This window comes from Bacteroides sp. GD17 (assembly GCF_038448625.1).
Lineage (GTDB): Bacteria > Bacteroidota > Bacteroidia > Bacteroidales > Bacteroidaceae > Bacteroides.
In genome coordinates this window covers 173,014-218,650 of sequence record NZ_JBCEZS010000008.1, presented here as the reverse complement: position 1 = coordinate 218,650, position 45,637 = coordinate 173,014, and the positions used below count along the sequence as shown (strand labels likewise).

42 protein-coding genes and 1 pseudogene (1 of these 43 cut by a window edge) are annotated in these 45,637 nt (G+C 43.1%); 21 read left to right on the top strand and 22 right to left on the bottom strand.

The features are described from left to right. Positions 1-96 precede the first annotated feature (96 nt). Positions 97-1,500, bottom strand: a complete 1,404-nt coding sequence (locus AAE250_RS14720; RefSeq protein ID WP_342289143.1) for a recombinase family protein — start codon at positions 1,498-1,500, stop codon at positions 97-99. A gap of 346 nt (positions 1,501-1,846) precedes the next feature. Next, positions 1,847-2,473: a recombinase family protein gene (locus AAE250_RS14715; protein ID WP_342289142.1), complete on the bottom strand. Its 627-nt coding sequence runs from the start codon at positions 2,471-2,473 to the stop codon at positions 1,847-1,849. A 130-nt stretch (positions 2,474-2,603) separates the two neighbouring features. Here AAE250_RS14715 and AAE250_RS14710 point away from each other — a divergent pair, with 130 nt between their 5' ends. Next, positions 2,604-2,822, top strand: coding sequence for a hypothetical protein (locus tag AAE250_RS14710; RefSeq protein ID WP_342289141.1), 219 nt, complete (start codon positions 2,604-2,606; stop codon positions 2,820-2,822). A gap of 2 nt (positions 2,823-2,824) precedes the next feature. Here AAE250_RS14710 and AAE250_RS14705 read toward each other — a convergent pair whose 3' ends face one another. Next, positions 2,825-3,043: a helix-turn-helix domain-containing protein gene (locus AAE250_RS14705; protein WP_342289140.1), complete on the bottom strand. Its 219-nt coding sequence runs from the start codon at positions 3,041-3,043 to the stop codon at positions 2,825-2,827. Between the two features lie 104 nt (positions 3,044-3,147). On the opposite strand from AAE250_RS14705, the gene AAE250_RS14700 reads away from it, so the two are divergent. After that, positions 3,148-3,702 carry a porin family protein gene (locus AAE250_RS14700; protein WP_342289139.1) on the top strand — a complete coding sequence of 185 codons (555 nt, stop codon included), beginning with the start codon at positions 3,148-3,150 and terminating at the stop codon, positions 3,700-3,702. Between the two features lie 5 nt (positions 3,703-3,707). Next, the gene (locus tag AAE250_RS14695; protein WP_342289138.1) at positions 3,708-4,724 is read left to right on the top strand and encodes a hypothetical protein; all 1,017 of its coding nucleotides are present in this window, start codon (positions 3,708-3,710) and stop codon (positions 4,722-4,724) included. A gap of 118 nt (positions 4,725-4,842) precedes the next feature. On the opposite strand, the gene AAE250_RS14690 is transcribed toward AAE250_RS14695, so the two are convergent. The 6 genes from AAE250_RS14690 to AAE250_RS14665 all read right to left on the bottom strand — a co-directional run bounded on the left by AAE250_RS14690 (position 4,843) and on the right by AAE250_RS14665 (position 12,012). Next, positions 4,843-5,583 (bottom strand): hypothetical protein, encoded by a 741-nt coding sequence (locus AAE250_RS14690; RefSeq protein ID WP_342289137.1) that lies wholly within the window; start codon positions 5,581-5,583, stop codon positions 4,843-4,845. Positions 5,584-5,745: 162 nt separating this feature from the next. After that, the gene (locus tag AAE250_RS14685) at positions 5,746-6,624 is read right to left on the bottom strand and encodes a hypothetical protein (RefSeq protein WP_342289136.1); all 879 of its coding nucleotides are present in this window, start codon (positions 6,622-6,624) and stop codon (positions 5,746-5,748) included. Next, entirely contained in the window at positions 6,617-6,808 is a 192-nt protein-coding gene (locus AAE250_RS14680) for a hypothetical protein (protein WP_342289135.1), read from the bottom strand. Before AAE250_RS14680 ends, AAE250_RS14685 begins: the two co-directional genes overlap by 8 nt. 840 nt (positions 6,809-7,648) lie before the next feature. Beyond that, positions 7,649-9,898, bottom strand: a complete 2,250-nt coding sequence (locus AAE250_RS14675) for a hypothetical protein (protein WP_342289134.1) — start codon at positions 9,896-9,898, stop codon at positions 7,649-7,651. Positions 9,899-9,926: 28 nt separating this feature from the next. Next, entirely contained in the window at positions 9,927-11,015 is a 1,089-nt protein-coding gene (locus AAE250_RS14670) for a fimbrial protein (RefSeq protein ID WP_342289133.1), read from the bottom strand. 142 nt (positions 11,016-11,157) lie between these two features. Next, the gene (locus tag AAE250_RS14665; RefSeq protein ID WP_342289132.1) at positions 11,158-12,012 is read right to left on the bottom strand and encodes a helix-turn-helix domain-containing protein; all 855 of its coding nucleotides are present in this window, start codon (positions 12,010-12,012) and stop codon (positions 11,158-11,160) included. Positions 12,013-12,289: 277 nt separating this feature from the next. Here AAE250_RS14665 and AAE250_RS14660 point away from each other — a divergent pair, with 277 nt between their 5' ends. The 6 genes from AAE250_RS14660 (at position 12,290) to AAE250_RS14635 (ending at position 15,416) form a co-directional block, all read left to right on the top strand. Then, positions 12,290-12,619 (top strand): ArsR/SmtB family transcription factor, encoded by a 330-nt coding sequence (locus AAE250_RS14660; RefSeq protein WP_342289131.1) that lies wholly within the window; start codon positions 12,290-12,292, stop codon positions 12,617-12,619. 70 nt (positions 12,620-12,689) lie between these two features. Further along, a complete protein-coding gene (locus AAE250_RS14655; RefSeq protein ID WP_342289130.1) occupies positions 12,690-12,920 on the top strand; it encodes a thioredoxin family protein in 231 nt (76 codons plus the stop codon). An 11-nt stretch (positions 12,921-12,931) separates the two neighbouring features. After that, a complete protein-coding gene (locus AAE250_RS14650; RefSeq protein ID WP_342289129.1) occupies positions 12,932-13,336 on the top strand; it encodes a nitrophenyl compound nitroreductase subunit ArsF family protein in 405 nt (134 codons plus the stop codon). Between the two features lie 7 nt (positions 13,337-13,343). Continuing rightward, entirely contained in the window at positions 13,344-14,054 is a 711-nt protein-coding gene (locus AAE250_RS14645; protein WP_342289128.1) for an aromatic aminobenezylarsenical efflux permease ArsG family transporter, read from the top strand. Between the two features lie 18 nt (positions 14,055-14,072). Then, complete coding sequence (locus AAE250_RS14640; RefSeq protein ID WP_342289127.1) at positions 14,073-15,041, top strand: permease; 969 nt, start codon at positions 14,073-14,075, stop codon at positions 15,039-15,041. Positions 15,042-15,161: 120 nt separating this feature from the next. Next, complete coding sequence (locus AAE250_RS14635) at positions 15,162-15,416, top strand: hypothetical protein (protein ID WP_294601690.1); 255 nt, start codon at positions 15,162-15,164, stop codon at positions 15,414-15,416. Between the two features lie 166 nt (positions 15,417-15,582). On the opposite strand, the gene AAE250_RS14630 is transcribed toward AAE250_RS14635, so the two are convergent. The 5 genes from AAE250_RS14630 to AAE250_RS14610 are packed head-to-tail and all read right to left on the bottom strand — an operon-like array spanning position 15,583 to position 19,646. After that, positions 15,583-16,149: a flavodoxin family protein gene (locus AAE250_RS14630; RefSeq protein WP_294601688.1), complete on the bottom strand. Its 567-nt coding sequence runs from the start codon at positions 16,147-16,149 to the stop codon at positions 15,583-15,585. Beyond that, positions 16,109-16,834: a flavodoxin gene (locus AAE250_RS14625; RefSeq protein WP_294601685.1), complete on the bottom strand. Its 726-nt coding sequence runs from the start codon at positions 16,832-16,834 to the stop codon at positions 16,109-16,111. The genes AAE250_RS14630 and AAE250_RS14625 overlap by 41 nt, the downstream gene beginning before the upstream one ends. Before the next feature lie 10 nt (positions 16,835-16,844). After that, on the bottom strand, positions 16,845-17,873 hold the full coding sequence (locus tag AAE250_RS14620; RefSeq protein ID WP_294601700.1) for an alpha/beta hydrolase: 1,029 nt from the start codon (positions 17,871-17,873) through the stop codon (positions 16,845-16,847). A gap of 31 nt (positions 17,874-17,904) precedes the next feature. Further along, positions 17,905-18,483, bottom strand: coding sequence for a sugar O-acetyltransferase (locus AAE250_RS14615; protein ID WP_294601683.1), 579 nt, complete (start codon positions 18,481-18,483; stop codon positions 17,905-17,907). Between the two features lie 11 nt (positions 18,484-18,494). Continuing rightward, a complete protein-coding gene (locus tag AAE250_RS14610; protein ID WP_294601681.1) occupies positions 18,495-19,646 on the bottom strand; it encodes an NAD(P)-dependent alcohol dehydrogenase in 1,152 nt (383 codons plus the stop codon). A 271-nt stretch (positions 19,647-19,917) separates the two neighbouring features. Between AAE250_RS14610 and AAE250_RS14605 the strand changes: the two genes are divergently transcribed. After that, the gene (locus AAE250_RS14605) at positions 19,918-20,835 is read left to right on the top strand and encodes a helix-turn-helix domain-containing protein (protein ID WP_294601679.1); all 918 of its coding nucleotides are present in this window, start codon (positions 19,918-19,920) and stop codon (positions 20,833-20,835) included. Between the two features lie 32 nt (positions 20,836-20,867). Then, positions 20,868-21,071 carry a DUF6125 family protein gene (locus AAE250_RS14600; RefSeq protein WP_294601698.1) on the top strand — a complete coding sequence of 68 codons (204 nt, stop codon included), beginning with the start codon at positions 20,868-20,870 and terminating at the stop codon, positions 21,069-21,071. A gap of 8 nt (positions 21,072-21,079) precedes the next feature. Here the strand turns inward: AAE250_RS14600 and AAE250_RS14595 are convergent, their stop codons facing one another. The 3 genes from AAE250_RS14595 to AAE250_RS14585 all read right to left on the bottom strand — a co-directional run bounded on the left by AAE250_RS14595 (position 21,080) and on the right by AAE250_RS14585 (position 24,372). Then, the gene (locus AAE250_RS14595; protein ID WP_294601678.1) at positions 21,080-21,976 is read right to left on the bottom strand and encodes a helix-turn-helix domain-containing protein; all 897 of its coding nucleotides are present in this window, start codon (positions 21,974-21,976) and stop codon (positions 21,080-21,082) included. Between the two features lies 1 nt (position 21,977). Then, positions 21,978-22,877 (bottom strand): helix-turn-helix domain-containing protein, encoded by a 900-nt coding sequence (locus AAE250_RS14590; protein WP_294601676.1) that lies wholly within the window; start codon positions 22,875-22,877, stop codon positions 21,978-21,980. A gap of 376 nt (positions 22,878-23,253) precedes the next feature. Next, entirely contained in the window at positions 23,254-24,372 is a 1,119-nt protein-coding gene (locus AAE250_RS14585) for a carboxymuconolactone decarboxylase family protein (protein ID WP_294601674.1), read from the bottom strand. Between the two features lie 262 nt (positions 24,373-24,634). Between AAE250_RS14585 and AAE250_RS14580 the strand changes: the two genes are divergently transcribed. The 3 genes from AAE250_RS14580 (at position 24,635) to AAE250_RS14570 (ending at position 27,145) form a co-directional block, all read left to right on the top strand. Beyond that, the gene (locus AAE250_RS14580) at positions 24,635-25,180 is read left to right on the top strand and encodes a flavodoxin family protein (RefSeq protein WP_294601672.1); all 546 of its coding nucleotides are present in this window, start codon (positions 24,635-24,637) and stop codon (positions 25,178-25,180) included. A gap of 49 nt (positions 25,181-25,229) precedes the next feature. Then, positions 25,230-26,066, top strand: a complete 837-nt coding sequence (locus AAE250_RS14575) for an aldo/keto reductase (protein WP_294601670.1) — start codon at positions 25,230-25,232, stop codon at positions 26,064-26,066. 113 nt (positions 26,067-26,179) lie between these two features. Continuing rightward, the gene (locus tag AAE250_RS14570) at positions 26,180-27,145 is read left to right on the top strand and encodes an alpha/beta hydrolase (protein WP_294601696.1); all 966 of its coding nucleotides are present in this window, start codon (positions 26,180-26,182) and stop codon (positions 27,143-27,145) included. A 2-nt stretch (positions 27,146-27,147) separates the two neighbouring features. Here AAE250_RS14570 and AAE250_RS14565 read toward each other — a convergent pair whose 3' ends face one another. Beyond that, positions 27,148-28,926: an AAA family ATPase gene (locus AAE250_RS14565; protein WP_294601668.1), complete on the bottom strand. Its 1,779-nt coding sequence runs from the start codon at positions 28,924-28,926 to the stop codon at positions 27,148-27,150. A gap of 255 nt (positions 28,927-29,181) precedes the next feature. On the opposite strand from AAE250_RS14565, the gene AAE250_RS14560 reads away from it, so the two are divergent. The 3 genes and pseudogenes from AAE250_RS14560 (at position 29,182) to AAE250_RS14550 (ending at position 32,077) form a co-directional block, all read left to right on the top strand. Further along, positions 29,182-30,012, top strand: a complete 831-nt coding sequence (locus AAE250_RS14560) for an SDR family oxidoreductase (RefSeq protein WP_294601666.1) — start codon at positions 29,182-29,184, stop codon at positions 30,010-30,012. A gap of 118 nt (positions 30,013-30,130) precedes the next feature. Next, positions 30,131-30,448: pseudogene (locus tag AAE250_RS14555) on the top strand (putative quinol monooxygenase); the annotation flags it as partial. Positions 30,449-30,946: 498 nt separating this feature from the next. Next, on the top strand, positions 30,947-32,077 hold the full coding sequence (locus AAE250_RS14550) for a PAS domain-containing sensor histidine kinase (RefSeq protein ID WP_294601662.1): 1,131 nt from the start codon (positions 30,947-30,949) through the stop codon (positions 32,075-32,077). Between the two features lie 73 nt (positions 32,078-32,150). On the opposite strand, the gene AAE250_RS14545 is transcribed toward AAE250_RS14550, so the two are convergent. Further along, positions 32,151-33,110, bottom strand: coding sequence for a FimB/Mfa2 family fimbrial subunit (locus AAE250_RS14545; protein WP_294601660.1), 960 nt, complete (start codon positions 33,108-33,110; stop codon positions 32,151-32,153). A 294-nt stretch (positions 33,111-33,404) separates the two neighbouring features. Between AAE250_RS14545 and AAE250_RS14540 the strand changes: the two genes are divergently transcribed. From AAE250_RS14540 to AAE250_RS14530, 3 genes are read left to right on the top strand one after another with little or no spacing between them, the layout of a single operon-like run. Beyond that, a complete protein-coding gene (locus tag AAE250_RS14540; protein ID WP_294601658.1) occupies positions 33,405-36,599 on the top strand; it encodes a SusC/RagA family TonB-linked outer membrane protein in 3,195 nt (1,064 codons plus the stop codon). A 20-nt stretch (positions 36,600-36,619) separates the two neighbouring features. Continuing rightward, positions 36,620-38,296, top strand: coding sequence for a RagB/SusD family nutrient uptake outer membrane protein (locus tag AAE250_RS14535; RefSeq protein ID WP_294601656.1), 1,677 nt, complete (start codon positions 36,620-36,622; stop codon positions 38,294-38,296). A 35-nt stretch (positions 38,297-38,331) separates the two neighbouring features. Continuing rightward, positions 38,332-40,371 carry a hypothetical protein gene (locus AAE250_RS14530; protein ID WP_294601654.1) on the top strand — a complete coding sequence of 680 codons (2,040 nt, stop codon included), beginning with the start codon at positions 38,332-38,334 and terminating at the stop codon, positions 40,369-40,371. Positions 40,372-40,795: 424 nt separating this feature from the next. On the opposite strand, the gene AAE250_RS14525 is transcribed toward AAE250_RS14530, so the two are convergent. Next, on the bottom strand, positions 40,796-42,361 hold the full coding sequence (locus AAE250_RS14525; protein WP_294601652.1) for a glycoside hydrolase family 43 protein: 1,566 nt from the start codon (positions 42,359-42,361) through the stop codon (positions 40,796-40,798). Between the two features lie 547 nt (positions 42,362-42,908). On the opposite strand from AAE250_RS14525, the gene AAE250_RS14520 reads away from it, so the two are divergent. Next, positions 42,909-44,135: a site-specific integrase gene (locus AAE250_RS14520; RefSeq protein WP_342289125.1), complete on the top strand. Its 1,227-nt coding sequence runs from the start codon at positions 42,909-42,911 to the stop codon at positions 44,133-44,135. A gap of 228 nt (positions 44,136-44,363) precedes the next feature. On the opposite strand, the gene AAE250_RS14515 is transcribed toward AAE250_RS14520, so the two are convergent. After that, positions 44,364-44,819, bottom strand: a complete 456-nt coding sequence (locus AAE250_RS14515; RefSeq protein ID WP_342289124.1) for a Mov34/MPN/PAD-1 family protein — start codon at positions 44,817-44,819, stop codon at positions 44,364-44,366. Then, positions 44,816-45,637: the end of an E2/UBC family protein gene (locus tag AAE250_RS14510; RefSeq protein ID WP_342289123.1), read on the bottom strand. The gene runs 861 nt beyond the window's last position; 822 of the gene's 1,683 nt are visible here — the last part of the coding sequence; its start codon lies beyond the right edge, outside the window; the stop codon is at positions 44,816-44,818. Before AAE250_RS14510 ends, AAE250_RS14515 begins: the two co-directional genes overlap by 4 nt.

The following is a 45,637-nucleotide window of genomic DNA, read 5'->3' as shown; positions in this document are numbered from 1 at the left end:
AGCTTTTAGAGCACTGTTCAGGGGCGTAAAGGATAAAGCATTCTTCTTGTACAGATTAACTAAGTTATATGCATAATAGGAAAATCCCTCAGGGTTTTACGTTGATCCGATTTTCTCGGGAAACATCGAACCAATGAGTTTACATTTGACTTCCACTGAGGCATTTCTAATATAGCTATCTATATTGTTAATCAAGTTAATAGAATAATCTAATTTAGGTTCGATATTTGTACGGTTCGGGTTGAGTATGATTTCTATCTTTTCATTAAGTAGAATTTCTTCTTTGGCGTATTTTTCAATCATTCGGGCATGGGTACTTTTATCAATATCGCCATCAATGAACTTATCATCAAGTTTTGAAATACGTTCTTTTGTCTTGGATAACTCTAGTTTGAGAAATTCCACTTCTTGTCTACTATTGCCATCGCGTTCTCTTTTTAATTCAACTAAGATTTCTTTATAAAGTTCTAATATAGCTTGATTGGGTTTTAGACTTGCCACGTATTTTGCGAACATTTCATTTGCTTCTTCTGCTCGGCAACGCAAATGTTTTGCATTGTGACTACAATTATAATATGTATACTTGCCACCATTACCAGAACTTGTTGCTCCAGTGAGCGGATAGCCACATACTGGACAGACAAGATATTTGCGGAGAAATAAATCTGGATGTATCTTTTTTGATAACTTGGGAGATTGTTTTCTGTTTCCATCAAGGATGTCTTGTACTTTATAGAATATCTCCTTGTCTATTATTGCCTCATGTAGTCCTTTGGTATAGTATGCTGGCTTTCCGTCATGTTCTGGTACTCTGACTTCACCAATATAGAAGTGGTTTCGCAGCATGTCAAACCATGAGTTCTTATTCACTTTGAAACCTATACGGTCATATCGCTTATGAATATAGGTTGGCGTCTCTACTCCTTTAGCTACGTCTGCGAAGACTTGACGGATGATTTTTGCCTCTTCTGGTACAATTTCTACGTATTTGTTATAGTCATCTATTTTTATATTTTTGTAGCCTCGTGGAGCTTTATTAGTGCATTTCCCTTGTTTTGCTGATTCATAGATGCCATCAATCGTTGCTTTGGAACGTTTATCGTTATCTACTTCTGCTTGGCTGATATAGACAGCAAGTAAAATCTTACTTTCGGATTGCTTCCAATCAATGTGTTCGTCACATGCGTTGACTTCTATTCCTAGTTTCTGGAAATATTCAATATTCTTGTATGCCTCTGGTGTATCTCGTGAATAGCGGTTCCAACGTAGAAATAATATAAGGTCTATTTCACCCTTATGTTGTTTGCAATATTTCATTATTTTATTTATTTCGGGGCGGTGTGCGAAATCTTTTGCAGAATAATCCTCTCGATATGGTTCACCAATGATGTTGTATTTATTTCTTTGGCAGTACTCTATTAATGTTTTTGCTTGGTAGTCTAAGCTACACCCTTTTGTTTGTTCATCGCTACTTACGCGACAGTAAATTATGACATTCATGACATTTTGAATTTAAGTTATTTATTCTCGTTTTCTAGTTGAAGTTTTGCTAACTGGTAGAGATAATCTCTGATTAGTTTTATATCCTCATCACTAAATCTTCTTTTATCTTTTTTTAGAATTTGCTTGCATTGTTCTAAGGTTATCATTAATTATGCAACATTATTTGCCATAATGGCTTATTCTTGCACATTCAACAACTCACAAGACAAGGAAATACCTAAGGCATGAATGTGCTTCTTGTCTCAACTTTATACTATGTATTAAAGATTTTCTCTTGGTGAGTATTCTCTGATTATTGCAAATATACGACTTCTGGGAAAAAATGCCGCTTGGATAATTTAAATTATGTTAAATTGTTTAATTTTCTCAAGGTATTGATACTTGTGTTGGTCAATTTTGAAACATTTCTCAGCGAGTAGCCCTTTTTAAGAAGTCTGATTTCTTCAGCATATTCTTCTTTCATCGCCTCATCGCTTTTCTTGAATCCCAGTTTTCTGCCAACAATTCCACCGTTTGCGCGAAAGTTCTTGTAACCGCTCTCTACGCGCTCCCTGATGGTTTTGCGTTCCATTCTTGCTATTTCTGCCAAAATAGTAATTAAGAATTGGCTCATAGCATTAATTTCACCATTTACCGTGAGTGTCTCAATGTTATAATTTTGAATGAAGAGGCTAATGCCCTTGCTGTTTAGGAGTTCAATTACTGCTAATACTTGTAAAGTATCTCTCCCAAGTCGGCTTAATTCTGTAACAAGTATCTTGTCTATTTGATTTGCTTCAATGTATTCTACCATACGAAGAAGTTCAACACGTTCCGAATTCTTTTTTGCACCAGAAACTTTTTCAGCAAAAGTAGCCTCAACTGTCCAGTTATTTATTGAAGCTACTGCCTGTAAGTCATTAATCTGACGCTCGTAGTCCTGTGAGCTATTGTTGCTTGAAACTCTTGCAAATATTACCACCTTTTTCATATCAGTACTTGTTTATGATGCAAAGTTAGTGATGTATATTAAATATAAATCACTTTTTGCGTTAAATGATGCTAGAAGTATGGCGAATATTAAATATTTGTCATTCCTTTGCAGCTAAAAACTGTGTGCAATGGAAAATAAACAAGAAAGAACAGTTGTTCATCTTGAGTTTGCTGGACAACATTACTACTTTGGTTCCTTGTCAGCTATATATACAAAGTTTACGGCAGAGGAGTTGTCGGTTGCTCTTGGCACTCTGCGAAATTATGGTGTGAAAGAGGGTAGGCCATATCAGAATGCACGATGTGTGATTAGAAAGGGCGTGCTTATAACGATGCCCAAGAAATAAAGCTACTCTACATCAACAAGCTCTTTCAACTTCACTCCTAGAGCAAGGCTTATTTTATAGGCATTCTTGAGTGTTAAGTTCGTGCGCCCAGCTTCGATTCTCGACATATTAGCCTTTTCAAAATTGCACTTGGCTGCAAGGTCTTGCTGACTTATCCCCTTTAACGTCCTTATTTCCTTGATTTTGTCTCCGATTTTTAGAAATAATTGCTGCTCATTCATTTTTTTCTTGAGTTATCATTTGTGATAACAAAGAAAAGCGCATATCTTTGCAAGGTGGTTATCATATATGACAACCATTAAGTTATAACTAATATTTTTATAAAATGAAGAAATTATTTGTATTAATGAGCTTTATTGCTCTTGGAATGGGTTCTGCGTTCGCTCAAAAAGGCGAAAAGGCAGTAGGTGTTAACCTTGGTTATGGAACAGAGATTAGCAATCTCGGTATCGGTGCTAAATTTCAGTATGGAATAACGGACGCTATTCGTACTGAGGCTGCTTTTAATTACTTTCTTAAAAAAGATGGTGCCACCATGTGGGATATTAATGTCAATGCGCATTATCTTTTCCCTGTCGCTGACAAATTTAATGTTTATCCTTTAGTGGGTTTGACTTATGCTAATTGTAAGGTTGGTGGCTGGTCTTATGAAGGCCTGACAGCAAAAGAAATCCAAGAGCTCATAGATGCAGGGATAATAGAAGATGCTTCCGAAATGACTGGATCATCTGGAAGTGAGGGGCGATTTGGAGTAAATTTAGGTGCTGGTGTTCAGTATGACCTTTCAAGTAAACTTGCCATAAACTTTGAAGTTAAATATCAGTTGATAAAAGATTTCAATCAAGCGGTTTTTGGAGTTGGAATTGCTTATAAATTTTAATTGACATGAAAACGTATCTATATTCTGTGCTCATAGCCTTATTTGCTGTATCTGTTTTTGTTGGCTGTTCTGACGATACAGATGATAATGCGAGTGGTAATGAAGATGGCGAATTGAAGATTAATGGTGAAACATATACTTGTAAAGCTGCTAATTTTACAGGAAATAGTATAACAAGTAGTGCTATTGATGATGTTGAGGAGAAAATTAGGAGTATAAAATTCATGAAAAGTCTTCATCGCAAAGGAGAAGAATCATTAATATTGGGAAACTATGATGTCCATTTTGAATTCTCACGAATAAATTTTGATGAGATTAGCAAAGGAGATGAGTTGACAATAATATCTGGACTTGTTTTTTCTTCTGATGAAGCCATTATTGACTATTTAGAAGGTACTGTTAAAAGTGGCAATATTACATTTGTAAGTTTATCGTCTGACCAAACTTTGGTTCGTTTATCATTTAATAATGTTCAACTGGAGGTTTATGATAGGGAAAATTCATCATCGGCAACCTTTGTGCTTGATGGTTCTGTTGCATACAGAAGGAATGATATAATGACGAAACCAGAATATCCTTATGCAGATATTAGTATAAATTCTCAAAAATCAGCGATGGAAGTTGCAGGATTATGGGCTATATCGCAGAAACCATACGAGGATAAACTTATAACTTCTGCATTTACTTTCAATGATGCTGGCAAAGATGTCGATTTCTATATACAACTAGGTAATAAATATGGAGATGATTTCAGTAGCCAGTTGCATAATATGGTTGGCATCAACCTTGCTAGTTCCCAGTATGCTACTATTATAGACCGATATAGGGATAATATGGCTAATGCTAGTAATTGCTATGTGAGTGGACAAATTCTCATAACAGAAATTCAAAAAGAATCGTTTCTGTTTATGTACCCCAATATAAGTTTTGACTTTCAAGATTTGGTTATTACTATTAATGCTAAGAAGTACACCATAAATGGAAAATCAAAGGTTGTATATGAGTATCATAACTATTATTAAAATAATCTTTTAGATTAAACTAACACATAAAAGAGTGTATCAAACAGTCTTATATTAGATTAAATTGATACACTCTTTATTGTAATACAAAACGCATGAACAATGCGTAATTTACGCACTATTTTTTAAGCCAGTTTCTAATAGTTCCTTCTGTAACTTCTAACCTTTTGGCAATGGAACGGTTACTCATTCCTTCACTGTGTAGTTGCATTACATATCTTTTCATGTTATCTTTAGAAGAGTTCCAAAATGCCTCATCTCTGGAATATTTCTCTTCTAATTGTTTTATTGTAGGAGTGACTTTCTTGTTATTAATAATATAATATACTTTCGTTTCCGTTTTGCACCCCTTTTCAAAAATGAACCAGGCATAATCTTTCATGTTTTTATTTTTAAATGTCTCGAAATCTCCATCTCTAGCTATATCTATTTTTCTTGTAAAGAGATAAACTCTAGCAGGAGGATTGTAATAAAATTTTATTAAGTACCAGAAGGGGAAAAGCATGGCGACTTTAAATTTAGTAATCTCCAGTGCTCTTTCTAACATAGGAATAGCGAGACGGTAAGGTGGATTGGTGACTATATCGGCATCCAAGCCAGAAAAGAAATCGTTATCTTTTAGAAAATCTAGACCTCCATTTCCATAACCATGAAAATTCTTATCGGATGAAATAACATGATAATTATGTAATTCTAATACTTTTGATATGTGCCCTTGACCGCAGCATGGTTCTAAAATGCAACTATAAAACTTCTCTCTCTCTAACAGCGCTTCTACAGCAGCTGGGCTTGTTGCGTACATATCTTCTTGATGACGATTCTCGTTACTTCTAACGGCTTTCTGTACTGGTAAACTCATTCTCTCTAATAATTAGTTGCCCAAAAATAACAAATAAATAGTTTCTATCAAAGATTGAATTGCATTTCTTTTTTTGAACACTATTTAAGCACAAATTGCGCAATATTAATATTGATTACTAGGCGTTTACCTTTACCGACATAGGTTTCCCAGGGGTGGTTGTTATAACCCCATAATGTCTGCCCAATTCAAAGTTTTTCCATCTTTTTCAAATTTGATGAGGCTGTCCAGTGTATCACGGAATAGTCTCAACAAGAATTTTCTATCAACCAAGGAATAGAACGAAAGTTCATGTCTGGTACGCTCCATGTAATCCTTTATCTCCTCATTATTAAGATGAACTTCTAGGCGGTATAACTTAGATGGATTAAAATAATGGTCGTCTATGTATTTCTTATCTGAACTATTGGTTATTTCCGCTTTCTTATCGTAAGCGATAAGACTACTCCCCCTGCTTTTATCTTTGATGGCTTTTTTCTGCTTAATATTAACAGTTAGGTATTTATCTCTATCCATATTGCCGCTAAAAGTATATGTGATTTCGGGGCGGTCTTGTTTACGGTTGGTGATTCTCTTGCCGTTCAACAAAGTAGTTATTTGTGAATTTCGGATAAGTCGTCGTATTTGTCGAGCTATATTTGTGGACATGTCAAGACACAAATCTAAAGCGGTTATATTATGTAATCCCAGCCCAAGATTACTTGCTATAAAATCCAGATAATATATTTCATCTGTATATAGTACCCTATTGGAAATACTAATCCACGCCTTACCGCATCCATTTATATGGAGATTACTTTCTTCTTTGTCAGAGTTGATTCCCAACCGTAGTTCGCCAAATAGCTTATCTTCCCCCAAATCATCATAGCGTATCTCATACACAAATTTGAAATGTCTACCCTCTATCCGTCGCAAATAAAAGTACATAAAGTCTATTTCTTCTCCTACTTCTTTGGCTTTAAGAAGGTCAATATTATATGGCTCTACGATTTCATAGCAGAGTCGCAAGGCGTCTAGATTAAAACCAAATATCTTATTCATTCTCATCATTTTTATTTTCGCTATTATTAGGTTTATCTGGCACTTGTTTCCAGTAGTTCTTAAGTCCAGTTGAGATTGATTGTGCATGTGTAGCACTTTTGGTCCTTCCTCTTAAAGATTGACTAATTTTCTGTCTGGTCGCATCAGACAATTGGCGATACTGCCTTTTGTAGTTGTTTTCCATTGTTTCAATTCTTATTTTATATATAAATATGTAGTTTGGTAAGAAAGTAAAGACTAATAAGTAGAATTCTACAGAAAATTGGCCAAAAAAATTTTATTCGCAGACCCGTTAGTCGAGATTAGCCACACCTACCAAAAGCTAGTATTCTAAGAGCCAAGATACGGTGCTGTTCTCTACCTGTCAGCTAGATAGAGAGCAAAAACTAATTCAATCTAATTTCAATATACTATTTACGGTACTTGCTTTTTCTATTAAAATGTCCTACCCTTGTCGATGCAATGGCTAGTGATTACGGTATTTTATCCCAATATTAGGGGCTTAGCTTTTTAGTGGTATCAATTCACGTAGTTCCCAAATCAAGTCCAAATCACGTAGAAACTGGTTCGAAAACAGAACGGCTAAGGGTACAAAAAAAGCCTCTTAATCATTTGATTTTGAGGTTTTTTTGTTTTGTTGGGTAGCCAAAGGGTAGCCGTTGTGTGTTAGTCAAAAGGCTGTTGCTTTTATCAATCTATTCTTTTTGTAATTCTTTAATGGTTTTCTCTTATTCCTGCATATTGGTTTTCTGTTTATGTTCGCCATGCTGTCCTTTTAGTGGATAGGGCATTAACTTCCTCTGCCCTTACTCTAGCATTATTCATGGCAGAAGTAAAAAGGAATCATTCTGATCAAAAATTAATGGTCAGTTGGGAAAAAATATTCAGGAGTATCCATCTTCCCCTTTAGCCTGCGATGAATAATGCAGGCTAAAATTGACTCTACGGTGGAAAGTATAGCTTATCTACAGTCCCTAAACAGAAGTAATAGCTCGAACTATATTTAGGCTAATGAAAAAGGATTTTATTTATATCTCCCTTCACTGCCATTCCCGTAAATGACCTGTTCTACTATCCAAGCCCACGTATTAGCCATAAGAATATCAAGGTTCGAAGTAACATTGCCGCTATTATTACTTATCTGATTTGTCATGAACAATTGGGAATCCCCATGAAAAACAATTCTGTCAGATTTATTGATACCGAAAAACATATAATCCGTATAGCCGGCCTTATTACTCACTATAAGGGGCGTAACAGAAGGAGAATACGATGGAAGGTATCCTGCAATATTATCAGCACGGCTAAATTGCGCGTTTTCAGCTACCCTACCGAATGGCCCGTTAAAGAACTCTTCATTTTCGGATGATTCTATTGCCCGCGCATACGATGAGGTTATGGTTGCTACGTCCGAAAATGCCCAAATCCCGTTGCTGGCAATTTGGGGCTTCTCTCTCAACTGTTTATTGCTTGATTCCGAGTCGGTTCCCACAATAAGAACACGGTAAGGATTAGCTTCTATCCATGCAATAAGAAGATCGGCTACGGCAGACGAGATATTTACTCCATGCGGGAGATATATCACATCTTGCGAACCAAAAATCCGATTGAGCACCGACAGGTTTTCACTGGCCGAAGTACCCACATAACCCACCGTATTAGGTATACGGGTAAAGGACGAACCGCCTATTCGGATAGTTCCATTGGTTCCGAACTGCTTATCAAGAATTTTCCTCATAGCCAATCCGCTTGCTCCCGGGTCTACCATGTCCACCCCAAGATCTCCTATGCCTTCCACCGTAAGAATATGCAGATAACGGTTTGAATACATAGCTGAATTATCCTGGCTTACAGCAATATCTACTTTCCACTGGCCGGCAGTAATCCGTAGAGTATCGGTAATAATATTACCCAAATGGTTATCTTTCCGAGTACGAAATACCAGATGTGTTACATGTTCCTTATCGGTTGCCTCGCGTACAATCCGCACATCAAAGGTGTCGTTACTGATAGCTCTATCATACTCAGACGTAGCATCACCTACGGGAACACCGTTTTTTAACCATTGAATCTGATAGATATAGGTAGATTCCACATCGATTCTGTGCTCACGGTTACGCACATAACGCAACGAAATCTCGCGGGAGGAAACTCCGAATCGATCGTCACCTAAATACATTTCCGACGAAAAATCCTCCCACGGTTGCACGTCTACGATAATCGATGACGACAGGTTGTCGGCTGCTTCTCCCGGTGTAGGCCACCCTTCACGCGAAACATTCTTTATCTTAAAAATGTATCTGTGATTACGCAGTACCTGCCCGAACGGATGCCCGGCAATACCCGAATTAAAATCGGCCCGGTAATATGTTACCGGGTTATCGGAACCACCGAAACGACCACCGATAACAATAGTAGTAGCCTCTTTTACTTTTTCGGTATTGGTTATCACTTCAGACGATTCAGGGAGGTAGAGTTGAACAATCGATTCCGCCCCTCCTGGAACCATCTTCATTACCGGTGCTTGTAATGCCGCCGCCTGTGTGGGAATAGACGGTTTGCTTACTTTAGGCGAAGAACCTCCCTCCAGTTGGTTGGGAATTAATTGTATTCGGTTGTTGCTTCTGAAAGCATACACTTCTTCCAGTATAAATTCAGGCGCATCGGGATTTAAGTTCTTTACAACATCTATCCGGGCAACCGATCGAAGGGCTGTAACAGGAAGCATATATGTTTCGGAACTATTTATCCCGTTGGATAAATACAGTTCTCCATACATGGGTAAACTACCTTGCAATCCCTCTGAAGTAAACAATTCGTTCAAAAGATCCCGTCCCTCCGCTTCTGTCATACCCGTTTCGGGTGCGTTATTAGTAAAAGCATCATTCGCGTTGGCCAGCATTATCAATTTCACAGGGACGTCAGTTGTCGCCAGCAGTACCTTAAACTGGGTTTGTCCAACGGAGGAGGCGATTTCTGTTGCATTTACATGGTAGCTGAATTTATACTCTTCATCCGATTTTTCGAATACCAGAATTTTCACCTCCGAGATATGGGTTTCGTTCGGGCTTTGTGCCCTCGCACCCGGCAATAAAGGTTGGGGGGTATTGATATTAAGCGTAACCAACGCTTCACCCGTCCCTGGATTTACTATACCGGGGTTTGTAAAATCAAGATTGCTGGTGCACGCAGAAAAAAGCAAGACAATCAGCAATAGCGTACCCCATAAATGAGACCGTTTCTCTGCTTTTAGTATATTTATTCGCTTTTTCATTGTTATATGTTTCACAGCTTTATTTTCCTTACCATTCCACTTCCTGGATAAGTTCGGCTTCCCAGTTGGCAACCTCTACTTCTACGTCCATCGATACCTCTTCGTTAGGAACGTTGGGATTTTCACTACTGTTACCGATTTTTTTAAGTGTTACGTTGAGCGTATAAATCTTATTTCGTGTAATCCATGTTCCGTCTGTAGTGCTGCTGCCAACACCTTGCTGCTGGTTAATATAAAAAGGGAAATATATCTCTTTACCTTTATAATTTCCGTACAGGTTGAGCAACGTAGCATTGTTGTTGGTATTATCGTTCGGGAATACATAGAAATACACTTCAGGATTCAACTTTGTTCCTGCCGAATATCCATTGGGCAAACTATAAAATTCATTCAGATAATCTACTTGTAAACTTTCAGAGCCCGCAGGTTGAACGCCACCTACATAATTGAAACCGCTTGATCTTACTACCCCCAGTGCATCGTACTTATCGCGCGCTTTCTGTATACTTACCCCTTTTAATTTGAAATCGTCAATTGACAATCCCCCATCAGGAGTTACCGTCAGCGATCCGAGCCTCACTTTCGAGGTAAGCCTGCGGACTGTTACCGGAACGTTCACTATTCCCTCTGTACTAAGGGTTATAGGATCTTCCGTTTTACCACTCATAAAAAGACCATCGGTTTGGAAATCCTTCGGAACCTGTGTACTAAGGTCGATCATAGTAGATGCTTTCTCAAAATCATCATAACTTATTATCGAAGGAAATCCTTGCGGCTGGTTTACAAGTACCACTACTTTTTTTTGAGAAGCAACGCCCAGACCCGAGATTTGTCCTTCAAGCCCATCGGTAAACGTCTCACGGGCTTCGAGTACACCCGTAGAGTTATTGAATACATACACTGTAAAAGTGTGTACCGTTTTTTCGTCGTCCGACGACGGATTACCGATAGCACGCGCAGATGTAGAGGCCCCCTCTCCTTTTATAGAAATCTGCATGGAAGCTTTTCTCTCACTCGGACTGGAACCATCCGATATTATTTCTTCCTTACTACATCTGGCAGCAAGGACACCAAAGGCTACAAACCCCATTAAAAGCACATTTTTCATCTTTTTCATTTTACTTTTCAGTTAAATTTTTTACAACCTCTACATCCTGGTGGATAAGCGTTTGCAAAGATAAAGATGCCATTCCCGTTCTTTTTATGTCTCGGGACCCGCGTTTTTATTGAGGAGCTACTTTTAGTTTTTCAGAGTTCATTCATTCAATATTCAGTCGTATCTTACCGGGCGGAATACCAAATTTTTGCTTGCAGAAGCTACTAAATGCCGAAACTGAAGAGAAATCATGTTTGTAGGCTAATTCCTTAATACTCAATGGCGAATTGTTTAAATCCTGAAACACGCGAGTAGCTTTCTGTTGGCTCATCCATTCCGAGGCCGAAGTACCGAATACCTTCTGAAACTGCTTTTTAAAACCCGACAAGCTGTAATTCGAAAGGTCGGCCAGTTCCTGTACCGTTTTAACGTTGCGGTAACTACGGTACATTAGATTCATAAACTGGGCATCCTTACCCAGCATAGGGCAAAAAAAGCTGGCAAGCTGTTCCTTGATGTAGTAGGCACGGAGCATGAAAAAGAGTTCCTTCATTTTTGTATTAAAATAATAGGTACAGTGCAAGCCGTCTTCCACACACTTTACAAACAACTCTATAAATTTATTGATGCGATCGTTCATATCCAGCATATAAAAATCACCGGAGTCACATTCAGTCTCTTTATGCAACCGTTCCAGCGACATGCATTCGCACAACTGTACCACATCGCGCAGGCGGCATATAATAAAATGTACGTCTTCGATAACTTCGGCTACAATGTGGCTGCCCGGAGGAAAAAGCATCATCTTTCCTTCCGTGATTTCTTTATTTACTAATTTTCCATACGATAATTTAAACCTTCCTTTAATAAGGAAGACTATTTCCGTATCTATAAGGTTACGCTCAAGAATGAACCCGGCCGGACGATTAAGTATTTCAAGCCGTGCATTCTGCTCTTTTTCATAATTATAACAGGAAAAATGTTCCTGCTGATATAATAACCGTGATTTTTTATTCATCTTCAATCTAGTCTATCTATATAACAAAAAACACCCCAAAAAGTTATAAACCGGCTGTTGACTCTTGACTGGCTGAAATAAAAAGGCTATGAATTATTCGTTTTGACACAGCTTCTCTCTGCTAATAAGATAAGAGATAAATTATTTCTTAAAAATCCAATACTTCTTATAAGAGAAGCTTTAATTTTATGTTTTAGAAAATCTGCTTATAGAAAAAACTCTTAAATTCTTTTGTGTTATATTGATTGTTCGTATATTTGCGAACAATATTCAAGATATGGAAGAAAAGAAAGACTATACAGCTATACAGGAACAGTTGGCGCGATTTGCAAAAGCGTTGGGACATCCCGCTCGAATTGCCATTATGCACTTTTTGGCAAAGCAAGAAAGTTGTTATTTTGGTGATATTCACGAAGAACTTCCCATTGCCAAAGCGACAGTATCTCAACATCTGAAAGAACTAAAAGATGCAGGACTTATACAAGGTGAAGTAGAAACGCCCAAGGTGAAATATTGTATCAATCGTGAAAACTGGAAGCTGGCTCGTGAACTCTTTAAGGAGTTCTTTGGCCAGAGTATATGTAAATCGGGGGAATGCTGTGAGTAGCAGCCCCTTTTTTTGAGATGGATGTTCGTTGTTTTGCGAATTGCGTTTAACTAAATAAGATAATAGAATTATGGAAATTAAAGTTTTAGGCACAGGTTGTGCAAGTTGTAAAGCATTGTATCAGACAGTAGAGCAAACGGTCAAAGAATTAGGTTTGACTGCTGAAATCATCAAAGAAGAAGATTTGATGAAGATAATGGAATATAATGTAATGACGCTTCCGGCTCTTGTTGTGGACGGGAAAGTAGTAGCAAAAGGAAAAATATCAGCACAAGAAATAAAAGCAATACTAACCAAATAAAAGATATAACGATGAAACGGTTTTTATTCTTTTCCCTAATTTGTTTGTTTTCTGTTTTAGGGATAGCGCAAACTCAAACGGATAAGTATGTGGAAGTTCTTTATTTCCATGGCAAACAGCGTTGTGTGACTTGTAAAGCTATTGAAAAGTACACTAAAGAGGTCGTTTATACAGATTTTGCAGAATTGGTAAAGAGTGGAAAAGTACGTTTTAAGGAAGTGGATATTTCCACTCCCGAAGGTGAAAAGGTGGCGAATAAGTATCGTGTGAGCTGGTCTTCTCTTTACGTAAATGGGTGGAAGAATGGCAAGGAAGAACGTAACGATATGACACAATTCAGTTTCCAGAATGCAAGAAATAAAACAGACCTGTTTAAGAAAGAGGTGAAAAAGAAAATAAATCAGCTACTTAAATAACCGCTTTATGGAACATTTACAAACCTTGCTGGATAACAGCGAAATACCTGTTATCACAGCATTTCTGCTGGGTTTGCTGACTGCTCTAAGCCCTTGCCCGTTGGCTACTAATATCACAGCTATCGGATTTATCAGTAAAGATATAGACAATCGTAAGCAAATCTTTAAGAACGGTATATTATACACACTAGGGCGTGTGTTGGCTTATTCTGTTTTGGGAGCAATACTTATAATGGTACTCCGAAAAGGTGCGGATATGTTTTCTATCCAAAAAGGAATTAGTCAGTGGGGAGAATTATTGCTTGCTCCTGCTTTAATTTTGATAGGGTTGTTTATGCTGTTTGGGGCTAGGTTCCATCTTCCCAAATTTGGCTTTTCTGTTACAGAAAAAACAGAGAAGATAAAGGGGGGCTGGGGTAGTTTATTATTGGGGATACTGTTTGCTATGGCATTTTGCCCTACCAGTGGATTATTCTATTTCGGTATGCTCATTCCCATGTCTGCTCTTGAAAGTGAAGGATATCTGCTACCTGTGCTTTTTGCTTTGGCAACGGGGCTTCCAGTTGCACTTGTTGCTTGGATTTTGGCTTATAGTGTTGCAGGGATAGGTAAGTTCTACAATAGAGTACAAACCTTTCAGAAGTGGTTTAATCGTATGGTAGCGATGCTGTTTATTTTGATAGGCGTTTATTATGGATTTCTTATTTTGTTCGTATAATTAAAGCAATAATTGGATATGATACAGAGATTTGCAGACTGGTTGGTATATGATATCTTTGGTTTGGATGCGTCCACAGCTTTAGGAGAAGCTATAAATTTTTTCTTCTATGATACGATAAAGATTTTGATACTGCTATTCTTTATCAGTGTGATAATGGGTATTATAAACGCTTATTTCCCGATAGAGCGTTTACGTAATTACTTAACTTCTCGCAAGTTATACGGGTTACAATATTTCTTTGCTGCTCTATTCGGAGCTATTACTCCATTTTGTTCCTGCTCATCCATACCTTTGTTTATTGGGTTTGTGAAAGGCGGCATTCCTTTGGGAGTTACTTTTGCTTACTTGATAACTTCTCCTTTGGTGAATGAAGTTGCTGTTGCGATGTTTATAGGAACTTTTGGGGTACGTATCACAGTCATATATGTGATTAGCGGCATTTTGTTGGGCATGATAGGTGGATTTATTTTAGGCAAAATGAAGCTAGAGCCTTATTTGAGTGACTGGGTGAAGCAGATACAGCAGCATTCGTCATCCGATTCGGATGCGTGGAAAAAAGAAAAGACTCCCTTTATCAAACGTTTACCGATAATCATTCAAGAGGCATGGGGTATCGTTAAAGGGGTACTTTTGTATATCATTATAGGTATCGGTATAGGGGCATTCATGCATGGTTATGTACCGGAAGGATTTTTCGAGCAATATATGTCTAAGAATAATTGGTTTGCTGTTCCTCTTTCCGTTGTTTTAGCTGTACCAATGTATGCCAATGCTGCCGGAATAGTTCCCATTATTGAAGTATTTGTGGCAAAAGGTATTCCTATTGGAACGGCCATTGCCTTCATGATGGCAGTTGTGGGTTTATCATTGCCCGAAGCTACATTGCTGAAGAAAGTAATGACCTGGAAGTTGATTGGAATTTTCTTCGGCTTGATAACGCTATTTATCATCATATTAGGTTACTTGTATAATGTTATCTTGTGATAAATATAGATAGAGCAGCAGAATTTGTCAGTATAAGTCAAATCAATCTGTAATAATGGTAAAAGTAACCGTAATATATCTATCAGCCATCCCGCCGACGTCCTGGAAAAACACAAAATCGTGTGTGACGCTTACGAATATATCGTCGGACTCGTCAAATACCTGAACGGGACGCGCGAGGGCAACGATACCCGTCTGCGCGAGACCGACGCCAAACTGGACGCTGTTATCAAAAGGCTGGAGATTCGGATGAAGACAGCCGGGGAACCGGCATTCCCGGTCCGTCCCAAGCGGCTCAAGGATGTCCCGGCATTCGTATTCAAAAACGTGTCGTTATACTGCTGCGGCGGGCGTACCGTTTTCTATTCTCCATAACATCCTGTAAATAGAATGCTTTTGCATCGGAGAGCAACTCAAATAATTCTTCTGCTACATCCTATTCCGTAACAAAATGCCGCAAATGTTGCTTCCCTTCAAAAAAAGAGAAGACTTTTTGATTTGTTCTTTCATGTAAATTTACTTGTTATGAATTTATATTTATCTATTTCAGTCGTTTCAGCAGCCACGCGATATTCTGTCCGAGATTCTTCATGTTGGCGACGCCTTCTTCGTCTTTCATGACTTCGCCGGGCAGACGTCCGTAAGCGATGTTCCAATAGGTGGAACCCGCAACATACATTTCTTTGTTGAGAAAGAAATGGTTGATGGTGTCGATGGTATTCATGGCTCCGGCTCTTCGGGCAACGGCTACCGCACCGCCTATTTTGTGCCGGAACATTCCCGGATTGGTATCGTTGACCACGCTGGCACGCTCGATGACTGCTTTTAACGTAGATGAAACGTCTGCCGAATAGCTCGAAGAACCGAGGATGATGGCATCTGCTTCGGTCATTTTCTTATAAAGCTCCTGAAAAATATCATTGCCGAACACACAATTTTTCTTTCCGGCACACCCGAAACAGGCTTTGCAGGGGCTTATCGTATGCCCTGCCAACTGTATGTGTTCCGTCTCGTAACCTTCCTTTTCCAGCTCGCCCAATACAAGATTCAGCATATCCGCCGTATTGCTATCCTTGCGTGAACTGCCATTGATTGCCAATACTTTCATTTTTCCGCGCCATCGAGAGGTCGAATACCCCTGCATTCATATCATTATTAAAATTCAGATTCATACTTTCAATCCAATTTGTAATTGTTTCTTCTGATTCGTTTCCGCTGAATCGCCGCCCTTGTTTCCATTCGGCTCCGGTCGCCAGACGATGCAGGTCGGTATCGCTCGATCCGATGCCGCTGGAGTGCGAAGTGCAAAACGGAATGATGGTCTTGCCCGTGAGATCATGGCTTTCGAGGAAGGTGAAAATGACTTTCGGAGCTTTGCCCCACCAGATGGGATAACCGATGAAAATCACATCGTAGCCGGCAAGGTTCTCGCATTTGCCCTTGATGGCAGGGCGTGCCGACGGGTCGTTTTGCTCTCGGTTGGCACGGGATGATGAATTGTTGTAATTCAAGTCCTCGGACGTGTAAGCCACTTCGGGCACGATGCGCCAAGTCGCTGCATCTGTAGCCTCGACAATCCGGTCGGCAATGCCTTTGGTCGCGTTCGTGCAGGAGAAATAGACCACCAATGCCTGTCCACCCGTAGGTTGCGGATCAGGGTTTGGATCGGGCTTCGGCTCCGGGTCGGGCGTGGGCGTAGGTTCTTCAGTCTTTACAGGTTCATCTGTAGGGCTGCAAGCATTGGTTGTCAATAGCAGCCCCGGTAAGAATATAGATAATAACCACATCTTCATTGTCTTGTTGTTATTTGAGATTGTTTTGAAAAAATGCTTCCATTTTGTCGAATGGAATGACGGCCAAATTGTCGTAAAGGTCAGTATGGCTTGCACCTGGAATAATCATCAGCTCCTTGTTGTCACCTTTCAACTTCTTGAACGCATCTTCGCCGAAGTAACGGGAGTGTGCCTTTTCGCCGTGAATGACAAGTACGGCATTTTCTATTTCGTCCGCACGGCTCATAAGCGGGAAATTGATAAACGGAATGGCCTCCGTTGCATTTCGTCCCTGATTGGAGTTTAGTGAGCGGGGATGATAGCCGCGCGAAGTCTTGTAATAGGCGTGGTAGTCCTTGAAGAACTGCGGAGCATCGGCAGGCAATTCATCGGGAACGCCACCACCCGGTTTCGGAGAACCGTTGCGGAAATCCTCGGTACGTTGTGTGGCAAGTGATTTACGGAGCGCATTGCGTGCTTCAGCATTGTCGTTCGCATCGAAATAACCGTTGGCATTTACGCGGCTCATGTCATACATCGTGGAGGCAACAGCCGCTTTGATACGCGGGTCGGCTGCCGCGGCATTGATGGCCAATCCACCCCAGCCGCAAATACCGATAATGCCGATCCGTTCTGAATCGACTTTGTCGTTGGTAGCAAGGAAATCGACCGCCGCCGAAAAATCCTCGGTATTGATGTCGGGTGATACCACGTAACGGGGTTCGCCGCCACTCTCTCCGGTGTAGGAAGGGTCAAAAGCGATAGTCAGAAAACCGCGCTCGGCCATTGTCTGTGCATAAAGCCCGGCGGCCTGCTCCTTGACAGCTCCGAAGGGGCCGCAGACGGCGATAGCGGGCAGTTTGCCGGTTGTATTCTTCGGTATATACATATCAGCCGCCAGCGTGATGCCATAACGGTTGGTAAATGTTACTTTACTGTGGTTTACTTTGTCGCTTTTGGGAAACGTCTTGTCCCACTCGTCGGTTAAATTCAGATTTTCCATATTCTTTTCGTTATTCAAATTATTTGTTCTTTTGCAAGCCGTTCCTGTGATAATCATAACACATATCACGAAGAACGCGGTTAATTTTCTATTCATAATCTGTAGTGTTTATTCTTCTTAATGTTTTTGCAGGCACACCTGCGACAATGGTATTGTCGGGCACATCTTTCGTTACTACAGCACCTGCTGCAATGATAGCGTTTTCGCCGACAGTAACTCCCGGCAGAATAATTGCACCTGCGCCAATCCATGCCTTGCGGCGGATAACCACTGGCTCGGTTTGCAGCGTATGGCGGATTTCGGGCTGTTCGGGATGTGCTTCCGTGAGGATTTTGGATTCTGGCCCGATGAATACACCGTCTTCGAGCGTGATGCCGCCTTGGTCCAGAAATGTGCAGCCGAAGTTGATGAATACCTCTTTGCCTACGCGTGTCGTTTTCCCGAAAGCCGTATAGAACGGCGGGAACATACGCACGGAGGCATCCAACGGCTGTCCCCAGATGCGTTCGAGCAATGCTCGCACTTCATCCGGCGAATGATAACCCGTGTTTAGTTCAGCAATGAGTCTTCGTGTGTTCTCTATCTCTTCGCACAAACGGGGAAAGTAGGAGTCTGTTTCCGAAATCCGCTTTCCGCTCCGCATTCTTTCTATAATGTCGTTGTTCATCGTCATGCCTCCTATTTAATCGTACTCATGTCGATTACATAGCGGAACTTGACTTTCCCGTCCTGAACATTGCGATATGCCTTGTCTATTTCGGAGGCATCGGCTTTGATGATTTCCACTTCGGGATAGATATTATGCTCCACCGAATAATCGAGCATCTCCTGCGTTTCTTTGATTCCGCCAATCAGCGAACCATAAACTTTGCGGTTGGCGGCTCCACCCATAGCTAAATCCGCTGCATTGATCATTGCAGTTTCCGGCAGTCCGACTATTGTCATTTCGCCTTTCCCGTATTTCAGCATTCGGGCATAAACAAGCGGACTGTATTCGGAAGGAATCGTGCTGATGATAAAATCGAAAGCGTTGCTGTGCCCTTTCATTTCTTCCGCTTTATTCACGTTCACGTAATGTTTCGCACCCATGCGGAAAGCATCGGCACGCTTCTCGTCGGTGATGTCGAAAACGGTAACATCTGCACCGAGAGCGACCAAATACTGCACGGCCATGTGTCCCAGACCGCCATACCCGGCAACCGCTACCTTATCGCCTTTCTTGACATTGCTGAAATGGATAGGCGACCAAGTCGTTACACCTGCACATAAAAGCGGAGCGACTCGCTTCAAGTCAGCGTTTGCAGGTATCTTGATAGCAAAGTCCTCGCTTACCACAATATTGTCGGAATAGCCGCCCATTGTCGGTTCATTGTCGTGGTAACGGTCAATGCTGTTGTAGGTGAATGTTGTACCATTCTCGCAAAACTGTTCTTTGTCCATCTCGCAGAACGTGCAATGTCCACAAGCATTTACCATGCAGCCCACACCGGCATAATCACCCGCCTTGAACTTCGTTACATTTTTGCCTACCTTCACCACCCGTCCGGCAATTTCATGTCCCGGCACCATCGGATATATGCCGTTAATCCCGTGTGCCGTATGTTCGTCCCATGCGGCGTGCAAGTCGCTGTGGCAAATGCCCGCATAAAGCGTTTCGATTAAAATGTCGTTATCGCCGATAGCATGACGGGTAAATTCGTAAGGATGGAAGGTGCCCGTAGCTGAAAAAACGGCAAATCCTTTTGCAGGAACACGTTCGGCTTGGTTTTGTGCGACGGCCGAAGCAAAGAAAGCCAAGGTCGTCATGGTTGTAATTACTATCCGTTTCATAAATTACTGATTTTGAATTGCTATTTTTTGTACGATGCAAAATTAGGACGTTCTGTCATGTGACACGGTACCTTTCTTACGGACAGAAGTACCCCGATTACGGTTTTTGTTGTAAGTGTTTCGATATGATAATCAATAAAGTACCCCGATTACGGATAAAAGTACCCTAATTACGTGTTTTATGATACGGGACTTTCATTATCGGGGAAAATATATTTCCTTTGTATTGTAATAAGGATATATACGTTATTGAAAGAAAAGCATTTGAATTATGGATCATACTGCGGATATAATAAAGGCGGACACTATTGAACAATATAATCGGTTTTTCGGGTTCGAGACGCGCCATCCGTTGGTTGGCATCGTGCATTTCGACGGCTCCGTGCCGCAACCGACACATCGGATGACATTGGGGTTTTATGCGTTGTTTCTCAAAAAAACAACCGGGTGCATTATCAACTATGGAAAAACGGTCTATGATTTCGATGACGAAACTGTCGTAAGTTTTGCTCCGGGGCAGACGGTAGGCATTCACCGATTGGAAGACGGCCCCGCACCGGAAGCCGTCGGATTGTTGTTCCATCCTGATTTCCTGCACCGTACTTCGCTGGGGCAGAAGATGAAGCAATATTCCTTTTTCTCCTACGCTTCCAACGAGGCATTGCATCTTTCAACAGAGGAACGCATCATCCTGCAAGATTATATGGAGAAGATTGTACGCGAATTGCAGCATCCCATCGACAAGTTCTCCAAGTCGCTGATCGTTTCCAACATCGAAGTGTTGCTTAATTACTGTATGCGTTTCTACGAACGGCAGTTCATCACGCGCGAGGACATGAATCACGATGCGTTGGCACGTTTCGAGAGACTGTTAGATGATTACCTCTATTCAGGAACAGCAGCGAGTATAGGAATTCCCACCGTGAAATATTTTGCGGACAAAATTTGTCTTTCGCCTAACTATTTCGGGGATCTGGTAAAGCAGGAAACAGGAAAGACGGCGCAAGAGTATATCCAACTGAAGATGATTGCCATCGCTAAAGAGCGGATGCTCGATCCGGCAGGTACGATTAAGCAGATTGCCGAATCGCTGGGCTTCCAACATCCGCAGCATTTTCTACGTTTTTTCAAAAGGCAAGTAGGATGTACACCTAAAGAGTATCGGACACAAAATATAGGGATTTCGTAATAAAAGTATCCCTCCTTTGAGGAGATTCGCTTATATATCGCATCAATGAATGTAGGGTACAGTCTGCCAGGAAGGATAAAGGTATGCCATTTCATCCTTGTGCCTCGGTTGGCTTTATTGAACATGATGGATTTGCACGTGTCATAGATGAAAGAATCGTAACCGAGATGATTAGCTGTTATTCCAATGTTACCGATCAGGGATGTGCCTGTTGCTGGAAATTTGCATTAAGATAGTCATAGCCTTAGTTCTGTGCCAGCCGATAATCACCGGGGGCTATTCCTGTTATCTTCTTGAAGATACGGCTGAAATATTGCACATTGGGATAGCCCAACTTTCTTGCTACTGCACCGACTGTATTGCCTTGTTCCAATAGCATCGTTTTGGAGGCTTCCAATCGTTTGAACTGGAAGTACTCATGGATACTTTGTCCCGTCTCGAAGTATAATAAATCACTGAAATAGTGGGAGGACAGATGGAGTTTGCCGGCGCAGTATTCAGTCGAAGGTAGCACTCCCTGCTTCAACTTCCCGGATTGGATGTACTCATCCAGCAGTATGTTAGTCTGGCGGACGATGGACTTATTGGCCTCACAGCGTGTAATGAACTGACGTTCGTAGAAACGGGTGCAATAATCAAGCAAGAGCTCGATATGTCTTGAAATCAGTGTTTTGCTATGGCAGTCTATGGCGTGTTCCAGTTCATCCCCGATATTGTGCAGACAGTCTATGATTTTACTTTTCTCACGCAAGGACAAGTGCAGAGCTTCATCCGGTTTGTAGAAGAAGAATGTATACTCATCAATATGTCCACCCAGTGAAGTGCAGCAGAGCAAGTCCGGATGAAATGCAAGCAGCCAACCTTTCCGACGGAGCAATTCACTATGGTCTATTTGGATGGACTCGCCCGGGGTTAGGAACAAGAGCGATGCATTGGAGTAATCGTAATACTTGCGGCCATACAGGAAGTCTTCCACATCCCCTTCGAGCATGATGACAGTGTAGAAATCGAACTTAATGGTACATTGTTCCAGATTGGCTTGCGACAAGTCAATGACACTGACAAGAGGATGAAGTGTTCTGTAGCCCAGACAGCAATTACACTCATGTACTGTCTCTATGTTCAATAGGTTCTCTTTCATATCATACATTCATCTTCTTGTACTCATTGGGCGAACAACCCACCGTCTTCTTAAACAGACGCGAGAAATGCTGTGCATACTGGAATCCCAGTCCATAGGCTATTTCGGAAACAGTCTGGTTGGTATTTACAATCCGGTCCTTGGCAAGGCTGATAAGCTTGGATAATATATACTGCTGTGCTGTCTGTCCGGTTTCCTTTTTAATGAGGTCACCGAAGTAGTTGGGAGATAGAAAGACCTTGTCCGCAAAGTATTTGACGGTGGGATAACCTTTGTCCTCTGCATTCTCACCTTGAAAATAATCGTCCAGCAGGTTCTCGAACTGCACAAGAATGTCTTTGTTTACCTTACTGCGGGTATTGAACTGCCGTTCGTAGAAGCGCATACAATAATCAAGTAACAGCTCAATGTTCTTGGCTATCAATGTTTTGCTGTGCTTGTCTATGGCATGGCTCAGTTCTATGCGGACTTTATCGAGGCAGTCGATGATGATTTGTCTTTCCTCTTCGGAGACGTGGAGCGCCTCATTCACTTCATAAGAAAAGAAAGAGTACTGCTTGATGTGCTCTCCCAGCGATGTGCCCCGTATCAGATCGGGATGGAAAACAATACCTATTGAAGAGGGACGGGCGTCTTCCTTCAACTCAATCCCTATTACTTGCCCGGGGGCGAAACTGACAATTGTCCCTTCCTGATAATCGTATAGCTTCTTCCCATATTTCAGGTCACCACACCGTGTATGCTTCAGGAAAAGCGAATAAACGCCCATATTCATACGGACATGGTTGGGAAAGGTCGTTGCTTTGGTCAAGTCTACTACTCCAACCAGTGGGTGCATGGTTTCCAGTCCGTACAGCTTATTGTACTGGTCTATTGTGTCAATCTTTACTATTTCATCCATACTTATTGTGTGTTTAAATGATTTTGTTACAGCCTATATTATGCTTTTCAAACTGTAGCAAAGATAATGATAAAAGGTATACAATGCTAATGATTCTCATGTAAGTAATATATCTATACGCTTTAGAAGGCGGTCATGAGATACGTATGTAACAGGTCATGAGATACGTATGTCATGGGTAGTGACATACTGTATGTCATGGGTGGTGAGATACGTATGTCATGGCTGGTGACATAGGTATGTTACTACCGGCTATCTGCTGACCCCTTCTACAGATATCTACAGACGGGGATGGCACTTTTGAATTGACATCTTCAAGTATAAGAAACATGTTTTTATAGCATGCGAAAACTTTATACATTTATAGATGTAAACGTTATTTCAGTTTGTTGTATTCTTCATCCGTTACCTGCTCCAGCCATTCCGCACTTGCCCCTTCGGCAGGTACCCCGATGGCAATATGCTGAAACCAACTGTTGGCTGCGGCACCGTGCCAATGTTTCACTTCGGTAGGAATGTCCACTACATCACCGGGATGCAGTTCTTGTGCCTGTTTACCCCATTCCTGATACCAGCCTCTACCGCCTATACAGATAAGAATCTGCCCGCCACGGTGATGGATGTGCCAGTTATTACGGCAACGCGGTTCAAAGGTGACATTAGATACGGGCAGCCTGCCTTCACCATTTGCCAGTTCAGCCAGATAACTGTTTCCGATGAAATATTTGGCGTATGCCGCATTTGGTTCACCTTTCGGAAATATGCAGTTTTCTATGGGGGCGCCTTCTGCGAATGTCTCGCCATAAACTTCTGCGATAGCTTTCTTTGCGCGATAAGCTTCGGTCTCGCCTACTTTTTGCAGAAGTACGCCGGGAATAGAATGTATTTCCGCATCCGTCAGTCCCATGTTCTTTGCTCCACGCACGTGTGCTTTCAGTTGAGGCTCCACATCTTTGATGCCGGATAGGGCACTGACTGTTACCAGTTCACGTTCAGGGAACGTCAGGTTATTGCGTGCGAAGATATCGCCGAAGAGATGTGCTTTCAGGTAATAGTCGGTGGCAGGGGCGAAGGTATAGTCGAAAGCGCCGCCGCTGAGTCGAGTCTGCACGGCCGTACCTTCTTTCAAGGCATCGAAATCTTCGGGCAGGGCATCGGCGTCTTTACCTTCTTCGTCTATGATGCCTTTTGCCTTGCGTTCGGCCAGTACTTGCTGAAGTACCCCTAAACTATTGAGGCTACGGGGAAAGCCGGTATAAGCATAGAGTTGCGAGAGCATTTCTTTAATTTCATTGATTGTCAGACCTTCATCCAAGCCTGTATGGATGGCTGTGGAGAGATTCTCTAAATCACCTTTTGCCTCCAGGCATGTGATGGCAACGATGTGCTGTTGCCGTTGATTTAATACATTTTCCATATTCTGTTGTGCGTTAATGGGATGACAGGCGGCTACGGTTAATAATGCTGCTGCCATCAGTTTATTTATTGTTCTCATACAAATTGTTTTAAGTGCCGAGATACCTTAGTTACTGCGACAAAGATACGCCCGATTCGGTGAATGGCTTGTGTACGAATTACGGATTATTCTACCATTATTACTGTTTGGAGGTATCTGTCTCGCCAATAGTTTATCGAGAAAGAAATAAGTAGTATATCTGTAATTCGGGTACTATTATCCGTAATCCATCTACAAAGTATCTTCTTGTAACGACGTACTTTTGCAACATGAAGATTAACCAATTAAATAATATATAATTATGAGCAAGAAAGTACTTATACTATCATCCAGTCCGCGACGTGGAGGAAACTCCGATACACTTTGCGATGAATTTATGCGTGGAGCAGTTGAAACCGGAAATGAAGTGGAGAAGGTTTTTCTAAAGGACAAAACTGTCAACTATTGTACGGGATGCAGTGTATGCAGTCAATACAAGAAACCCTGTCCTCAAAAGGACGATGCTGCAGAAATTATCAGCAAGATGCTGGCTGCCGATGTCATTGTCCTCGGAACACCTGTTTATTTCTATGCGATGAGTGCACAACTGAAAACAATGCTCGACCGTTGTTGTGGTCCCTATGCGGAAATGGCAAACAAAGAATTCTATTTCCTTGCTGCTGCTGCCGAAGGAGAAGAGGGACGTCTCCTTTTGGAGCACGTCTTCGATAATCTGATGGGCTTCATTGATTGTCTGGAGAATCCGGTAGTCCGAGGAAAGGTACTTGCAACCGGAGTGTGGCACGCAGGTGAGATAAAAGGTAATCCTGCCTTGCAGGAAGCATACGAGATGGGAAAGCAAATATGATAGAAATCTCCCGCAAGTCTTTCCGTTAATCAAATAAAAACATAAAATTATGGATACAGTAAAATTGAGTAATGGCATCGAAATGCCGATATTGGGTTATGGTGTTTATCAGGTAACACCTGAAGAGTGTGAACGTTGCGTAGCAGATGCCTTGAGTGTGGGTTACCGTTCTATTGATACCGCACAGGCTTATTATAATGAGGAAGGTGTAGGCCGTGCCGTGAAGAAAAGTGGCATTGCCCGTGAGGATATTTTCATCACCACCAAAGTATGGATTTCCAATGCCGGTTATGAACGGGCAAAAGCATCCATCGATGAATCCTTGCGCAAACTGCAAAGCGACTATGTGGATTTACTGCTGATTCACCAGCCCTTCAACGACTACTACGGCACTTATCATGCCATGGAGGAAGCCTACAAGGCTGGCAAGGCACGTGCCATTGGTGTGAGCAATTTCTATCCCGACCGTTTTGTGGATTTGGCGGAGTGCTGTGAGATCAAACCGATGGTGAACCAAGTGGAAACACACGTATTCAACCAACAGGTAGAACCGCAGAAAATTATGGAACGTTACGGCACGCACATTATGTCGTGGGGACCGTTTGCCGAGGGACGAAATGATTTCTTTACGAATGCTACTCTGAAAACAATCGGTGAAAAATATGGCAAGTCGGTAGCGCAGACTGCATTACGTTTCCTTATCCAACGAGGCGTGATTGTTATTCCGAAGTCCACTCGCAAAGAACGAATGATTGAGAACTTCAATGTATTCGACTTTGCTTTGACGGATGAAGATATGCAGGGAATAGCCGGACTTGATCAGGGAAAAAGTCTGTTCTTCTCGCATTATGATCCGGAAATGGTGAAATGGTTGATTGGATTGTGAAACATCTGAAAACAAAGTACATGATGAATATTATAAAGACAATTATTGCAACCGCACTGTCAGCTATAGCCACTACAGCCGTTGCACAAGTAAGTAAAACAACAGAAGAGAATATGGAAAAGTTGGAATTGACACAGGAGTGGGACAAGACATTCCCGCAAAGCGACAAAGTGTCGCATAGTAAAGTAACCTTCCGCAACCGTTATGGCATCACGCTTGCCGCAGATATGTATGTTCCCAAGGATGCCGGAGGGAAACTTGCAGCCATTGCAGTGAGCGGTCCGTTCGGTGCCGTGAAAGAACAGTCGTCAGGACTTTATGCACAAACGCTTGCCGAACGCGGCTTCCTGACCATCGCTTTCGACCCCTCGTTTACCGGCGAGAGCGGAGGGCAGCCTCGCAACATAGCCTCGCCTGACCTCAACACGGAAGACTTCAGTGCCGCTGTGGACTATCTTGCGACACGCAATGATGTGGATGCAGAACGTATCGGTATACTTGGCATTTGCGGATGGGGCGGCTTTGCCATCAATGCTGCTGCCAATGATACACGCATAAAAGCTACCATAGCATCTACGATGTATGACATCAGCCGATGCACCGCCAATGGTTATTATGATAAGGTGACAGCCGATGAACGATACAAGATGCGTCAGCAGCTGAATGCCCAGCGCACCATTGATGTCAAGAACGGCACTTATCAGCGCAATGTCATGAACCCCCTGCCTGCCGATGATGCCCCGCAATTTATGAAAGACTATTACGATTATTACAAGACAAAGCGTGGTTATCACCCCCGTTCCATCAACTCAGGTCAGGGCTGGAACATGACATCAACTTTGGCATTCCTTAACGCTCCCATCCTTGCTTACAGTGATGAGATACGCAGCGCTGTAATGATCATCCATGGTGAGAAAGCACATTCGCGTTATATGGGTGAAGATGCTTTCAAAAAGCTGAAAGGTGACAACAAGCATTTGCTTATCATCCCCGGTGCAGTCCATACCGACCTTTATGACAAGACAGACATCATTCCTTTTGACAAGATTGAACAGTTTTATAAGGAATATCTAAAGTAGAATTATTGGTTTGTCTTTTTTGTTTCGTTTATCACCTCTTCGCAAATCGGCATATCCATACCTTTATACACTACTACAATCTTGTGCAGTTGGGTACTGCCGATTGCTTTTTTTACTGTCTCCGTATCCGCATAGCGGTTAGCTTGGGCAATGGCTTCTTGCCGAAGCTCTTCCACACGACTTTCGGGGTCTTTGTACTTGGCATACTTCAGTTCCACGATGTAACTGTGCTTCATGTCGGAGTAAATCTCCAGCATTGGGCAGAGGAAGATATCAACATAGCCCGCCTGCGTGTCCTGTTCGGAGACGGGGCGATAGAAGCGGTTTTGCGCTGTCATAGCAAGAGTGAAGCCGTGGACGAAGTACTCACCCTTCTGCTTGTCGCGCTGCGAGGCATAGCGTTTCAGGCAGTCGGCGATGTAGCCGAAGTAAGTTTGCCAGTCGCCATCATAGGCTAAGGCGCTGGCAAGTTCGTTCTTCTCGTAACTGCTGAAACTGAGTTCGGCATCATTGTAAGTGTTCAGCAGATAAGTGTAGAGTTGTTCCTGTACTACTATATTGGGGATAGTGAGTTTGGTTTTTCCTTTATACATTCCGCTGATGGTGAGCATGCCAAAGTAGTAGAGCAGACTGACGAAGTTGTCGGGATTGGTGATGCTCACGGCAGGGAAGCCTGTTTTCAGTTCTCCGGTGATGAAGCCTTGACTCACGAGGGTCTGGATGATGGAGGCGTCGTGGGCAAACTCCTTGTCCTTGCGGATGAGCATGCGCAACTTTTCATAGTCGATGCGGATATTGCTTTCCACCATTTCTTTCGGTGCCCGACCGCTTTGGATGTAGTTCTTCACGAAATAGAGCACCATGTTGGAGTTGTACATTGTGGTGCCGCCGTAGCATTCCTCGGCAAAGCAATAGTTGTCGTACCAGGGCTTCATCATCTCTATCAACTCGTCCACGGTATGGTGGAAGGGGCTGTTCGTCGAATAATAGGTCAGCATTTCACGTACTTCTTCCTCGGTGAAGCCTACCATCTCGTTGAATTCCGGTGAGAGTGAATAGTTGGTTCCGATATTGAATCCGCTGGTGAGGTCGTCCATCGTCACGGGACTTACTCCGGTGATGAAGCAACGCTTGATGCTGGAGTAGGTGCCGGCCTTCACTTTATTGAAGAAGTTGCGCAGGTAGCCTTCGCCATGCGTCTCGCCGGTGTAGCGGTTCAGGCTTTCGGGACTGGAGAGGATGGTGTTGGTAAAGTGGTCGTACTCGTCGATGAAGAGGTACATCTTTTGTTCGGCGCGGGCACACGCTTGGTAGAGGTACTCAAACTGGGCTACGGCTCCGCTCCTGGTGTGTAGTTCTTCCCAGGTTTCCGGGGGCAGGAGGTCGGCATATCTCTTGCAAAAGTCCTCGAACATGGTACCACAATGTGCATCCAGTCCCTTGCGATAATCGTTCAGTTCGCCGCTGATGCCGGAGAAGTTGAGATAGAGTACCAGATAGCTGTTTCGCTCCGGTGTGGGATGTTGGCCGATGTAAAGGCTGCTGAAGAGGGCATCGAACTTGTCGCGGGCGTACAAGTCATAATAGTGTTGCAGCATACTCACCGTCAGGCTCTTGCCAAAGCGACGGGGACGGATAAAGAAAAAGAACTTGTCCGCTTCTTCTATTAGGGAGATAAACCGGGTTTTGTCCACATAATAACAGTTCTCGAGGCGGATGTCCTCGAAGTTCATCATCCCGTAGGGGATTCTTCTCCGTTTCGGTGCTATGTACTCTTCCATCACTAATGCTTTTTAGGAGTTTACTTTGAATGCAAACAAAGGTACGCCCTTTCTGTTATTTCTCCAAGCAATGATTCTTTCTTTTTTGTTCCGCGCTTCATTCCTACTATTTGAGATATTCAATGCTTCTTTGCAATTGTATCAGAAACAGTAATATGGGTACAAATAACCGTAATTTATCTATAGCCGATAATCACAAGGTTTGGTACTTTTGAAGAAAGAAATAGCAATACATATAGATTTAAAAAGAGTAGTATGAAAGAAGTAATGATTTTAACAGGTGCCGGTCAGATTGGCATGGCCATTGCCCGCCGGATGGGATATGGAAAGAAAATCGTGATTGGCGACAAGCAGCTGAAAAATGCTGAAGCCATCGCAAAAGTTATGAATGAGGCAGGCTTTGATGCAACTCCTATAGAAATGGACCTTTCGTCCAGGGAGTCTATTAGAAGCATGATTGCCGAAGCACAGAGCTACGGTGAAATCTCGATGCTGATAAATGCCGCAGGCGTTTCTCCCAGTCAAGCGTCGGTAGAAACCATTTTGAAAGTAGATTTGTACGGTACAGCCGTATTGCTGGAAGAAGTGGGTAAAGTAATAAAGGAAGGTGGTGCAGGAGTCACTATCTCCAGTCAGTCCGGGCATCGCATGCCGGCTTTAGCTCCGAAGGTAGATGAACTACTGGCCCTCACTCCGACAGAAGAACTTCTGAAACTCGAAGCCTTGCAGCCGGGAAAAATGAAAGACACACTGCACGCCTATCAGATGGCGAAACGCTGCAATGTGAAACGCATAATGGCAGAAGCAGTGAAGTGGGGGCAAAGAGGGGCGCGGCTCAATTCCATTTCTCCGGGAATCATCGTAACTCCGCTGGCGTTGGATGAATTCAACGGACCGAGAGGAGACTTTTATAAGAATATGTTTGCTCAGTGCCCTGCTCACCGTCCGGGAACAGCAGATGAAGTAGCCAATGTGGCGGAACTGTTAATGAGTGACAAAGGTGCATTCATTACAGGTGCCGACTTCCTGATAGATGGTGGTGCTACAGCCTCTTACTTTTACGGCCCACTAAAACCTGGAAAATAATATGAAAAAGAAGTTACTCACATTAACATTCGTGCTCTCATGCTTCTTGCCCGTTTGGGCACAGAACGCCTCGAATCTTAATACAGAAAAGAATATGAACAGATTATTGGATGATACGAAAGATAACATCGTCCGCCTTTCCAAAATAACGGTAGACCCTGCGCAACTGGATGCATACAATGCCTTTCTGAAGGAGGAAATCGAAGCTTCGATGCGCCTGGAATCCGGTGTGTTTATGCTGTACGCTATATCAGAGAAAGCACATCCGAACAAAGTGACGATTCTTGAAATCTATGCCAACCGGGAGGCATACGAAAGCCATATCCGGACTCCTCATTTCCAGAAGTACAAGCAAGGGACGTTGAAGATGGTGCGGGAGTTAGAACTGGTGGACAGCAATCCGCTTATTCCCGGATTAATAAAAGGAAGTTGGTAATTGTTTATGAAAAAGATTACGGCAGCGGATAATCGTATACTGAGATAGGGTCATCTGTACTGCAGTCGTATGTAACCTGTGAAGACTACGGTGCATTTACCTACCTGCTCCCTACCTAATAATAAGGAGTAGGTAAGGAGTAGGTAGGGAGTAGGTAGGGAGTAGGTAAGGAGAAGCTATGAAAAAGGATTTTTGCATTGAAATGCATTTTTCCTGGGAAAAAGCTGTGCTCGCATTGTTTTTTCATTAAATTTGCAACAATTAGAGGGGCCTATCTGTTTAATTTATAAATATTTATCTGTTATGCTAAGTTGCAAGACCCAATCATTCTCTTTTAGATATATTCGGATGTTTATGATATTTTTATTTATCAGTGTCCCTGAAAAGACTGTTTATCTTGATTTATCACCTGGCTTCATCCCCCCGAATATCACTTCTATTCTTATTTTTCTGGGCATCTCATGTGTTTTTTTATTGCTTTTCTCCATGTACAGACGTATGAAGAGATTGAGGGAGAAAGAACGGGAAGAACAATTGCAGCTATTGGAGAATCTTTTTGATTATCTTCCTATTGCAGCAAAAGTAAAGGACGTAAATAACGATATGCGTTATACCATTTGGAATAAGAAGGCTGAAGAACTCTTTGAATGCTCCGGTAAGGAAGCTATCGGGAAAACTGATTTTGAGGTGATGCCTAATGCGGCGAAGCTGATAAGGGGAGAGGACGAGGAGCTGGTTAGAACCGGTATTTCTCAATCGGGCATAAGGCGTTTCTTCACGAATAAGAACGAAGAACGGTTCACCTTCCAGAACAATAACCTTATGACCTTCTCCGATGGCCGCAAGTGGATTGTCTATACTGCTTGGGATATTACCGACCTGAAAATTATGGAGCGTAACTTGCGCCTGGCCAAGGAGGAGGCTGAAGAATCTAACCGGATAAAATCTGCTTTTCTGGCTAATATGAGCCATGAAATTCGTACCCCGCTCAATGCCATAGTCGGCTTTTCAAGTATATTGGCTACTGACCTTACCGAAGAGGAAAAGACGGAATATCTTAATATCATAGAGCAAAATAATGAGCTGCTACTACAACTCATTAATGATATATTGGATTTGTCTAAAATAGAAGCCGGTACACTGGAATATGTTTATGCCAATATAGATATCAATAAGATGCTGTCCGAGATAGAACAAACTACCCGGCTCCGGCTGACCAACCAGAATATTGTTTTGCGTACTGTCATGCCGATGTCCGAGTGCCTGCTATATACCGACCAAAGAAGAATTACGCAGGTTATAAGTAACTTTATCAGCAATGCCCTGAAGTTTACTACTGAGGGCAGTATTACTGTGGGGTACGATATGCCGGAAAATGGTTATGTGCGTTTTTACGTTGCAGATACGGGTACGGGCATACCGCCTGAGAATATAAAGAAAATTTTCAATCGTTTTGTGAAGCTCGATTCCTTTAAACAGGGAACCGGTTTGGGGCTGGCCATTTCGCAGAATATAATAAAGGAGCTCAAAGGTGAGATTGGAGTAGAGTCGGAGTTAGGTAAAGGATCCATCTTTTGGTTTACTTTGCCTTATCAGAAGATGGATGCACATCTTGCTATCATTGCATAATAAGGTTACTGAATAATAAAGCACCTTATACCTAATTGACCGGCATAAAGTGCTTTGAATTAATCTCTGTGTTCTAATCTAAAATCGGAACATCAATCGTCTGGCTCTCTTCGTTCCAGTTATCAATGGTGAAATCACCGGAGGATTCTTCGGAGAAGATATCTCCCAAAGTCAGGGTTAGGGTCAGCTTGGAGTTTGCTTCCATAGGCGCATTCAATGCCTGCTTGAAACTCTTTTTGGTCCCATTCTTCAGAATGATGGTCATCTGGAATTCCGGTTTGCCGAAGGAGGGGAAGAGCATGACGGTTGCGTTGCTCATCTGTGTGCCGTCTACAGAGCGTATCAGAGGGAAGGCAACCGTAACCGAACCGCCTTGGGGAGAACCGGTGTAGAAGTTCAGCTCTTGGGCAATGTTGGTGACGCGTACTATCGTGCTGTCGATGCTGGAACTGAGAATACCGTTATCCTTATTCTTGATAATTACCTTTATACCGGCAACTACACGTTTTAGGGCTGCTTGCAGGTTCTCGGTTCCGATTTTGGCAGGCTGTGCGGCATATACCAGATCGAATACCGGATAGTAGGTCGTATCGGACGGCATTTTAAGCATGCTGAAGTGTTGTTTGGACATGTCTCCACCGATGACATATACCGGCTCCATTACAGTGGGATGGGCATACGTCGGTTCTTCGTATTTGGGAGTGCCCCAATAAATCATGTTATAGTTACCTGCCGGTAGCGACAGTTCCCGGTTGATGGCATCGTTATAGAAAGTTCCGTCTTTTACGTGGTAGTAACCGTAAAGAGGGGTGAGTTTGCGGTTTACGTAATTACCGAAGTAAATCGAAGTGCCCGCCTTGCAGGGAGTGATGGTCAATATACCGGTCAGCGGGCTTTGGCCACTTGCGGTGGCTATGTCCATCTGAAGTTTCGGAGATATCAGGTTATCATCTTCCACCACTTTGGGGGGATTGTCGTCAGCGCAACTTGCCATGAAGGCGGCAAGTGCTGCAAATACTACTAATTTCTTCATTTTGTTTAAGCTTTAGGTTATTTTCTTTGGAGAACAGTTTTAAGATAAAATGGTTCTTGGCGGTGAGTAGAATACATCTGATTACCCCTTTTCAGGGTATGCCATAGAGGGTATAAAAACAAATTATACCTTTTTTAGTAACATTTTAGAGGTCGGAATTAACCAATCTATATCTTCTTCGTAACAATATCTCGTCACTCTTTCCGCTCTCTACCGTACATTTGCAATAGATTTCTTTGCATACAAAATAAAGAACGCAATAAATCTTTGATATTAACCATTAAACAATGTACGATGAGAAAAACATTCTTGGAAAAGTGCATAAATCTGCATTTATGCCGCGTTGCATTGGTACTATTACTTCTGGTACCTGCAATCAGTAGCCTTCAGGCTAATCCTTCTCAAAACAAAACCGTTACGGGAGTTGTAACATCCGGTACAGACAATGAGCCGTTGATCGGTGTCAGTGTCCAGGTAAAAGAGACTGCGACCGGTGGTATTACCGACATCGACGGTAAGTTCTCTGTTACTGCTCAGACAGGGCAAACGCTGGTATTCTCTTATATCGGCTACGTTACTCAGGAAATCAAGGTAGGTGCTTCATCCGTCATCAATGTAGTCTTGAAAGAAGATTCGGAAATGCTGGACGAAGTTGTTGTAGTAGGTTATGGTGTCCAGAAGAAGAAACTGGTGACCGGCGCTACGGTTCAGGTAAAAGGTGACAATATCGCCAAACTGAACACCAACAACCCCTTACAGGCCATGCAGGGACAGACACCGGGTGTGAACATCGCTTCTACTTCCGGTCAGCCGGGTGCTGATATGAAGGTGACGATTCGTGGTTTGGGTACCGTAGGCAACTCACAACCTTTATACCTTATTGATGGTGTGGGTGGTGATATCTCTACCTTGAATCCTGCTGATATCGAAAGCATCGACGTATTGAAAGATGCTGCTTCTGCTGCTATCTACGGTGCACAGGCTGCCAATGGTGTAGTGCTGATTACGACGAAATCGGGTAAAGAAGGCAAAGCGGTTGTTTCTTTCGATGCTTATTATGGTATTCAGAGTGTTGCCCGCAAGGCAAATATGCTGAATGCAGAGCAGTATATGACTATCATGGACGAGCAGGCACTGAACAGTGGCGCTGCTGCTTACGACTGGGCAAGCATGAAGTCTATCCGTGATGCCAACGGAAACATCTACGATACGGATTGGGTGGACGCCATGTTCAAGGACAATGCCAAGACTGAAAGCTATACGCTCGGTATCACCGGTGGTTCGGCTACTTCTACTTATGCACTTTCGCTGGGATATATGAATCAGGAAGGTGTTGTGGGTGGTGCAGATGTCTCCAACTACCAGCGCTACAATTTCCGTATCAATTCGGAGCACAAACTGTTCAAGGATCTGTTGAAAGTAGGTGAGCAGGTTAGCTTTGTCTATAAGAATACTACAGGTATCGGAGTAGGAAACCAGTACAACAACACATTGCGTGGTGCATTCGGTACTTCTCCTATCGCGCCTATTTATAGCGATAACAACAAATACGATTCTCCTTACAACGATACGTCTAACAGCGATTGGTACAACGGTGACGGCAACCCTTACGGTGCTATGATGACCAATACCAATAATGAAAACAAAACAGCCACATTCAGCGGCAATGTATATGCCGAGTTGCAGCCTATCAAGAACCTGAAGATACGTACCGTATTCGGTGCTGTTTACGGTTCAAGTGAGTATCGCAGCTTCACTCCGCTCTATCATTTCAGTGTTTATAGCTATAATGATACCAAGACTAAAGTATCGCAGAATGCCAACCATTCTCTGGGTATGACGTGGACTAACACCGCCACTTATGACTGGAATATCGGAGAGCATGCATTCAATGCTTTGATCGGTATGGAAGCTTACCGCTACGAAGGTACTTACATCGGTGCAGGTAATGCTGCGTTGAAAGAAGGCTTCGATGACTGGGATCATGCTTATGTAAACAATGGAACAGTAGCTTCCTCGGCCGATGGACTCAGTGCAGAAGGCAAGCCTCATGATGACGCCCGCAGCGTTTCTTACTTCGCTCGTCTGGGTTGGAACTGGAGAGAAACTTATATGATTAACGCTACCGTGCGTGCCGATGGTTCTTCCAAGTTTGCAAGCGGCAACCGTTTCGGTTATTTCCCTTCCGTATCTGCCGGTTGGACTATTTCTAACGAGAAGTTTATGGAAGACACACAGTCTTGGCTCGACTTCCTGAAGATTCGTGCCAGCTGGGGACAGGTAGGTAATCAGAATATCAAGAACTATCAATATTTAGCTCCGATCAAGAATACCAATACTCACTACCTGTTTGGTAGCGGCTTTGACGATGCCGGTGCTGCCAGTCAGTTGGCAACCAACTGGGGTGCATACCCGAGCCGTCTGGCCAACCCTGGTCTGACATGGGAAACCTCCGAGCAGACAAACATCGGTCTGGATGCCCGCTTCCTGAACAGCCGTTTGGGCTTTAACTTCGATTTCTATATGAAGAATACGAAGGACTGGCTGGTTGAGGCTCCGATTTTGGCTACCGCAGGTGCAGGAGCACCTTATATCAATGGTGGTAGTGTGAAGAATACCGGTGTGGAACTGGCTTTGACCTGGAACGACCAGATAGGCAATGACTTCCATTATAATGTGGGAATCAATGGTGCATACAATAAGAACAAAGTAGGCGAGATTCCTACGGATGACGGAATTATCCACGGTTCTACCAATCAGTTGTACGACAACACTCCGGAGTTCTATCGGGCAGAGAATGGCAAACCGATAGGTTACTTCTGGGGATACAAGACAGCCGGTATATTCCAGAACCAGAAGGAAATAGACGACTGGATTGCAGCCGGTAACGGGGTACTTCAAAGCAATGTCCAGCCGGGTGATGTGAAGTATGTGGATGCCCATCGCGACGGCGTGATTGACGAGAAAGATAAGGTTGACCTGGGCAACGGTATGCCCGACTTTACTTTCGGTTTCAATCTGGCTTTTGACTATAAAGGCTTCGACTTCTCTCTGGTTGCCAATGGTGCAGCCGGACAACAGATTGTTCAGTCCTATCGCGGACATACCAATAAATATGCCAATTATACTACAGCTATCCTGGGGCGCTGGACGGGCGAAGGTACTTCCAACCACATGCCTCGCGTAACGGAGCAGAACATCAACTGGCAGTTCAGCGACCTTTATGTTCACGATGGCGATTACCTGCGTATCAGCAATATTACGATCGGTTATGATTTTGCCAAACTGATTAAGTGCAAAGCCATCAGCCAGGCACGTCTGTACGCGCAAGTACAAAATGCCTTTACATTCACCAAGTACGACGGTATGGACCCCGAAGTCGGTTACGGTCCCGAAGGAGATAACGGTATGGGTTGGGCTTCCGGCGTAGACGTAGGCTATTATCCTCGTCCGCGTACGATTCTTTTTGGTGTAAATCTTAAATTCTAACTTAACTAATACACAAGAATATGAATAAAATGAAATACAATATATTGATAGCAGGCTGTCTCTGCCTGGGACTGGGAATCACTTCCTGCACCGACAGTTTCCTGGATGTAGAATCTAAAACCGAATCTTCAACGGGTACTTTCTATAAAACAGAAAATGATGCTTATCGTGCTTTGATCGGCTGTTACGATGGATGGCGGCAAACTTCATCTGCTCCGCAGGTAAGTTTCTACTTGGGTGCCGAGATTATGAGCAGAGAATGCTTTGCCGGAACCGGTAATGGCGACGGACGCAACTATCAGGCCATCGACCGCTTCGATATCTCCCAGTCGCCTGCCGACCTTAACCTCTACGAGAGTGATTGGAAAAACTATTATGCAGGTGTTTACCGTTGCAATGAATTGATTTCCCGCGAGGAACAGATAGAATGGAAAGAAACAAACAGTAAGCGTGGCACCTATATGGGCGAATGCCGCACTATCCGTGCGCTGCTCTATTTTGATATGGTTCGTCTTTGGGGTAATATCCCTCTGTTCACAGAGCCGGTTAACGAAAACCGCCCGCAGGTCGATGCAAAGGAAGTCTATGCAGTTATCTTTGCCGATTTGAAGTATGCTATCGAGAATATTCCTGCAGATGCTTATCCTAAAGCAAACTCGGCAAGCAATGATGGACACATCACCAAGTATGCTGCCGAAGCTCTGTTGGCTCGTGCATATCTTTATTATACAGGTTACTATGGCAGTGAGCCCGAAGGCGTGACGAAAGCCGAAGCACTGGCTGCCGTAGAAGATGTGATTGCTTCCAAAGAGTTTAGTCTTGTCGGCGAGTTCAAGAACTTGTGGCCCGCAGCTTCGGCAGGTGTAGCCGAAGTAGGTGATACCGAGACCTTGAAAGGTACTTATGCCGGCGATGGAAACAGCGAGACGATTCTTGCTATGAAGTTCACCAGCTCACAGGATTATAATGGCAACAACGACGGTAACCGTTGGCAGGTCATGTTAGGCATGCGCTCGCTCAATGCTGCACCTTATGGTAAGGGTTGGGGCGCACTGACGGTAGATCCTAAATTTGTAAGTGAGTTCAAGAATGGTGATGCCCGTCGCACTGCCTCTATTATCGACTTGGAGGCTGAAGGTATCACTTCTCTGAAGGATTACGCTGCCAGCTATAAAGACCAGCGCGAGTACACCGGCTATGCCGTGAAGAAATACGCTCCGCTCTGCTATGCCGATGGTACTTCTGCTTCAAAAGCCGATGGTTCGGGCGACTTCCAGACTGCCAATCATCAGGACTATGTGTTCATTCGCTATGCCGATGTACTGCTGATGGCCGCCGAGTTGGGAAGCCCGAATGCTCAGGCTTATTTCGATGAAGTGCGCGAACGTGCCTATACTGTGGATGGCGTACTTTCTGCCAACTACTCACAACTGACAGCAACGCAGGATAATATTATGCAAGAACGCCGTCTGGAATTTGCTTTCGAGAGCATCAACTATTGGGATATGCTCCGTCAGGGCATAGATGTGGCTGCAAGTAAGTTGGCTATTGCCGGAACAACCGTTTATAGTGGCGGCAATGCAGATGTAGTAACTATCAGTGCTTCGCGTATTCAGGAAACGAAAGGGCTCAGTCAGATTCCGTACAATCAGATTACGCTTTCTAATGGTGTGTTGAAGCAGAATGCCGGTTGGTAATCATTGGATGTATAACAAATAAATAATCTAAGAATATGAAATTGAAATATTATATATATTCATTCATTGCAAGCCTGATGCTGATAGTCACGGCTTGTTCACCCGAAGAATTTGAATTGGGCGCAAAGAACTTGACGCCGGATGACCTTGTCGAGGGACTGGCATATACGATAACCCATGATGCAACCAATCCGAACATTGTCTATCTGGAAAGTAAACTGGGCAGTAACTATACCCCTCTGTGGGAACACCCGCAGGGACGCAGCCAGGAAAGTAAAGTGACTTTAAAAATGCCTTTTGAAGGAACATATACTGTGAAGTTCGGTGTAGAAACCCGTGGTGGTGTGGTTTATGGTGAACCGGCCACGTTTACGGTAGATGATTTCTGTGCTGATTTTGTGAATGATGAACTTTGGACATTATTGACCGGTGGTGTCGGAAACTCCAAGACCTGGGTTTATGATGATGGTAATTATGGCTATGCAGGCGGTGAGATGGACTACTCCGATCCTTCACAACCTTTGGGCTGGGGCATTCCTGCTTCCGGATGGTCACCGGGAAAAGGTCATACCGGAGATAACAATATATGGGATAGCTATATGACTTTCGACCTGAATGGCGGTGCCAATGTTACGATTCATAATACTTATACAGACGGTGAAACGGTAGCAGTAAAAGATGAATCCGGAACCTTTATGTTAGACGTAGACAACCATACCATTACTTTTACTGATTGCAAAATCATGCATACACAAGGCTGGGATTCTAAAACATTGAATTGGTCGTCAGGCTTGACTTTAGTTGCTTTGGATGAAAACCACATGCAGGTAGGTGTTATGCGTGGCGGCAAAGAAGTATCGGGTGAAGATCCTTGGTGGCTTGTGTGGAATTTTGTTTCAAAAGACTGGGCGGACAACTATGTTCCTGCCGACAAGCCGGATCCCGTTCCCGATATTGATGGTGATGCCAATGAAATGCTCACGACCAGCAAATCCAAGACATGGGCTTTGTCTCTGCAATCACCTTTCGACTGGGCTTCTCTGGACGGTGCATTGCTGAACAATTTCTCCAAAGCAGAAGATTACAACAATGGTTGGGCGGCTTACGATGCCGATATGATTTCGGCTACCCGGTTTGTATTCACTGCTACGGATGCAGCCGGAGGCAAATACACCTTCTCTTCCTACCAGAACGAGGACATCGAAGGAACTTATACCATCGACGCTAACAATGATATTATCTTCGACCAGCCGTTGAATGCATTGATTAGCCATACTAACTACGGCTGGGATTCGAATATGTTCCTGACTACCTCTGCTGACAATAAACTGCGAATCATCAAGACTAAAACAGATGTGATGGGCAATGTAACAGACATGTGGCTTGGTTGCCGTTCTACAGAAAAGGACGAATATACTGCTTATCATTTTGAAGTAGGTGCCGGTGGCAGTGCTCCGGTAGATCAAGATAAAATTATTAAAGAAAGACTGACTGGTGGTAACTCCCGTACTTACAGATTGGACTATGAATACGTTATATGTACCTGGGCTGTCAATCATGCTTATGACAATATAACTGATGGGAAGAAAGAGAACTATGTGTCTTCTACTTTACCCGATTGGACCGGATGGACTTATTCTGACTCCAATATAGCTAATGTGGATAAATTCAGACTGACTTTTAAGAATGACGGTTCTTTGGCATTTGTAAACAACAAAGGTGAAAGTACTTCAACCACATACTCTTATCTGTCTGCTGATGATTGGTATGGAATGCCTTTGATTCAATTCCCCGAAAGCATTGATATGTTCTTCGAATTAACCGGTAATGAAGGCGGTTGGTTGAACTTTGAGCTTCAATTCAATAAAGAGAAGACAAATGATGATGGCACTGTAACGCCCGTTGCAGACGGCGTGCCACAAGGCGGTGGCTTCCTTGAAATATACGATTGGGATCTGGATGCCAATGGTAATGTAACCGGGCTTTGGCTGGGTATGGACAATGGCAATGGCGCAGCATCGTTGAAAGATTTGGCAAGTCAGCGTAAGGTGTTCCATTTGTTAGTAGTTGAGTAATTTGCTTCCACTCTACCACCGATCTCTTGTATTCCTTTATTCATCGGTGTTGTAACTGTGGTGGAAGCAACTAAAAAAGGTGGAAGCAAATTTTGCTTCCACCTTTTTTAGTTACGTAATCCTTGTGGTAAGAGCAGTTGATATGTTTGTGTATGATGCATGCAAGACGGGTCTTTGGTAGCTCTTAGCCTTGTGTTTTGTATGGACGGGATAGGTGTTTCTTACGATAAACATAGTGAATTGATAGTATGCTAACGGCCGTGAAGCGATTCGTTAACGGTCATGAGCTGATTGCATCATGGCTGTAAACGAATCGCTTCACGGACGTTAGCCGTTCATAAACCTTTGTGTGGAATTGAATCAACACAGGTGTGGAGGCGGAGAAAGGCGGTAGCTTTACACATTGAAACTAAGCCCTTCCCGACTACTTCAGATAGTCGAAATACTCAAAGTCAGCATACGCTTTTGATGCATCGGATGTGGAAACTGCATACAGCCCCAGCATGATGCCGGTAAAGCCGCCGGCAGTTTCCGTACTGATGTAGCGCGTATTTATCCGACCCAATTCCTTGAAGTTCTTTCCATCTGTGGCATACTCAAAAGAGTAGATTTCGCTGTTACCTTTTACGCGAAGCTGGACTTTGCCTCGGGGCAACGCTACTTCTTTTTCGGTGTGAGTCAGCTCACCAAGTTGGTAACGCAGTACTACGGCTTGTTGCCCATCGGCCAACTGCTTGACGAAGAGGTCGTAGTGGGCGGGCTCGAACATATAAACACTCAGACCGGCTTCGTCTTCTGCTGAGGCTTCGCGGAGTTGCATGGAGGCGGTGGCTGTGAAGTCGATGTGTTCTTGCCGGCGACCGACGAAGGTAGGACTGTCTTTGCCGTCATTCAAGCTTACGGGAGTGGCATTCAGGCGGAGCTTGCCGGAAGCGAAGGTGTAGTTTTCGGGGTGATAGTTTCTGATGTGTACCCATTCCGGACTTAATTTCCCATCTTTGAAAGTGGTGCGTACGGGCTTTTCTGTGAAAGGCTGCTGCGGCAGTGTCGGCACATCCATTTGCAAGGCTATGGTTCCGTTTCCGTTCACTACCGGCCAAGCGTTCTTGTCCCAACGTACCGGAGCAAGGAATGTTTCGCGTCCCAGTAGATGGTGCGTACCGGTTTGCGGACGGAAAGCGAGGCAAACCATCCACCACGAACCGTCGGGAGCTTCTACCAAGTCGGCATGACCGGTTCCCTGTATCGGGCTGTTCTGTGCATTCTTGTTGATGTGGGTCAAGATGGGGTTGGAGGGATTGCTTTCGTATGGGCCGTCTATGGTTTGGCTGCGGGCAATCGTTACCTTGTGACCGTATTCGGTGCCGCCTTCGGAAATCAGCAGATAGTACCAGCCATCCTTCTTGTAGATATGCGGTCCTTCCGGGTGGCGTCCTCCCGTACCGTTCCAGATGCGCTTGGATTCACTGAGCTGTTCACCGGTTTTCGGGTTGATTTCGCATAGATAGATGCCTACGTCCGGATTGCTGACGAGGTAACACTTACCGTCTTCAAAGTAGAGGGACGGGTCAATGCCTCCTTGCTTAATCCAAACAGGTTCCGACCATTCGCCGCGCGGGTCGGTGGTATGCACCAGGAAGTTGCCTTTATCCGAAACGTTGGTGGTAATCATGTAGAACGTACCGTCATTGTAGCGGATGGTAGGTGCATAGATACCTCCCCAGGCGCTTGCATCGTGCAGTGGCAGTTGTGAGGGACGCGACAGGCAATGCCCGATTTGTTCCCAGTTGACAAGGTCTTTGCTATGGAACAGCGGCACACCGGGGAAATATTGGAAACTGCTGTTTACCAGGTAGAAGTCATCGCCTACACGGCAAACACTCGGATCGGGGTGGAAACCGGGAATAACCGGGTTCTGATAGCCTTGACGGCTTTGTGAAAAACAGGACAAGCTGAGCGCCAGTCCCAAGAGTAACATCATCTTCCTCATAATTACATTGTATTTTTAATAGTTTATTAGATGCTCAAGGCAAATGTTATACACACAAAAATAAGCGATTCTTCCGGACCTGGCAATAGAGAATGTGCTGATATCACTAAATGATAACCTTTTATCCCTCTTTGGCAACAAATGATACCGTTCGACGTAACATGTTGTCGGGATTATTTCCCTATTTTGCGCTACTTTTGCTATCGCTGATTTAACCCTTAAATTTTAATACATAAAGACATTATGAAAACTACCATGAAACAATTCAAGATTTATCTGGTGCTGATGGCACCACTTAACAAGAGTAGCAAAACACAGCAAATCCCTGAAATACAGTGTATTTCGGGGATTTGCTTTTTAAGGACACCCCCCTTAAAAGCGCAAAAAACGGCAGTTTATAGAACATTTCTCTTTGTTCATTCATATGCTTTTTTTTCGGCGCAAAAAAAGCAAACGAAATGGTATCTAATGTGCTGAACTGCTGCATTTTGCATATCGACAAACTGGTTTCATTTCCTTAATTTTGAAACTTAAAAAAAGAGGTATTATGAAACAAGAAATGATGAATGTTTTGGTCTACATTATCAAGACCAGGAAATTGAGAAACGGAGAATGCCCAGTATTACTCCGAGTTACGATTGACGGGGTTTGGAGCGACATCCGCATCAACCGCAGTGTAAAGGAAGAAATTTGGGACGCCAAGTTAGGGATGTGCCGGGGAAAGAGCCGGGAAGCCAACGAGCTGAACGAATATATCCGAAGCCTGCATACCCGACTGTATGAAATACATCGGAATATGGTATTACAGGACGAGCTATTCACCCCGGAACTGCTCTTGAAAAAACTCTTTAATAGAGAAACGACGAAAACAGTCCTGCAATTCTTCAAAGAACATAACGAGGACTGTCGGTTACGCATCGGTTTGGATTACGCCTATTCCACGGTCAACAGGTACGACAACTGTTACAAGTCGCTGCAAGCCGTGATAGAAAAAGAGTGCGGAAAATCCGATATTACATTTTCCGAGTTTACCTCCCAGCTTGTCCGCAAATACGAACTTTATCTGACGGTTGATAAGGGAATAAGCCTCAATACGCTTGTCCGGTATATGAAAGTGGTTAAGAAAGTCTGCACCTTGGCCATAAGAGTGGGGTTACTGAAAAATGACCCGTTTGTGGGGATAAAATTCAGACAGCCTAAAACCCACCCCGTTTTCCTTACCAAAGAGGAACTAGAGATTATCATGCAGAAAGAGTTTACCTTGCCCCGAATAGCCATCGTCCGGGACGTGTTCGTGTTCTGTTGTTTCACCGGGTTAGCTTTCGTGGACGTAAGCACCTTGAAAAAGGAACATATCGTAATGGATAACGAAGGGACTTACTGGATTCGTAAGACCAGAGAGAAAACGGAAAATATGTGCGATATTCCCTTGCTCAATGTACCGTTGGAGATTATTCGCCGGTATGAAAACCATAAAATCTGCAAGTCGAAAGATATTCTGTTACCGGTCATGTGCAATCAAAAAATGAACTCGTACTTAAAAGAAATAGCCGATTTCTGCGGCATTGACAAGGACATAACCACGCACACCGCCCGCCATACGTTTGCCACGACCGTTACGCTGGCCAACGGTGTAGCCCTAACAAACGTAGCCCGGATGCTCGGCCATTCAAGCACCCGAATGACGGAACATTACGCGAGGGTACTCAACCATAACATCTGTTCCGACATGAAAATGGTTCAAAGCAAAATAAGTTTAACCGAAACTTATTGATTTCGGGGGTTGCGGGTGTCGGAATAATGAAAAGGCTATCTGTTGGAGTTCAGATAGCCTTTTTCATTCACTTAAATACCTTCCGGTAATTGTCTTTCAGCATTTTCTCAAGTACTATGTATCCTTTATCCATCTCATACTCCTCACAATTAATAAGATAGTCGGACTATTAGCTACATGCTATTAGTGACTTGTTTCAAGAAAGTTTTTTCGGCCTAACAATCATCTTTACACCACTATTGGTTCAATCTTAAACATTTGCGTACCATCGTGAAATCCCCAGTAAATCGACTTACGCCCAACGATAGCAAGAAAAACCCCATCAATAACTATTCTTGACTTGTAAAATACATCACAAATAGAGGATATATCCACCGCAGATGGCGTAGGATTATCTTCTGGATGAGTGTGCCATTCTCCAAAATATATCCTTTTATGATTTGAGGATTCAAATTCGCGTTTGATTATCTCGTTTGCTTTATTAGCATCTCTAATACAACCACATTTAGAAGAGCGATCTATTAGCATACAAGGTTCCGATACTTGATTAATACGATAATGTTTTTCACTTATTTCCGACCCTAACAATATGCCACCATTCTCATTACCCGATATCTGACACATTGACTGCAATACTTCCACAATTTCAATCACCACTTCAACTGTATAATCAGTTATACTCACAGGGGAAATTCTTGAACTTCCCCGAATTTGACAGATTTTACCTCGACTGTCAATTTGAGTTTTTTTTCTATCGCGATATTTATGTTTCCTACCCATCTGTAACACTTTGATTTTTGGGGTTGTTGTATAAGTTGATTGATATGCGGATAAAAAGCTGATAACAAAAGAGTAACATCATTACCTGAATAAAGTGAGTATTCCCCGTTACACCCTGCATCCTTTTTTGTGAAACGATCGGCATGAGTAATATATTCTGTTGCCGCAAGTAGGTTATATTTGTAAAGCATACATTTCTCATCGTTGTAAAGTGTAAGGTTTTTAGGCATTTGTTCAGGATTGATGTATACCAGATGTCCAGCAATACCAAAAGGTTCAAGCCAAAGGATAAATGTTGGTCGTTTAATATACCCCTCACACAGGGCATCTACGACAAATTTTTCCGTCATTACATCGCCTGTGCAAAGAAAGAGAGCTGTATGTGAATTCAATTCTTCGTTATTATCTATGACAACATCCTGAAACACAGCATTGTATGTCTGAACAATTCTTTCCGGGCGGATAGAATATAGATAATCAGCTACTGCATCTACCTTATTTTGATAGAGATAATGAAAGCCCAATAAGTGACGCCCAATATTCTCAGCTTGAAGACTTTCTATGTCTATTAATGTAAAATCTGTATTATTCCATCCACTGAGAAAATATGTTAGATTTGATCCGATACTACCCAAACCAGCTATCACAAATCTTTGTTTCGTCATCTCCATTCCTGCCGTTCGCATAGCAATGCGATGAGAAGAATATAGTTTGCCATATTG

What these genes read in the sequence shown, in the direction of transcription:
- AAE250_RS14720 (WP_342289143.1), bottom strand. Translation starts at nt 1,500, where the DNA reads ATGAATGTCATAATTTACTGTCGCGTAAGTAGCGATGAACAAACAAAA.
- AAE250_RS14715 (WP_342289142.1), bottom strand. Translation starts at nt 2,473, where the DNA reads ATGAAAAAGGTGGTAATATTTGCAAGAGTTTCAAGCAACAATAGCTCA.
- AAE250_RS14710 (WP_342289141.1), top strand. Translation starts at nt 2,604, where the DNA reads ATGGAAAATAAACAAGAAAGAACAGTTGTTCATCTTGAGTTTGCTGGA.
- AAE250_RS14705 (WP_342289140.1), bottom strand. Translation starts at nt 3,043, where the DNA reads ATGAATGAGCAGCAATTATTTCTAAAAATCGGAGACAAAATCAAGGAA.
- AAE250_RS14700 (WP_342289139.1), top strand. Translation starts at nt 3,148, where the DNA reads ATGAAGAAATTATTTGTATTAATGAGCTTTATTGCTCTTGGAATGGGT.
- AAE250_RS14695 (WP_342289138.1), top strand. Translation starts at nt 3,708, where the DNA reads ATGAAAACGTATCTATATTCTGTGCTCATAGCCTTATTTGCTGTATCT.
- AAE250_RS14690 (WP_342289137.1), bottom strand. Translation starts at nt 5,583, where the DNA reads ATGAGTTTACCAGTACAGAAAGCCGTTAGAAGTAACGAGAATCGTCAT.
- AAE250_RS14685 (WP_342289136.1), bottom strand. Translation starts at nt 6,624, where the DNA reads ATGAATAAGATATTTGGTTTTAATCTAGACGCCTTGCGACTCTGCTAT.
- AAE250_RS14680 (WP_342289135.1), bottom strand. Translation starts at nt 6,808, where the DNA reads ATGGAAAACAACTACAAAAGGCAGTATCGCCAATTGTCTGATGCGACC.
- AAE250_RS14675 (WP_342289134.1), bottom strand. Translation starts at nt 9,898, where the DNA reads ATGAAAAAGCGAATAAATATACTAAAAGCAGAGAAACGGTCTCATTTA.
- AAE250_RS14670 (WP_342289133.1), bottom strand. Translation starts at nt 11,015, where the DNA reads ATGAAAAAGATGAAAAATGTGCTTTTAATGGGGTTTGTAGCCTTTGGT.
- AAE250_RS14665 (WP_342289132.1), bottom strand. Translation starts at nt 12,012, where the DNA reads ATGAATAAAAAATCACGGTTATTATATCAGCAGGAACATTTTTCCTGT.
- AAE250_RS14660 (WP_342289131.1), top strand. Translation starts at nt 12,290, where the DNA reads ATGGAAGAAAAGAAAGACTATACAGCTATACAGGAACAGTTGGCGCGA.
- AAE250_RS14655 (WP_342289130.1), top strand. Translation starts at nt 12,690, where the DNA reads ATGGAAATTAAAGTTTTAGGCACAGGTTGTGCAAGTTGTAAAGCATTG.
- AAE250_RS14650 (WP_342289129.1), top strand. Translation starts at nt 12,932, where the DNA reads ATGAAACGGTTTTTATTCTTTTCCCTAATTTGTTTGTTTTCTGTTTTA.
- AAE250_RS14645 (WP_342289128.1), top strand. Translation starts at nt 13,344, where the DNA reads ATGGAACATTTACAAACCTTGCTGGATAACAGCGAAATACCTGTTATC.
- AAE250_RS14640 (WP_342289127.1), top strand. Translation starts at nt 14,073, where the DNA reads ATGATACAGAGATTTGCAGACTGGTTGGTATATGATATCTTTGGTTTG.
- AAE250_RS14630 (WP_294601688.1), bottom strand. Translation starts at nt 16,149, where the DNA reads ATGAAAGTATTGGCAATCAATGGCAGTTCACGCAAGGATAGCAATACG.
- AAE250_RS14625 (WP_294601685.1), bottom strand. Translation starts at nt 16,834, where the DNA reads ATGAAGATGTGGTTATTATCTATATTCTTACCGGGGCTGCTATTGACA.
- AAE250_RS14620 (WP_294601700.1), bottom strand. Translation starts at nt 17,873, where the DNA reads ATGATTATCACAGGAACGGCTTGCAAAAGAACAAATAATTTGAATAAC.
- AAE250_RS14615 (WP_294601683.1), bottom strand. Translation starts at nt 18,483, where the DNA reads ATGAACAACGACATTATAGAAAGAATGCGGAGCGGAAAGCGGATTTCG.
- AAE250_RS14610 (WP_294601681.1), bottom strand. Translation starts at nt 19,646, where the DNA reads ATGAAACGGATAGTAATTACAACCATGACGACCTTGGCTTTCTTTGCT.
- AAE250_RS14605 (WP_294601679.1), top strand. Translation starts at nt 19,918, where the DNA reads ATGGATCATACTGCGGATATAATAAAGGCGGACACTATTGAACAATAT.
- AAE250_RS14595 (WP_294601678.1), bottom strand. Translation starts at nt 21,976, where the DNA reads ATGAAAGAGAACCTATTGAACATAGAGACAGTACATGAGTGTAATTGC.
- AAE250_RS14590 (WP_294601676.1), bottom strand. Translation starts at nt 22,877, where the DNA reads ATGGATGAAATAGTAAAGATTGACACAATAGACCAGTACAATAAGCTG.
- AAE250_RS14585 (WP_294601674.1), bottom strand. Translation starts at nt 24,372, where the DNA reads ATGAGAACAATAAATAAACTGATGGCAGCAGCATTATTAACCGTAGCC.
- AAE250_RS14580 (WP_294601672.1), top strand. Translation starts at nt 24,635, where the DNA reads ATGAGCAAGAAAGTACTTATACTATCATCCAGTCCGCGACGTGGAGGA.
- AAE250_RS14575 (WP_294601670.1), top strand. Translation starts at nt 25,230, where the DNA reads ATGGATACAGTAAAATTGAGTAATGGCATCGAAATGCCGATATTGGGT.
- AAE250_RS14570 (WP_294601696.1), top strand. Translation starts at nt 26,180, where the DNA reads ATGGAAAAGTTGGAATTGACACAGGAGTGGGACAAGACATTCCCGCAA.
- AAE250_RS14565 (WP_294601668.1), bottom strand. Translation starts at nt 28,926, where the DNA reads ATGGAAGAGTACATAGCACCGAAACGGAGAAGAATCCCCTACGGGATG.
- AAE250_RS14560 (WP_294601666.1), top strand. Translation starts at nt 29,182, where the DNA reads ATGAAAGAAGTAATGATTTTAACAGGTGCCGGTCAGATTGGCATGGCC.
- AAE250_RS14550 (WP_294601662.1), top strand. Translation starts at nt 30,947, where the DNA reads ATGAAGAGATTGAGGGAGAAAGAACGGGAAGAACAATTGCAGCTATTG.
- AAE250_RS14545 (WP_294601660.1), bottom strand. Translation starts at nt 33,110, where the DNA reads ATGAAGAAATTAGTAGTATTTGCAGCACTTGCCGCCTTCATGGCAAGT.
- AAE250_RS14540 (WP_294601658.1), top strand. Translation starts at nt 33,405, where the DNA reads ATGAGAAAAACATTCTTGGAAAAGTGCATAAATCTGCATTTATGCCGC.
- AAE250_RS14535 (WP_294601656.1), top strand. Translation starts at nt 36,620, where the DNA reads ATGAATAAAATGAAATACAATATATTGATAGCAGGCTGTCTCTGCCTG.
- AAE250_RS14530 (WP_294601654.1), top strand. Translation starts at nt 38,332, where the DNA reads ATGAAATTGAAATATTATATATATTCATTCATTGCAAGCCTGATGCTG.
- AAE250_RS14525 (WP_294601652.1), bottom strand. Translation starts at nt 42,361, where the DNA reads ATGAGGAAGATGATGTTACTCTTGGGACTGGCGCTCAGCTTGTCCTGT.
- AAE250_RS14520 (WP_342289125.1), top strand. Translation starts at nt 42,909, where the DNA reads ATGAAACAAGAAATGATGAATGTTTTGGTCTACATTATCAAGACCAGG.